Below are 57,671 nucleotides of genomic sequence, written 5' to 3'. Positions count from 1 at the left end.
TCTTTTAATACTGCAAGACCAGGAATTAAAGCATCGAGCATCGTTTTATCATTTAATTCAGCTTTTCCTCTCATTTGAACAGCTTCAACACCATCTTGGTACATTTGACAAAATTCTTTAAATGTCACTTCTTGTTTTCCAATTATATGCGTCGCCATTTTCATGAAAAAACTTCCATATAATGGCCCTGATGCTCCTCCAACTTTACTTAAGAGAATCATACCTACTTTTTTCATTAATTCGGCTATATCAGTTACTGATTCAGAGAGTTGAGGTAACTGTTTTTCAACTTCACGAAAACCGATGGTCAAATTGATTCCATGATCACCATCGCCAATATCTGAGTCCAATTTACTTAAGTGGTCACGATTTTCTTCAGCCATTGCAGCCAATTTTTTAAAAGTCTCAATAAAATATGATTTATTTAGCATCAGAGCACGCATCTCGATTCTCCTTGTGGTTAATAAGCAACTTTAAAATAAGGGGCATCACAAGGATGATCCAACAGTTGTTTAAGTTCTTGATCAAGTTTTATAACTGAAATAGACATACCAACCATATCCATTGACGTAACATAATTACCAACTAATGATTTATAAATCTTGATGCCTTTTTCTGCTAATAAAAGATGAGCTTTTCGATAACAAATATATTGATCCATCAATGCCAGACCGCCTAGTCCATTGATGAGTAACTCAATTTCATCACCCGATTTTAGTTTAGAATCAGCCAAGATATGATCGATTAATTGACTAACCACAACATCAGCCTTTTCTAGTTTAGTTCTTTCGATGCCTGGTTCACCATGGATCCCCATTCCTACTTCCATATCACCATCTTGCATTTCAAAAATCGGCTCGCCGGTAACTGGTAGTGTTGATGAAGATAATGCCACACCAATAGAATAAGTATTTGCATTGGCTTTTTGGGTAAGTGCCTTCACTTTATCTAAATCATAACCTTTAGCAGCGGCACTTCCAGCAACTTTAAACACAAATACATTACCAGCCACACCACGACGATCTTGAACATTTTCTGATGAATAAATATCATCAGTTGTGGTTACCGTTTCAACGCGAATTCCCTCTTCGGCAGCAAGTTCGGCAGCCATATCAAAGTTCATTACATCGCCGGCATAATTTCCATAAACAAAAAGGCATCCCTTGCCGGCATCGACAGCTTTTACCGCTGCATAACAATATTCAGGGGATGGCGAGGTATTTACATTACCCACCGCTGCCGCATCAGCAAAATCTTTACCAACATAGCCTAAAAAAGCAGGTTCATGACCAGAGCCACCACCAACGATAATTCTTACTCTTGGTTCTGAGCTCATTTTTTTACTTACAATTACTCGATTACAATCTTGCTTGAGTTCTACGTAATCACTGTGTGCTAAACAGTAACCTTCTAACAGCTCTTCAACCACATCATAACCATCATTAATTAATCTTTTCATTGTGTTACTCCTTTCTATCCTTCAACCTTTTGTCTTTTACTTAAGAAACAAGAAAAAGTGACAAAACATATCCACCTACAATACCTGCGCTAACCGCAGCAACGATATTTTTAACTGATTTACGCTTGCTGCCACCGGTTAATGCTGAAGCAACCCAAACACCAACACCTGCGGCTAATCCCTGATCTACCCAAACAGTACCACTTTGAGTAATCATCGGTGTGGCTATACCATGATTGATACACCATACGGTACCTACAATAAATGCCGCTGCCATCCACCCACCGATTGGCCCCCAATTATCAACCATTCTTCCCCAAGCCATTCGTATGACAAAAGGGAAAATAAAACCACCGATTAACGTTGCAATAGCTAATTGTATTGTCATAATCATTCACTCCTTAATCCTAGATTGAACTCTTTTTTTGAAAAATTTTAATTCTTTTAGCGCGTAAGATTTTCTCTTTGGCCTCTTTTAATTTTTCAAAATCAGATCGTCTAAGTCCTGGTTCTCTTGGATTTTCATTAACAAACTCTTTTTTCTTAGCCATGTCTTTTTCAATAAATGCCGCAGTAATTCCCCCTAGGGCGGCCCCACAACCAACTAATAAAATTGTCGGTAAAGAAGTTGAAAAAGCATCGCCTCCCTGAATAAAGGTATCTCTCATAATGCCACATACTGCGATAGCTAACCCCATATCAACAAAAGCCGCATCATCTTCGTTACCGGTTAAATTAATGTAATGATTCATATACCACATTGGCCCAATAATGATTATCGCCGCAAGATAACCACCAAAAATGCCATAAGTGCCTAATTGTGACCAAACAGCCATCACTATCATGCCCGCGATACAATAACCAACAAAACTTCGAAAAAATTTCATAGCCATTCTCTCTCTAAATATTTTGTAACTCAGCTAAAATACCTTCCACATCCTTATCAACCATAGCTTGAATTGATGCATAAAAAGCACCTTCGACTAATGGCGCATCAACTAATATGACTTTACTTTTTAGCTCTTCATCTTCAATTAGATCAATTGCGGTTTCGGTACTTAATATTGCACTACCTATATCTGCAAAAATCAGAATGTTACTATGCTGGCTTGATTGTTTAATAATGTTATAAATGGCAACAGAATCAGTTCCTAAACGGCCATCTTCTGTCCCCCCTGCCGAAAAAATTCTCACATCCCCTGTTGAATCAACCATTTCCTCAATCATCTCTTTTAGCCCATCGGTTATCTTCCTGCTATGAGATACTAAAATGATACTGACCATAAAACCTCCGAACAAATGTTTACTTATTAATCTTTTGTTCAATTATAACCAATAAATTTTCTCCGCAAATGGTTTTATAGCAATTTTGTGACTAAGATCTAAATATTAACTAGTTAACCGCGATTTCCGCCTAATCAAATGGAAATGGTTGAAATGTTGTCAATGTAAAAAGAGATGAGTTTATGGTAAATATTGGTGAGAAATATTAAAAAGTAATATCATTTAATCAGATAACATCTCGTTCATAAGATCGCACACAAAACAAAAGATTAAATAATTGTATCATGCAGGTCTTTATTGAAATAAGATTTGGCAAATGTTAGTTATTTAACACACATTTTTTAACTTTTTATTTAATAAACCAAATAAAAAACCATTCAATAAACCTAAAATCAGGCAATTATTATCATCGGCATTTTCAATCTGTTTAAATTACCCCCTGATTAGTTATTTCCTAACTGCCTGATACACATCCGATAGGGTTAAAGATACGATTGTCGTTTATTCGACATTATAGAAGAGCTCAACAGCTGACATTTTATATTTCGCCTAATCGAAAGTTGTTAGTTACCTCATTTAAATCGTTATTAAGTGTTTGCATCATGCTATTAGTCGTCAACTTTCACTTACGTTTTTCGCTATAGTCGTATTTGGGTTGTAGGATTTCTAGCAGTGATTTTTAATTGATTTACTTTTGCTTCAAAGAAAACAAGCTTAGTAAGAAATTCGTATTAGGAGGGGTAATTTTTCATAGTAGAAAAGTTATTTTTGACCGATGGCAATAATCTTAAAAAAAGTATTAATTGAACTTTAATAAATTGCTATTTTGAGCTAAATAAATAATTCTCAACCAGCAGTTAAATAACTAGCTAACTGATAAGTTTTAAGTATTAGAAATTAATTTCTGTAGCAACAAAGTAATGACGACCTGTTAAGGTTTTAGCAAAATTATCGTTTAAAACATGCTTATTTGCACATGATTAATTTGAAATACCTTTGTCAAGTAAGCCTCAATCATAACTAATAAATTAAAATGTTCATATAGAGTTCATTAAATAAAAAAGTGGCTGTATTAACAACCACTCAATATTTATAATTACATTTTTTGATGAATACTAATTAGAAATTAATTTCAGTACCAACAAAGTAACGACGACCTTCTAAAGTTTTACCAAAATCATCGTTTGAAACATCCTTATCAAATAAGTTATAAACACCACCATAAATCTTAGCATTTTGGTTTATTTGGAAAGACGTCCCCACATCCCAGAAAGTATAACCAGGATACTCAATTTTTTTGCCTTTACGATCTGTAGTAGATTCCACACCGTAATAGGCAACTTTAGTCCATAAATCCAATTGTTGGGTTAAATTCCAATCAAGCTGAGTATTGAATTTTTGTTTAGGTGTACGGTTTAAAGGTTTACCCTTATTATTACCTGTTTTTTGTTCTGTTTTAGTCCAAGAATAATTAGTACTTAATAAGAAATCGGTAAATAATGGGGTTTTGAATGAGAGCTCTATACCTTTAAGATCTGCTTTATCTACATTTTCTAAACCTTGGATAAAATGAAATTTTTTACTAAAGTTTTTATAAGAACATGTTTTCTCTTCGATATTTTTATTATCACAAATATAGTAAGATTGAATCTTATCTTTGTATTTAGTATAAAAAGCTGTTGCAGAAGCATCAATACCGTAATCATTGGTATATCCTAGACCAATTTCAAAATTATTTGATTTTTCAGGTTTTAAATCAGGATTACCAACAACTACACCATCCCAATATCCTCCACCTGTTGCTTGTCCCCAGTCAGAAACAACTTGACGCAATTTTGGCGTTGCATAACCGGTTGAGTAACCGCCTTTCAGGGTAAAATTATCATCAATATTCCAGACACTATAGACTCTTGGATTCCAGTTGCTACCATAGTTTTCATCTTTGTTATAACGTAAACCAGCCGTGATACTCCAGTTATCGAAAATACTTATTTCATCTTCGGCAAACAATGCATAATTCCAGCGATCAATTTTAGTAATATCACTAGTAAGTTCATTACCTTTATCATGAAGCTCTTGGTAATTATATTTACCCCCTACCGTTAGCATATTAATACTAAAAGGAATCGTCACTCGAGAATCTAGATCGGTATTACGAATTTTCATTTTTCTTTCTGGATTATTGTTTTCTTCATAAGCAATAAAAGAAGTCGTCGATAGATCATCAAATAAACCATTATGAGTTAGCGCAAAAGAATTTCTAGCGTTATCACGCTTATAATCTTTATCTCTTGATTTTTCTCTTGTTTTACCTCTGATTGAAGTACTATTTTGTAACGAACGACCAAAATCGAGATCAAATTTTTGGTTATCAGTAGCATTAAGTGATAATTTACCATTCAAGCTGCGTAATTTCTGTCCAGAATGACCATTTAAAAACTCATCTTCATGACGATTTGTATATTGCCCATATAATTGAATACCGAGAATATCGTCAATAATTGGTCCAGTCGTTGAAAAACTACCTATATAGGTATTTTTTTCATCAGAACGATAAGGCATAATTGATTCAACTCGTAATCCACTATGCCAGATATTTGATACCTTTTTAGTAATAATATTGATTACCCCACCCATAGCATCAGAACCATACAAGGAAGACATTGGTCCTCGAACGACTTCAATACGTTCAATGGCTGTTAATGGTGGTAACCAGCCTTGTTCAAAACCGGAATTATCACTATTTGGTCTAGTTTCACGAGTGTTCACTTTTTTACCATCAATTAACATTAAAGTATATTTGCCATCCATTCCTCGAATACTAATATCGGTTGAATCACCACCGCCTGTTACGGTGATACCTGGAATATCCTTAAGAGCATCGGTAACGTCACGATAAGGTTTTTTGCTAATCTCTTCCGGTGTGATTACCGAAATCGTTGCCGGTGCTTCCTTAATCTGTTGTGAAAATCCTGATGCTGTTACCACCATAGTATCGGTATTTTTATCATCGGCTGCCATCGCTAAACCTGATAGTGATAATAAAATACTTGTATTTATGACATGTGTTGCCAACTTAAACCTAGTATTCATTTGTTTAACCCTATTATTTATATTGATATTTTCAATGCAATTTGTGCGTAACGATATATTATATGAGAATAATTATCAATATCTTTACGAAAATTTATTTATCACTAGACAATTAATAATGTTTAAATAATAATAGTTATCATTTTCAAAGTAGCAAAAGGAATTACCATGAATACCAAAAAAAAGGTACTATTAAGTACGCTAACTGCTCTTATTTTAGGATTAACTGGTTGTCAATCATCAATCACAGTAAGCCCAGATAATAAGCAATCGGTAGTGGTACCTAAATCGCCAAGTAAAGTTGTTGTGATGAACTATGGCGCCTTAGACACGTTAGATGCATTAGGTAAAGGTTCAATTGTTACAGGAACACCACTTTCCGTTCTTCCTTCTTATCTAGAACAATATAAAAGTGCAGATATTACCGACACTGGTAATATGAAAGAGCCTAATATTGAGGCAATCGAAAAAGCTAAACCACAACTTATCATCATTGATGGTCGTCAAGCTAGTCGAACCGAAGTATTAAATAAAATAGCGCCAGTAATTAATTTAAGCGTTGATGCCAAAGATTATCTTGAATCAACTAAACACCACATCAATATTTTAGGCAATATTACCGGCACTGAAGAAAAAGCGAGTAATTTAATTCAATCAATTGAGGCAAAAATTACCAGTGGACGTGCGATAGCTGAAGCGAGCGATAAAAAAGCAATTGTAGCTATCCATAATGACGGGAAAATGATTCTAATCAATGCAAGTTCAAGCGCAGCGTTAATTCACGATGTATTAAAAGTAAAACGCGCCGCGCCATTTGCATTGCAACCAACCAATAGTGTTGGTAAACCAAAACCAATCTTTATTGATAACAGTTATATTACTAAAGTTAAACCAGACATTATTTATGTTGTCGACCGAAGTAAAGCTATTGGTCAATCAGCAATGTCAGGTGACTTTTTCGACTCAAAAGTGTTAGCGAAAAGCCAAACCAAAGTTGTCTACTTAACTCCAGATCTTTGGTACTTATCTGGTGGCGGTGCTGAAAGTTTAGATCTACAAATTGATGAAGTAATAGATGCATTAAAATAAGCTTTTTCTCCCGAATTAACTTCCTATAATTGTAAAAGCTCTTATTGTTATAAGAGCTTTTTTTAGATTTTATCCATATCCATCGTTCTTTATATCAAATTAAAAATTTTTATTTCGCCCTGTTTAATTATGTTAGAATGTTCATCTGTTATCTTAATCTAAATTCAATCGTTTTTAGATTGTCGAAAATTACCGCAATTAATTTAAAATTACTATAATTACTATGAATATGTCATCCCCTACTATAGGATTTGTGAGCCTTGGTTGTCCTAAAAATTTAGTTGACTCTGAGCGAATTTTAACCGAGTTACGTACTCAAGGTTATCAAGTTGTGCCTAGCTACGATAATGCTGATTTAGTTATTGTTAATACTTGCGGCTTTATTGATAGTGCGGTACAAGAATCATTAGAAGCAATTGGCGAAGCATTAAGCGAAAATGGTAAGGTTATTGTCACTGGTTGTCTTGGCGCCAAAGAAGATCAGATCCGTAATGTGCATCCTAAAGTGCTAGAAATATCAGGACCACACAGTTACGAAGCCGTACTGCAACATGTAAACAAATATGCTCCTAAACCGAGTTATAATCCATTTACTAGCCTTGTACCACAACAAGGAGTAAAGTTAACACCTAAACATTATGCATACTTAAAGATTTCAGAAGGTTGTAATCATAGCTGTACATTTTGCATCATTCCTTCTTTACGTGGTGAGATGGTCAGTCGTCCTATCGGTAATGTACTTGATGAAGCAAAACGGTTAGTTGATAGCGGAGTAAAAGAACTTTTAGTCATCGCTCAAGATACCTCAGCTTATGGTATTGATATCAAAAACCGCACCAACTTTTGGAATGGTATGCCGTTAAAAACCGATATTTATACCCTTTGTGAACAACTATCAACCCTTGGAATTTGGGTACGTCTACATTATATGTACCCGTATCCTAGTGTCGATAATTTAATTCCATTAATGGCTGAAGGAAAAATCTTACCTTATTTAGATGTGCCGTTACAGCATGCCAGCCCAACGGTTTTAAAATCAATGAAACGCCCGGGGACGATCGAAAAAACATTAGAGCGAATTCATCATTGGCGTGAAATTTGTCCGGAAATTACTTTGCGTTCAACCTTTATTGTTGGTTATCCGGGCGAAACTGAACAAGATTTTGAGTTATTACTCGACTTTTTAGAAAAAGCGCAATTAGATCGCGTGGGTTGCTTTCCTTATAGTCCTGTTGAAGGTGCGGCGGCAAATCAATTAGCAGATCAGATACCAGAAGCGATAAAACAAGAACGCTTCCATCGTTTTATGCAATTACAACAAACGATTTCGACCCAAAAACTACAAAATAAAATTGGCAAAACTCTATCGGTTTTAATTGATGAGGTTGATGAAGAAGGAGCCATCGGGCGAAGTATGGCTGATGCGCCAGAAATTGATGGTGTTGTCTATTTGAATGAAGAGAAAGCTGTTAAAGTCGGCGATATTGTTCAAGTCAACATTGAACATTCAGATGAATACGATTTATGGGGTACTGTAATACAGTAAATATTTCCAATGAAGCTACATTATCGACACGAAATAAAAAACCTAATCACGTTAGCTATACCGGTCATGATTGCCCAAATATCACAAACTGCAATCACGTTTGTCGACACCATTATGGCGGGTAATTACAGCAAAACTGCTCTTTCGGGGGTAGCCATTGCTGTATCAATTTGGTTGCCTACTGTTTTGTTTGGCCAAGGATTATTAACGGTTTTAACCCCTATAATCTCTAACTTAAATGGTGCGGCCAAACGTGAGCAAGTAGCCGATCAGACTCGTCAAGGGGTGGTGATTGCGTTAATTTTATCCATCATCATGATGCTAGTTTTGTACAATTCCGACAAAATAATTAGTCTAAGAAGCTCAGCTGATCATCCTATCGATCCAGAGATGGTTGATGTAGCCGTTTCATTCTTACGCGCAATTATGTGGGGAGTACCTGCCTTCTTATTATTTTTGGTTTATCGTAATCAATGCGAAGGCTTATCTAACACCAAACCCGCTATGGTGATTATATTTATAGCACTACTTGCCAATATTCCGATTAATTATGTATTAATTTATGGCAAGTTTGGATTGCCTGCTTTTGGTGGTGTTGGTTGCGGAATTACTGCCGCTATCATTTTTTGGTTGATGTTTGCTTTAATTCGTTTGTATACATTAACCGCAGCTAGCCAACGTGATATTCGCAAAACACCACTAACCAAACTCATTGATTTTGCTATCATCAAAAAAATAGTTATCCTCGGCACACCACTAGCTTTAGCCTATTTTTTTGAAATGAGTCTGTTTGCGGTGGTTGCACTACTTATTGCGCCACTTGGTCAAATAACTGTGGCTGCACACCAAATAATCTTCACTATCAGTAGTTTAACGTTTGCTATACCATTATCTTTGGGGGTAGCAACCAGTATTCGTGTTGGTTACTTATTGGGTAAAAATAAACCAATTTTAGCTAAGCAAACTGCTTATATAAGTTTAGCGATATCCTTTATGATGGCGGTAATCGTGGCATTAATTCTGGTCATTTTTAGATCACCGATAATAACCATATTTACTCATGAGATCGATGTAATAACCATCTGTCTACAATTGATTATTTTACTTGCCATCTATCAAGCATCAGATTATTTGCAAGTCGTAGCAAGTAATGTATTACGTGGTTATAAAGATACTAAAAGCATCTTTTTTATTACCCTAATCTCTTATTGGGGAGTGGGGTTACCGGTTGGATATATCTTAGGATTAACCGATCTTGTTATGCAGCCAATTGGCGCTGCCGGTTTTTGGATAGGAATTATATTAGGTCTAGCTGTCGCAGCATTTTTACTTATTGCTAGAATGCTCTACATCCAAAAACTACCGCAAGATGTGATATTAAATAGAGCCTCAAGATAATAAAAATAAAAATTCCTCGCCAAATTTATTAAAAAATATTGAAAGTTTGGCGATTATTTTTAACTAAAAATCTTAATATTAATATATGAATTATAACTTATTAGTTATCTCAATAAAAAAATCAACCTAAATTTATATTGCTTAAAATTTGATTACTTATATAATTTTCTGCTTTATCAACTAATTGTTTTAACATGGATCTGTTTTCGTGATATTTACCAAAAAAGAATTATTTTCACATATTGTTTGTATCGGTCTTTCTGTTTTATTAGTTTACTTATTAGGTTACCCACAAAGATTTGATAGAATACTGCTTACTTATTTTTCTCTAATTTTTTTAGCTAGATTCACATTTTTCCGTTTTTTATTAGGATTATTATTTGTTATTGCTGCACTTTATTTTCCGATAGGATTTTATTATGGAAGTCCAAATGTTGCAGTGGTAAGTGCAATAGCAGAAACTGATATTGATGAAATACAAGAATTTTGTTCGCAATTACCCCTTTATTTTTATTTTATACCATTAATATTAGTCATAAGTTTTATTCTTTTTTTTAAAAAATTTCAATTTCCTAAAATAGGAAATTATTACGTTATTGCTATAGCATTACTTATCTGTATTTATAGACCAGTCAAAGGAGTCATAAAATATCAACCAACTACATTGACTAGAATTACAACAACCGTATTAGATAATGTTAAATATCCTTTTTTTGAATTTTTTCTGGATTTATATTCAAGTGTAAAAATATATCTAACGGAAAAACAAGAACAGCTTAAGCAACTCCAACAAACTAATACAATACCTATTGTTTCTGTCAATCCTCAACATAAAACTTATGTTGTTATCATTGGTGAAAGTGTTCGTAAAGATTATATGAGCGCTTATGGCTTTAAATATAGCAATACCCCTTTTACCGATAATAATGCCTCATTAATTTGGGATGGATTAATTGCCCCGGCATCAAATACCCAATCATCAATTCCGCATTTGATTAGTCAATCAAGTTATTTAGATAATCGTGAAGTCAATGCCCAATTAAATAATAATATTATTGCAATTGCTAATGATGCCGGGTTTGAAACCTATTGGCTATCTAATCAAGGAAAATTAGGTAGAATGGAAATAACGGTACCGAGAATTACAGCTTATAGTAAAAATATCTTCTATACCAAAAAAGGCGAATACAACGGTAAATCAGCCCGTGGAAAATACGATACATTACTTTTACCTGAATTAGATTCATTATTAACGCAACAGCACGATAAACCTAAACTTATTGTTATGCATTTAATCGGTTCCCATCCTCATTTTTGTAAAAGATTGCAGTTTGATGTGCAATTTGATCTTAACAATAAAAATGTTTCCTGTTATGTCAGTAGTATTAAAGAAACGGATGACTTGATAAAATCAACAGTAGAGATATTAAAAAAACATAATGAAGATTACTCTGTAGTTTACTTTGCAGATCATGGGCTTTCGCACACTGAACAATATCAAGACTTAAGACACAATTGGGAATATCAAAATAGTTTTCAAGTGCCATTGATATTTTTTGATTCAGATAAAATCAATCAGGTTAAAATTAATAAACAAATTTCAGGTTATCAATTCGTTTATTTATTAAGTCATTGGATGGGGATTCAATTGAATGTCCAACATGATTATATGCAATATGATTTGACTGATATACCTGAACAAAAGAATATTCAAATCAAAGATTGGAAGAATAAACTATATCCATTTAATAATTTGAAAAAAGATCCTAATCCATTTTAAATAATCAATTTTTAGTTAAAAATCACTATACCATCACTAAATTAATAGTGATGGTTTTTTAAATTGAGTATTACTAAAAATAAGCAAACCCTTATATATAAATCCATTAATTACCATCTATTATTCAAAACAAATATCATCGCCAATATTTAATTCAGGGAAAACAGCTGGTTCAACTTCTATGGCACCTGGCAAGGTGCCATCATCACTTAATTTAAAATAGATAGAAATATGTCCTAATTCTTCAAAGTTTCTATTAGCCTCACTACCAACCTTTTTAATGGTATATTTATGTCTACCTAACTTAAATTCTTTACCCGCAACTAATGTTTGATTAGGCTTTTTATGAAACTCATGTATCACACAAATTTCACGTAAATCAGGTGTTGCCATTGGACCAAATAAAATAATCACTTTTTCTTCTTTGAATTCTGGAACGATAGAACCAATTTCAGTAATGATACTCTTTGCCATAATTAATCCTTTTAATGTTTAATACATTCCAAAACTCATTACCCATGCAACAACCACAGCTAATATTCCGGTTAGCATACGACTATAGAGTACTGCTGGTACGCCAAATTGAACGGTTTTAGGTTTGGCTTCTCCTAAAGACAAGCCAACCGGAATAAAGTCACATCCAGCCTGTGCATTAATCGCAAATAACGCAGGTAGTGCATAAGCAACAGGTATTGCACCAATTGCAATTTGTGAACCAATCAAAACCCCAATAACTTGAGCAATAACCGCCCCAGGTCCAAGGATTGGGGATAGAAATGGTAAGCTACAAATGAACGCAATTACCATCATCCCCCATATTGAACCAGCTAAAGGTGACAAGGTGGTAGCTATGATATGACCGATACCAGTGTAATTAATAATACCTATAAGCATGCTGATAAATGCCATAAAAGGAATAATATTTTTAATTAACATATCCGTCGAATCACGACCAGCTTGATAAAAGATTCCCATTGCTTTACCTATTCCTCGGGATAATTTTATCAATAAACCTTCTTTTTGATTTTGATGATGTTCTTGCTTTATTTGGGCATATTTTTCTTTGAATTTTTCACGATCCAAAAGTGGATCTTTCCCCGTTTGTGTTTGCTGCTGTTCATCCTGCGCAGATGTCGTTGATTGTTCATTATTACCCTCTGATAGTAGTATGTTTTGCAGTTTCACTCCTGAAACAAAAATATCTTCAGTAATATGTTTTGCTAAAGGACCTGTCGGTGCTGATGGAATAACATCAATGGTAGGAATTTTTTTCATTGGATAAACACCAATTCGAGCGGTACCACCACAATCTATAATTGCACACAAAATTTCATTTTCGGGAATGGCATTTTTAAAACCATCTACCGCTTCACCACCGGAGAGTTCAGCAATTTTCTGCGCAACTGGATGAATACCACCGCCGGTCACAGAGAGTATCTTATGTTTTTCAGCCGTTGGGGTTAAAGAAAAACCTGCTCCCCAGCCACCTTGGCCTTTCTCGATAAAAATTGTTTTATACATAACGTCACTCTCCTACAGTTTTTCTTTACGCATTAAGAATTTGGTGATCATTTCAGTGATAACACCACGCATTAAAATAATGATAATGCCCGCCAAAAAATAGCGTACTGAAAGACTAGAAATGTTATAACCTGCATCCATCACACCATTGGCAATGCCTAGAAATACAAATAACTCACCGGCATTGGCATAAGGGAACAAACCAGTTACAGGATGCAAAAAAGAGACTACCGAATCATAAAAAGCCGGTTTTTGTTCTTCTTTAACAAAACGACCAAAAGTATAAGCCATTGGGTTAGTCAACATTAAAACAGATAGTATTGGCATTAAACTGTAACGCAATAACCTATTTTTAGCAGAAAATTGGATAGCTTTGGTGACTCGTTGTTCACCAACAAAAGCAATTAAAGAATAAGTAAATGTTAATAACACAATCAATAGCGGCACGATACCAGTCATAAATCCGACAAAAACTTGTCCACCAGCCTGAAATAACCCAATAAAATGGGTTCCAAACCACTCAATATAGTCCATTATTATCTCCTTTGAATTAGTTTTTAATGTGTTGATAAGTTAAATCACCCAGAAATTTGGTTTGCCATTTTTATCATTGCTCTTTCTTCTAGCGAGAGTTTTCTCGTTTGACTTTCTTCCTTTAAGTTAATCAAAATTTGTGACAGATGATGTCCATAGAATCTTGGTAGCGGTTTAAATTTGGCAAAGACTGATTTTCCTTTCAAAAGTTGGCATTCTTTAACCATTTGGTTTTCATCGATCACCATAACTACAATCGCAGTTGCGCCTAACCATTTACGCTCAATAGATGAAAAAAGCCGATGATGTTTAGAATGCAAATATTGTTGTGTGATGTTGTACATATATCTCTGATAATAGTTAATTTGCATTAAACTCAATATAGATTGCGAAACCAAAATAACACTGGCGATAATGACAATATTCATGTTTTACCTCCGATAACAACAACTTAACTTATTGCGCTAACCACTGCTGAGTCTTATCATTCAGCAGTGGTTATATTTTTAACCGAAGACTTCATCTTGAAGTTTGCGTAATTGCCAAACTGTGGTTGTTTCATCTAAAACAACATCATCTTCAGTTAAAAACTTACCATTTGGTATATCTCGTTTAGCAACGACATTACCGCTGATAAGCCCAATTGGGATATTTTGGTTTTTCCGCATATCCGCATGAGTTTCAATTACCCCTCGAACACAAAAACCACCGATGCCATCGAGTTTTTCACCACACTTAATATTCTTTTTAGCAACAGCAACCGTTTCAGAGACAGGAGCTCCACAAGGAACAATAGCGGTATCGTGATTTAAAATGGCCTTAGCAATAGTCAGCGGTGTTTCAAGACTGGCTAAGTGGAAAGGGCGATATAAAATATGATGATCTCTATCACCTTTTTTCATTAAGTAATTTAATTCATTACTCACATTAGGATTTTGTCCTTTAACAATGACAAAAATACCCGGCGCTAAACCATCAACATATTCAACCACGCCAAATTTATTAAGAACGCCGCCATTTTCTTTAAGGTTTAAATCTTGAAGGACCGAATCCAAGTCACCTTTAACACCATGCATGCCCACGACATCTGGGATAAATCCCATGGCATTAGACAGTAAATTCATTTCTGCCATTGTCTTGGTACCATCTTGGAATGCGGCTAACATATGAGATGACATATGCTTTGAATCAGCTTCAGCTTGAGCTGTATTAGGGTTTGCTTCGATTTTTAATTTGTTATTTTTACCTTTACCAACGACTAAAACTTCCATGCCCATTGATTTAGCAAATTCATACATCTCAAGTGTTGCTGCGGGTTCATCGCCATCGGAACCACTATAGATTAGATCGGCAGCACTAAATAGTTTATGCATCAAAGGACCTATTGTGATATCAATTTCAACATTAAGCAGAACTAGATGCTTTTTGGCTAATAATGTTTCTAAAGCAATTTTTGCCCCTACTTCCGGTACTCCTGTTGCATCAACAATTATTTCAACCTCTTTTGCTTGAATTACTTCTTTAAAATTTTTAGAAACAAGAATATTATTTTCTTTACTGGCACTTGCCTTATAATCTTTTGCAGCTTGCTGTGCAGCTTCTAAATTGATATCACTAATTCCAGTTACACACATTCCCGGAATGGTGGCTATCTGCGCTATCATTCCTGTTCCCATTTGACCAGCACCAATAACCCCCACTCTAATTGGGTTGTCATTTTCTTCTCTTTGTAACAATTGTTTATAGATGGTCATTTTTGTTTTCTCCTTATGAAAATTAATATTAAATAGATTTAACATCTATTTATCATAAAGATAACATAACAAATATTAACCACAATTAATAAAATACCATTATGTGACATTTGTCACACTAAATGACATTTGTCTATAATGTTTAGATTTTGGCTATAAAAAAGCCTCTTTATAACAATAAAGAGGCTTGCTAACTGATATTTAAGTATTCAATTCGTTAAAAAGTGGTATTTAAAATATATTCAGCCATTTTGTCAGTCATCACAACAATATCAATAATGTTAGAATTTAAAGCTGCCACCACCGCTTTTTCTTTATTTTCACCAGATACAATGGCAACCACGGTTGGAATTTCACGTAAATCAGCTAAACTTAAACCTATAATTCTCTGATTTATCGGGCTGTTAGCTTCTTCGCCGTCAGAAGTGTAAAAGCGTGAATTACAATCGCCGACGACATCATAATAACGAAACTCCTCAAGATCTTTGCTATTAATATAACCAATCTCTTGCATAGTACTGTTATGATAAGGATTAGCAATACCGACGATGGCCATATCAACAGTTTTACCTTCATTAAGAACTTCATTTATATATTTATTTTTAGATAAATCTAATTTCATGGTTTGATCTTCAACTAACGCCGGTGCATAAAGATATTTACAGGTACACTGCATTTTTTTCTTAAGATCATAACAAATTTGATTAGAGTGCAAGTCAACTTCTTCTGTCCCCATACCACCAATTAAAGGGACAATAACTAGCTTTTTATGAGTAATATAAGGAAATTCATTAACAAATTTTCTAATTGTTTTTCCCCATGAAATACCTAATTTATTAACTTTCAAAATTCGTTTATTCAATGCATAAGCTGCCTTTTTGGCTAACCAATTAGAGGATTCTTCATAAGACAGATCATGGGTTGCAACAACAATTGCTTCTTCGAGTTTAAATTTAGATTCAAGTTTTTGCTCTAATTCAACGGTATATGCAGTTTCATCTTTAATAAAAATCTCAACAATACCTAAATCTTTAGCATCCTGTAATTTTTTAGAAATTATTGACCTTGAAATACCTATCTTTTGAGCTATTTGAGCTTGAGTCCAACCATACTGGTAATACCAAGTCGCAATTTTGACTAAATCTCGCTTTTCTTCCCATCTCATAAATCACTCCTGCCGATTTTTTGTAATTAACAATAGTTAATTAATATAACAAATGTTTTACCCATAGTAACATAAATCGAAAAAAATCAAATATTAGCTTAGCGGTTAATCACCAATATTAGTAAAACATGGTTATAAATTTTAATAAAAATATTTAAACCAATTAAAAATAAATAACTTATTACAGTTATCACATTTTGTGATTGATTAACTGATGAAAAGAGTATTTGCTAAAATGATTCCGTTTTTGGCGATATTTTCATATGTCGAGATAAATGACTAAATTTAATTTTTATATAATTTTTATATAATATAGCTATGTGAAATATTCATCATATCTACTTAACAGAATGAATTAATTTAGTTGGACGTCTTTTGCTCCACTAACATCAGATAACAATTAAACTATTTCGAGTATAGCTAAGGGATTATTAGCAGTCGTAAACTTTAATTTTGGCAAAATTGGTTATATAAAGCGGAGAAATAAAGGGGAACCATCTCCCCTTTTTATTACTAATTAGAGCAAGGCGCCGATCATATCTTCAAGTTTCCCCTGATCGACGGCAAAAGCACGAATTCCTTCTGCTAGTTTTTCAACTGCCATTGCATCACTGTTGTGTTGCCATCTAAATTCAGCTTCTGTCATTAATGCTGGACGTTCAAGCACAGTTTGATTTGGATTTAATTTTCGTTCATATGGTGCATTGGATTGTTGCATTTCTGCCAATAAATTAGGGGAAATTGTTAAACGGTCACAACCCGCCAACGCTAATATCTGATCGACTTTACGGAAGCTTGCGCCCATCACGATCGTTTTATAACCATGTTGCTTATAATAGTTATAAATATTACGAACCGATACCACTCCAGGATCTTGATCGGCAACATAAGGCTCTATTGGTTTTTTAGCTTGATACCAATCATAAATACGACCAACAAATGGTGAAATAAGAAATGCATTTACTTCAGCACAAGCGCGCGCTTGAGCAAATGAAAACAGTAAGGTTAAATTACAGTTAATTCCCTCTTTTCCTAACACTTCTGCCGCTTTAATTCCTTCCCAAGTGGCAGCAATTTTGATTAAAATCCGCGATTTATCAATCCCTTTTTGTTGATACAGTTCAATAATTCTACGCGCTTTTTCAATACAACCTTGTTTATCAAACGACAATCGCGCATCGACTTCGGTTGAAATTCGACCCGGTACAGTTTTTAAAATTTCAGCACCGATATTTACTGCCACTTGATCACAGGCATTAACTAATTGTTGTTCTTTACTACCACCAAGTTTTTTCGCAGTTTCAACAGCAGAATCAATTAAATAACGATATTGAGGAAGTTGAGCAGCTTTTAAAACAAGGGAGGGATTGGTGGTTGCATCTTCTGGAGAAAACTGTTTAATCGAATCGATATCACCGGTATCGGCAACTACTACGGTTAACTTTTTAAATTCATCTAATTGGCTCATAACATTATCCTTAAAATATTTATTCGACATGGCTATATAGCTGCTATATTGCTCTTAGGCGATTGACTATATTGGCTCTGTCATGACTTTTGAAGAAGGTGGTGCCTGCAACTAACACATTGGCACCGGCTGCCTTGCATATTTGCGCGGTTTCAACATTAATTCCACCATCGACTTCAATTAAATAGTTGAGGTTATGCTGTTTTTTCCACTCAGCTAAGTATTGAATATTAATTAGTGTTTCATTAATAAATGATTGCCCGCCAAATCCCGGATTGACTGTCATTTGTAACACCAGATCAACCTCACTTAACACCGTATCCAAATGATGCGCAGGTGTTCCGGGAGTCAATACCACACCGGCTAAACAACCACATTGTTTAATTTGTTGAATTAATCGATGAATATGCGGTGATGATTCAACATGTACTGAAATAATATCAGCTCCTGATTGAGCAAACTTTTCGATATAATTTTCAGGTTGACTTAGCATTAAATGAACATCAATCGGCAACGACGTTATTTTTTTAATTTGCGCCAGCATGTCATAGCCGAAAGACAGATTAGGTACAAAATGACCATCCATGATGTCGAGATGCAGATAATCGGCGCCAGATTGTTCAACACTATGAATTTCTTCTTCTAAGCGCATATAATTAGCAGCCAGTAAAGAAGGAGCAATGTAAATCATGTTAATCTCCTATTTTTTTAACAATCGTTGCGCATGATGAATGATATTCTCGACGGTAAAACCATAAGCTTTAAACAGATCTTTGGCCGGCGCAGAATCACCAAAATGGTCGATAGCAATCATATCGCCATTTTCACCAAGAAATTGAGACCAACCAAATGAACAACCCGCTTCAATAACCAAACGAGCTTTAACCGAACTTGGAAAGATTGTCTCTTGATAGCTTTTGGTGGTTTTAGCAAATATTTCCCAACTGGCTAAACTAACCACTGATGCATCAATATTTTTTTCACGTAACTGGTTTTGCGCCTCAATCGCTAAAGAGACCTCAGAGCCAGTGGCTATCAATATAAGATCAGGCGTTTCGTTAATCGCCGGCGATACAATATATCCTCCTTTTTTAACGCCTTCGGTCACCTCTTGTTGTGGATTAGCTAATATAGGTAAATCTTGTCTTGATAAAACTAAAGCTATTGGTCCACTTTCATTGTCAATGGCGATTTCCCATGCTGCTCGAGTCTCTTTGGCGTCAGCAGGACGAATAACCGTTAAATTTGGCATCGCGCGTAATGAGGCTAAATGTTCAATAGGCTCATGTGTGGGACCATCTTCGCCAACGGCTATACTATCATGGGTAAAAACATAGGTAACAGGAAGATTCATTAAAGCCGCCATACGAATTGCTGACCGTAAATAATCAGAAAAAACAAAAAACGTCGCGCCAAACAAACGTAACCCTCGATGTAATGCCATCCCATTCAACATACCACCCATGGCAAATTCGCGGACACCAAACCAAATATTTTTATCTGCAGGAGAATTTTTGCTATATGCGCCGCTTGCATCGATAAACGTTTTGTTAGAACAACCTAAATCGGCTGAACCACCAAAAAATTCGGGTAGTACATCGGCAATGGCATTAATCATTTTGCCTGAGGCGGATCGAGTAGCTATTGGTTTAACATCATTAAACTCAGGAAGATTTTTTTGCCAATTAGAAGGGAGATGACCCGCAATAACACGACCAAGTTGTTTTCCTTCATCAGGATAAGATTGACAATATTTTTCATATTGTTGATTCCATTGTGTATTAGCTTGATCACCTAATTTAGAATATTTTTTCAAATGTTGTTGTACATCTTCAGGAATAAAGAATGGTTCAACATTTTCACATTGATAAAATTGTTTAGCAGCAAGCGCTTCCTCTTTACCTAAAGGCGAACCATGACAAGCAGAACTATTACTCTTAGTTGGCGCCCCATAGCCAATTGTTGTTTTGACCTCAATTAGTGTTGGTTTTGCAGATTTCTTAGCTTTTTCGATGGCGGCATTTATTTCTGATAAGTTATTACCATCCGCTACTGTTAATACTTGCCAATTATAAGATGTAAAACGTTGAGCAACACTTTCACTAAAAGTAATATCTAAATCGCCATCTAAGCAGATATCGTTTGAATCATACAATACAATCAATTTAGCTAATGATAGGTGTCCTGCTAATGATGCCGCTTCAGCTGATACGCCCTCCATCAAATCGCCATCACCGCATATTGCAAAAGTATAATGATCAACTATCTGATTATCTGGTTTATTATACTGTGCCGCCAAATGGCTTTCGGCCAGAGCCATACCCGCAGCCATGGCAATACCTTGGCCTAATGGACCAGAAGTCGCATCAACCCCTGGAGTCCAGCCAAATTCAGGATGACCAGGTGTTCGACTTTTGTGTTGCCTGAATGATTTCAAATCATCCAATGTGACTTGATAACCAAAAAGATGTAATAAACTATACAATAATGCTGAACCATGGCCGGCTGATAATACAAAGCGGTCACGATTAAACCAATTCGGATTATTGGGATTGAATTTTAAATGATTAGCAAATAGAGAATAAGCCATTGGAGCTGCACCCATTGGCATTCCTGGATGGCCTGATTTTGCTTTTTCAATCATATCAATTGACAGTGTTCTTACAGTATTGACGATTTTTTGTTGTAAATCTTTTTCTAACATAGTGCTAACTCCTTAATATTATTCTGTTAATTCTATTTGTTTTCTAATTTTCTCAACTCTTACCGTGTAATTATCATTATTTTTTTTATTAAACAGTGCGGATGTCCCTAAAACAAAAACATCAGGCAAACTATTTTGCATTAAATTAATGGTTTGCAGATTAATATTGCCATCTACTTCAATTAGAGGCGGATTTTCTAACTCACTTAATCTGATTTTTAATTGCGCAATTTTATCTATAGTATTTAGTTGAATTTTTTGTCCAGCAAACCCTGGATTAACCGTCATGAGTAAAATCATATCGATGTGGGGCAAATAAGGTTCTAATAATGAAATTGGTGATAATGGATTAATAGCGATAGAGGGACAGATATGTTGTTCGCGTAGATAATCAATTATGGAAAATGCGTCATCACAAGCCTCAATATGGAAAGAGATATACTTTGGTTGGATCGAAGCAAACATTTGAGCATATTTTAACGGCGCTACTGTTGCTAGATGGATATCTAACGGAATTGTTGTGGCGGATTTCACCCAAGCAAGATGTTCGGGACCTAAAGCAAGATTTTTAACATAGACGCCATCCATGACATCACAATGTAATAAATCAACCTTTGCCTGCTCCAGTTGTGTTAACTCTTGCTGTAAGTTAAGTTGATCTGCACACATTATCGAAGCTGCAATCTGTTTCATAACAACCTCACTTATTTTCGAGTTCTGTTACCATATCAACTCGTCTTTTATGTCGACCTTTGGCAAACTCACTGGTGACCCATATATCAACAATATTAAGCGCTAAACCAATACCTAAAACCCGTTCACCTAAGCAAAGAACATTGCTATCATTATGTTCTCTGGTTGCTTTAGCTGAAAAACAGTCAGCAACTACCGCCGCTCGAATTCCCTTGATTTTATTGGCCGCAATCGACATACCAATACCGGTACCACAACATAGAATACCGAGCTCAGCTTTTTTACTAACAACTAACTCAGCCACATTTTTTGCATAAATTGGAAAATCGACACTTTCATGACTATAACAACCAACATCAATAATTTCATATCCATTGGTTGTTAAATGAGTAATGATAGTATCTTTCAAATTCTTTCCACCATGGTCACAGCCAATTGCAATTTTCATACTATTACCTCATAACTATCTAAGCGTTACTTGACACACCTAGTTTTTAAATAAAAAAATAGGTGTGTTATCAATTATTTAATAAAAGATTCATCTTTTTACGATTTGAAATTAAGATTTGATTAATACCTTTATTTCTGTACCTTCCATGACTTTATCGAATGCTGTTCGCCAGTCACAAAGGTCAAAAATCTTAGTGATCATCTTCTCAGTATTAATTTTATGTTTGGCCAATAGATCTAATGAGGTAATCCAAGAACTCGGTTTTTGTGAACGTGAACCAATATAATTAATTTCACGTTGGATGATGGACTCCTCATCTAATTCATTAGTTTTCTTAGCAAAGAGTCCAACTTGAACAAAATCGCCTTTTTTACGAATTAAAGGTAACCCTTGATTTACAGCGGAAATCACACCCGAACAATCAAAAATACGATCGACGCCTATATTGTTGGTCATTGATAAGACTAGACTGGTTAGATCTTCTTTTTGTAGATCGATAATGCGATCAACACCAAGTTCAACGGCTAATTCTAAGCGAGGAAGATCTCGGGTAATTCCCGCCATAATGACAGTTGCTCCTTGTGATTTAACAACTTGAGCAAGAAGTAATCCGATAGGTCCAGGACCAAAAATAAGCACAATATCTGTTGGCGAAATCGTTGTTTTTTCTAAAGCTGCATGAACACAACATGCTAAAGGCTCAGTAAGTGCCGCTGATTTATAGCTAATATTGTCATGCAGAACATGGCAACTTTCTTCACGCGATAATACAAATTCAGCCATACTACCGTTGATTTGAGTACCTATTCCTTTTCGATTTCCACATAGGTTATAGTCTTTTTTCAGACAATATGGACAAGTACCACAAGTTTGGAAAGTTGTTTCACTGGTAACGCGATCACCGACTTTAATACTTTTAACATCAGGACCAACCGCTACCACTTCACCAGAAAATTCATGTCCTAATACAACTGGTGTATTAGCGTTATTATATTCACCTTTAAAAGTATGAATATCAGAACCACAAATACCGGTATAAGCGACTTTAATTTTTACTTTATCTCCATATACTTCAGGTTCATCAATTTCTCTTAATTCCATTTGATCATAGCCTGAAGCTGTTTTTACTAATGCTTTCATAATATTATTTCTCCATATAAGGCAGAATAAGAACTTTGTTATAGTCATGTTGACCAGATAAAATCATGTCAAATGCTTCTTTAGTTTCTACTAATGGGTAGCGATGAGAGATCAGGGGTTTTAACTTAATACGTTGTTGTCGAACAAGTTCAATGGCGGTTGTCCATGCCTTGCCAGGAAATGGCGCTGAATAGGAATTCCAAAAACCTTTGAGTATCAATTCACGACGAAAGATATTCTCAAACGCTTCTTCGTGCAATAACACATCGGAATAAGCAATACCCACATATCCAATTTTGCCCCCTTTTCTACTCACTAATAAACACTGCTCTTGTGTCACTTTTGAACCAGCGCATTCCATAACAATGTCAGCACCAACACCATGGGTAATATCATCAATTCTCTCTTTTAAATCTTCTCTGGTCGGATTAATGGTGTAGTGACAACCTAAACTCTTGGCAAAAGATAATTTTTTATCACTAATATCAACAGCAATAACCTGAGTTACTCCATTGGTTATTAAACATTGGGCGGTTAACATCCCAATAACCCCCAATCCAAAAATGACAGCGGTATCCCCTAATTGTGGTTGAATACCTAATGTGGCATGCAGTGCGATGGCAAGGGGTTCAAGCATTGCGGCTTCATCAAAATCAAGATCATCAACCGGAAGAACATTATTTGCATTTAAAACGACGTTTTCCGCAAAAGCACCGAAGAAATGAGCGCCTAACATTTGATAATGTTCACAAAGTGAAAACTTGCCTGTTTTACAATTAACACACGTATAGCATGGTAAAAATGGTATACCAGCTACTCTTTGTCCAATTGATAATCCTGTAACATTGCTACCTATCTCACTAATAACGCCTGAAAACTCATGCCCCATTACTGCCGGTAAAGGATATTTCCATTGAGTTTGCATCTTGTGGATATCCGATCCACAGATGCCAGCTGCCATCACTTTGACTCGAACATCATTAGCGCCACATACTCGAGGTTTAACATCCTCAGTATTAATAATCTTGTTTTGATAAAGAACTGCTGCTTTCATATTTTTTCCTTACCACTTAATTGCAATATCCAATTGATTAAATAAATAGTCGTTAACCATTAACTAAAAAAGGTTTCCCATAATTGAGAGAACTTAAGAATTATCCAGTTAAAGAAGTTACCGCCCATATCTAAAGTACTTAATTCACTAGCACCTTCAGGGAATTTATAAACCCCATCTAACATTGCGGTATGCACTGCACCAAAATCAGTTGCCATAAGTAATGCAAAAGCAATAACTACCGTACCACTTAGGACCGAGTGGAGAATGTTACCGTTGCGTGAAGCGACAACGAATGACACATAGAATGGAATGGTAGCCAGATCACCGAATGGCAATACTTTATTACCGGGAATAACAATCGCTAAAAATAGGGTTATTGGTACCAGTAATAAACCTGTTGAGATGTTAGCTGGATGGCCGATCGATAAAGCGGCATCTAAACCGATATAGAGTTCTCGCCCCTTAAATCGTGATTTCATATATTCACGGGCTGCCTCTGAAATAGGAATTAAACCTTCCATCAGAATTTTTACCATACGAGGCATTAATAACATTACCGCCCCCATAGAAACTCCGAGTTTAAAGGTTTCACCTATTTCATAACCAGCAAGCAAACCGATGACAATACCTAGTATTAAGCCCATAATCATTGGTTCACCGAAAATACCAAAGCGTTTTTGGATGGTTTGCGGATCGACATGTAAATCTTTAATCAACGGAATTTTACCGATAACCCAACCAACAGGTATCCCGACAAAACCGAATGCTGCTGTTGAACCAGTTGGTAAGGACACTCCTTTGAGACCATAGAAATTTTCAACTAAGTGTTGCGTTTTATCGGCCATCCATAGACATAGCACTTCATAGATAAGTGCACATAAAATTGCAAACCACCAGTTACCACCTGTGACAATAAAACCGGTTGCTCCTGCTGCAATAAAGTGCCAATAGTTCCAAATATCAACATCTAACGTTTTGGTCATCTTAAAGAAAATTAAGATAAGATTCGCCACTAAGCAGATAGGAATTAAAATAGCCGCAACCGGGGATGCCCAAGAACCCGCTGCTGCCCCAGGCCAACCAACATCAATAATGGTTAAACTTAAACCGAAACGTTCAACCATCTGCTGTGCGGCTGGTCCCAAACTTTGTGAAAGTAATCCAATAACAAGGTTGATACCAACAAAACCAATACCAATGATAATTGCCGAACGAATTGCTCGCCCCACTGGGACTTTAAAAATAATAGCGATAAGAAAAATAGCAATTGGTAAAATAACCGTAGGGCCTAAACCAAGTACATATTGCACGCTTGCTAATAATGTATCCATATTCCATTCCTTGCTCAGTAATATTTAACGTGTAGGTAAATTTGAGTTACCTAGGGACTTAATTTTTCATCTCAAATAAGATAATATTTCTTCATCTAATGCCTCCTCGTTAATGCCACTGATATAAGCCGTAGCAATAATGGCCGGGATTTGGTAAGTAGTTGGTAAAATTGTGGTTGAAACAATAAGATCAGCCTGATGTTGTTGTGAGGCAGCTTCGGCAATTTTTATCTGTTTTACTTCGGCATCAATTTGATGTTTTTTAATTAAACGTTCGACTCTATCTGTCACCACGGTTGAAGTGGCAATTCCTGCACCGCAGGCGACTAATATTTTAAGTTGGCTCATGATTAACTCTCCTAATAGTATTACTTGTTATCCAATGAAATATCCTGAATGATTTGGGTTATTTCATTATGGTTTTTTGCTTTAATTAATTGATTAACATAATTTTTATTTTGTATTGTCCTCATGATTTGCTTTAAGACGGCTAATTGACAATGGGGTTTATTTAAACCAAGAACGAAAATTAGTTTGGCATTTACCATCTGGTTTTCATTCTCCATTGACTTAAATTGGATAGTTTTTTGCGGAATAATAATTCCGATGAACTGCTCTTTTATGCAATCTGGATCGGTGTGTGGAATAGCAACACCATAACCGTTAAGTTGAATTCCTGTAGGAAAACAACTTTCTCGCTCATTAATCTTAGATAAGAAAGCGTTGGTAACTAAATCAAGCTGTAAAGCCTGATTAGCGACCATTTGAAAAAGCTCACTCGTATCACGACAATAGCTATCTAACCAGATCATTTTTTCTTTTAAGAAATCGATTAAATACATAGAATTTAATTCTCCTGTAATATAACTTTTTGTTTTAATTTGAATTCATTTTGAGACACAAACATTTGTATTTCTTGATATAACTGTTCTGAAGTAGTGGTATCATGTAGTTTTTTTAATATTGAACGATCGTTAGCTAACTCCATTAGTTGCAATAATGCAGTGAAATGTGATCGCCTATCTGTTGCAGCAATAACCACCACAAAATGGAGTTTGCCGAGTTGTTCACTACCAATACCTTGCTTAATATGTAAAAGACTCATACAAAGCTGGTTTGCACCTTTCTCAATTTCGGCATGAGGAATGGCGATAGCCAGTCGCAGAACGATACTTTCACTGATTTCTGGATAACGAGAGATCATTGCCTCAACGTAAGTTTGGCTAATTAAATTTTCATTTAATAATGGTTGGGCAGCTAAACGAATTGAATCATGCCAAGTTGCAACGCTATCGGTTTTCGTTATATGGGTAAGCGTTAAAAGCTCGGCAAGATTCTTTTGAGTCTCTTTTTGATGTTCCAGTAAATTTGATGTTGAAGCTAATGAGTCAACAATTGCTCGCTCTAATTTTTTTCTTTCTTGAATAATGGTATATTTATCAATCAATCTCATCAGCTCTTCAACGCCGATAATATTGCATTCAATGTTATACACCGTGCGCATAACTCGACATCTAAGATCATATTGTTCTTTTTCGTTCATAACTTGATTGATGATGAACATGGTTTTTGAGGTATAAATAGGTATGGTGGTAAAAACCACATCATAAATTACATTGGTTTGCTCAAATTGCCGGGCAGACATGGCAGGATAAAACATGATCTCTGGAAAAATCGATCGTAATGTCTTATCCATAATTCGAAGAATGGATAAACTACCAGAACAAACAATAACGGCTTTAATTGGCGAATTAAAATTCTCATTTATTTCGATTAAATGACCACCAAAAAACAACGCTATTAGCATACTTTCATTATCAGGAATCTTGGTGCCAATAACCTCTTCTAACGGTTTTAGGGATTGTTTGATAAAAAAATGAATAATATTGAATTCACTATCAATTTCATCAAACGCGTTAGCATAATCAGTTGCTAATTTATATTTAATTCGATAATAGGCTGGCTTAATATGTGCATAAAGCCTTTCTAATAAGAGATCTTTATTTTGTAATACAACGACAGCATTTTTTTCAAACTCATCAATGATCTTGACTAACGCTGCGCGCAGTTCTTGTTTATATTTATTGATTGGTTTAGCGGTTTGTAATTGTTCTAAGAGAACATTAGAGATTAACAACTGCAAAGTGATATAAAATCTTTCTGGTTGAGGAATATTATTTCGATTACCAATGAGTATTTCAGTTGCGTTATATTCTCGCGTATCAGATAGTTCGGTATAATCGATTAAAAAATCAGCTGCAATAATCGAATTTTTTTTAATTCGCCTAAAAATTGTCTCTAAGATATAAGGCAAAATCCGCATTTTTTTGTCAATAAAACGGATTTTTAATTGTTCCTCGACCTGCTCTAAATTTTGCCGATGTTTTTCAATGGTGTCGATATTTATACCGGTGAATTCACTAACCGCCAATTCACCACAAAAACTCTCCATAATATGTTCTAGAGCATAAATGAAGGCGGTACGAATTCGCCATTCATCACCTTTAATTTGATAACCTGTTTTTCGAAAATAACAGATATCTATTTGGTATTTGTTTAGCGCATTTTGGGTCAGTTTTAAATCATTTAACACGGTATTTTTACTGACGGATAAACCAAAAATAAAATGGTTAAGAGATAATTTTTCAGTGCTCGCAACTAACATTAAGATGATTAAACTAATGCGTTCTTTTTCGGAGGGAATATAGCGTTGCTTTGCCTTTTCTTGTGGTTTGAGATCGGAGACCAATTGAAATAAATCAGGCTCAACCACAAATTGACCATTTGAACTTCGATGTATTTTGGGATAAGTTTGCTTTTCTAACCAACTATTAATTTTATTAAAACTATAATCAATTTGTCTTCGAGTTAAATTTAACCTCGCTTGCAAATCCATGCTGGTTATATTGAGATGAGACAAAATCTCTTTCAGTAATATAGCACTTCGTTCATCTAAATACATGTGACATCCTCCACACATTTGTTAGTAAAAAGTCTAAGATAGCTTAAAACAAAGTGATATTGATTTTGGGTCCAATGTGTGGTGTTTTGATTGTGCCAAGGTGGGAGAAAAATTTATAACCAAATAATAAACAATAGGTTATAAAATGGCTTGCATTACTGGGAGTTGGATATATATGTGATTAAAATAATCGATAAATGCGTTTTAAATCTAAGATTAAAATTCATAGAAACATAAAATAAGCATATAAAAAAAACTCCGCTAAAGTTATTAGCGAAGTTTTATACTATTAAGCAAACTATAATTTATTTCAACAAACTTTTCGCCTGTTCTACAACATTCTCAACAGTAAAGCCAAACTTAGCAAACAGTTGATCTGCTGGGTTTGATAAAAAAACCCTCTCTTTACATCAGAGGGTTTATTACGCAAATTGCTAAATTTAATTACTTCTCAGCAGCATCTTTAGGATCTTCAAGGTTCCTATCTGCAACTTCTGGCATAATAATCGCCGATATCAACCCTACGCCTGAATAAAAAACAATCATGGCGACAATCGGCCACCATGATCCTGTTATATTACAAAATATCCCAGCAAATAGTGGTCCTAAGCCAACTGCCAATAAACCGCCAATTTCGTTAGCAACAGCCATTGATGCAAATCGGCTGCGAGAACCAAACATTTCAGCCATCGTGATTGCTTCAATTGCCGCTTGTCCTAATACGGCAATATTGTGAATAATAATTAGACATAACATAATAATACTTGGCTGATAGCTTTTATCCAAAATAATTGAAATCATTGGATAAGCAAGTATTATTGAACCAATAGTTAATAAAATATAGATAGGTTTTCGACCAAATTTATCTGATAGCCATCCGGATAATAGTATTACTAAAAATCCAACAAATGAACTAATTAACATTGCGTCGGTGGGTATTGACTTACTAAATAGTAACGTTTGCACCATATAACCCGCTAAGAATGTTTGTATCAACCCTGAATTTCCTGCTTGACCGAATCGTAATCCAGTTGCGAGCCAAAAGGATTTACCTTTGAATATTTCAATATATGATTTATTTTTTATAACCTGTTTACCGTCATTTACCTCTTCAAAAACAGGACTTTCTTTGAGGTTTAAACGTAACCAAATAGCAAATAACATTACCACAGCACTTGCTAAAAATGGAATTCTCCATCCCCAAGCTAATAGTTGTTCACTATCAAATAAATAAAACATAATTGCCCAAATAGCTGTTGCTGACAAGGTGCCACAGTTGGTTCCCATTGCAACTAATGAAGCAATAATACCTTTTCGACCTTTGGGTGCATATTCTGCTAGCATGGTTCTGGCGCCTGAAATTTCAGCGCCAGCCCCTAATCCTTGAATTATTCTCAATAAAACAAGTAATAACGGTGCTAAAATACCGACTTGAGCATAGGTAGGTAGTACTCCAATTAATGTTGTACAAAGCCCCATCATGGTAATAGTGATGAAAAGAATCTTTTTTCGTCCAATTTTATCTCCCATTCTGCCAAAAATAAATGCACCAGCAATCCGAGCAATATAACCTGCACCATAAGTCCCCATTGCCAGAATTAAGGCCATAGCGGCAGATTGTTCAGGAAAAAATATTTGATGGAAAACTAATGCTGCTCCCAGTGAATATAACTGAAAATCCATAAACTCTAATGCCGTTCCCAACCAACCTGACATCGCTGCCCTGACTAAATCGGCAGTATTTCTTTCCTTGTCTACCTTTTTTAACGTATTCATACTTTGTAACCTTTAGATATAAATTAATCAAATGATTGCAAAATTAGCTAACTCAGTTGTTTATATTTTTTTAAGATTTTGAATATCGATCCGCAAATAATTACTTGGAATTAGCTAACTCAATTAATGATTATGGCCGTGCCGCTGTTCCATCGGGGGTACGGGCGTTTGTCCATGACGGTAATCCACCAATCACTGGAAATTTTTTCGCTTTTTGTTCATCAATATCGATGCCTAATCCTGGTCTATCACTTAGATAAGCATAGCCCTGATCAATTTCAGGACAACCTGGGAACACTTCTCGCAGGTCATCGTTCATTGGGGTGTATTCTTGAATACCTAGGTTAGTAATACTTAAATCAATATGCATATTGGCAGCAACACCTACAGGTGAAATATCACCAGGACCATGCCATGCGGTCCGGACACCATGTAATTCACAAAGTGTCGCTAATTTTTTAGCGGGTGTTATTCCGCCAATCATACTGATATGACAACGGATAAAATCAATTAAATGTTGGGTAATTAGATGCTTATATTCTGCAATATGGACAAAAAGTTCCCCCATTGCAATTGGTGTTGAAGTTTGTTGGCGCATAACATTTAAAAAATCTACATTTTCAGGAGCAACAGGATCTTCTAAATAAAATAAACGATAATCCTCTAAACTTTTTGCCATTTGCAGTGCTGCAATCGGTTGAATTCGTTCATGAACATCATGAATAAATTCGACATCAAAACCAATTTTATTGCGTAGATGGTCAAAAAACTTAGGAATACTGCGCGCATATGCATCAGGATCGAAATAGATACCAGCAGTTTTGTTATGAGGTGAACGTTTAGGGTGAATATTTTTGGCTTTATCATATTGAGTATTGATCAATTTGAGATCTTCAGTGCCAGCGCCACCATACATCCCCATCTGGCAACGAACATATTGATACCCCTCTTCCATGGCGGCGCGAATATTGTCTTCGGCAGCAATAGCATCCCCACCATCACAATGGCGATAAAGAGGAATACCATCACGACATTTTCCGCCTAACAGCTCATAGACAGGCATGTTTGCCATTTTACCTTTAATGTCCCAAAGTGCCATGTCCATAGCAGATACAGCATTATTCATTACTGGACCATTACGCCAATAGCCGCTAACCACGGCTGATTGCCATAAATCTTCGATTCGACGGGGATCTTTACCTATAAGAAATGGTTTAATGTAGTCGTTTATTGCAGCTTCAACTGCAAAAATTCGTTGGGTAAATGTTGCGCAGCCTAGACCATATAGACCGTCTTGGTTGGTTTCAATCTTAACAACAACCAAATCTATTCCACCCGGTGCTGTTAAGATAGTTTTCACATTTGTTATTTTTAACATAAAATCTCCGATGTATACTTGTTTTCCAACTAACTTGTATGACATCGTATCTCGCAAATTAAAAATAACACTATCTCAGATAGTATGCAAGTTTTTTAAATTAGCATTGATCAAACTTCTTCTTTTAGTTTATTAATTGCAACAACATTGGTTTTCATTGCATTATCAAGTGAGAGTTTTGCTGTAATAACATCATGCTCTTTGATGGCCATAAAGACTTTAATATGAGCTTCAATACTTTCGAGTGTTATGCCTAACACTCGATTTAGCTCTTCTAAATAATAATAATACACATCCTTAATAGTATGAATAATATTAATAAATATTTTGTTATGTGATGCCTCTATAATCGCAATATGAAAGTCTAAATCAGCTTGTGAATATTTTTTGTAATCATTCTTATTTATTAACATACGGTTTAGCGCTTCTTCGATTGCTAAGATATCTTGCTCATTAGCATTGATAGCAGCAAGTTCAATACATTTAAATTCAACCGTTTGTCTAAAAACCATCATGTCAGTAAATTCTTCTTGACTTAAATGCATAATGGGTTGATTAATATTCAATATTTTATTCTTATTCAAATTTTTAGAGACAAAAGAACCCATACCATGTTTTGTATAGATAATCCCCAAATCACGTAACTTTTGCACCGCACTACGAATGCTGGTACGACTGACACTAAAAAGATCGGTTAATTCAAATTCAGATGGTAATTTACTCTCTTCAGGCCAGCTTCCATCTAGTATTTTACTTAACATCTGTTCATAGACTGAATCAACTATATTATTTTTTGGAATTGATTGAATCATTACTTTTATCATCTTTTGATTATTATTAATGATATTACAGCTGATTGTTCCTATTTTATCAATGCTTTTAATCAATTCGTTATCAAAATTCTCGATTAATTTTGTAGACTTGATCACAAAATTAATACTCTCTTCTTGATCAAAATAAAAGCTAAATGCATTCTAACAACATCTTGTATGTCATAATACAAGTAAATGTATGACAATGTATCTCGCCAATATTATTAAACATACAACAAATTTTAAAGGACAAATATAATGCATAAATTATTTGATTTAACAGGAAAAACTGCTTTGATAACCGGTTCTGCACGAGGATTAGGTTTTTCTTACGCGGAGGGTTTAGCCTCTGCTGGTGCTAATATTATACTGAGTGATCTTCATCAGGAGCCTCTTAATGAAGCGGTAAATAAATTAAAAGCTAAAGGTTATAAAGTAACTGGTTATGTTATTGATGTTGCTAAAGAAGAACAAATTATTAATGCGTTTAACCTTATGGATAAGGATGGTATTCATGTTGATATTGTCATTAATAATGCAGGAATTCAACATCGACAACCAATGGTTGAGCTCGAATTAAAAGATTGGCAACGTGTAGTAGATATTCATTTAACCGGCACATTTTTAGTTTCACGTGAAGCGGCTAAAAGAATGATCGCCCGTAAATCAGGCGGTAAATTCATTAATATCTGTTCGTTAACTAGTGAACAGGCTCGTCCGACGGTTGCTCCATATACTGCCGCAAAAGGTGGTATAAAAATGTTAACTAAATCAATGGCAGCTGAATGGGGGCAATTTAATATTCAAGCTAATGCGATTGGTCCTGGCTACATTCTAACTGATATGAATGAAGCTTTAATTAAAGATGAAGCTTTTGATAATTGGGTTAAAAATAGTAATCCTACAAAACGTTGGGGTAAAACAGAAGAGCTTATTGGAACAGCTATTTTTCTTGCCGCTCCTTCCTCCGATTATATTAATGGCCAAGTGATTTATGTAGATGGTGGCTGGTTAGCTGTTTTATGATCAAGGAGGAGTATGCAAATGGCTGAAAAACTAAAATGTAACGCTTGTTTTGCTCATAGCAAAAAAGATATCCGTATTAAAGAACGCGAGCTTGTTTATACCTCTAACGATATCGTTGTTAAAGTTGAAGCTGGTGGTATTTGTGGATCAGATATTCATTATTATCAAGAAGGTCATGCTGGGTTATCTGTTCTAAAACATCCCATGGTTATTGGTCACGAATTTGTGGGGAAAATTCACAAAGCACCGATAGATTCTAAATTAAAAGTAGGTCAAAAAGTTGCTATTAATCCATCACAACCTTGCAATAAATGTGATTTTTGTTTAGCAGGCAAACAAAATGAGTGCCCCAACATGCGATTTATGGGAAGTGCTCAATTTAATCCTCATGTTCATGGTGGGTTTTCTGAATATGTTGTTGTATCAGAGGAACAATGTTTTCCTTATGATAGTAGTATTTCACCACAAATTATGGCTTTTTCTGAACCTACCACTGTAGCTATTCATGCGATTAATGTCGCAGGTAGCTTAGTCGGAAAAAAAGTTCTGGTTATGGGAGCTGGTCCTATTGGTGGGTTGATCATCGCCGCAGCAAAAGCATCGGGAGCAGTAGAAATTATCGCATCAGATATTAGTGAGCGATGTCAAAAAATAGCGCTGGAAATGGGAGCCCATAAAGCCATTAGCCCATTAGATAAAGAAATATTTAATGAATTTAGCAAGGATAAAGGTTATTTTGATGTTACATTTGAGGCTTGTGGCGCCGCTGCAGCAATTGAATCAACAGTTGCGGTCACTCGGGCTAATGGTATTGTCGTACAAGTTGGAATGGGAGCTAGTCCTGTCCAATATCCGATTGCGCAAATGTTAGCTAAAGAACTAACGTGGAAAGGATCTTTTCGTTTTATTGATGAATTCGGTATTGCCGTTAAGTGGCTCGAACAAGGGCTTATTGATCCTCGTCCGTTAATCTCTAGTGAGTATCGATATCAAGATGTAGAACAAGCGCTAATCACTGCAACAGATAAAAATATCTCATCAAAAGTCATTGTCACTTTTTTTGAATAAAATAGTAGATAAATTGATTATTATTTTTAGTAAAAAACTCCTAAAAACTTTGATGTCAAAGGAGTTTTTATCATTATTTAATCAATTCTTTCACCTGTTCCACAACATTCTCAACAGTAAAACCAAACTTAGCAAACAGTTGATCTGCTGGGCCTGATTCACCGAAGCTTGTCATACCAATAATTTTACCGTTTAGGTCAACATATTTATAACAGAAGTCACTAATACCTGCTTCAATAGCTAAGCGAGCCGGTACTGATGATGGTAATAGTGATTTTTTATAGGTTTGATCTGCTTATCAAAAGCATCGATTTTTTGATTGTGCCAAGGTGGGAGAAAAATTTAAAATCAAATAATAAACAATAGGTTATAAAATGGCTTTCATTACAGGGAGTTGGATATATAAGTGACTAAAATAATCGATAAATGCGTTTTAAAACTAAAATTAAATTCCTCAAAAAACATAAAATAAGCATATAAAAAAACTCCGCTAAAGTTATTAGCGAAGTTTTATACTATTAAGCAAACTATAATTTATTTCAACAAACTTTTCGCCTGTTCAACAACATTATCAACAGTAAAACCAAACTTAACAAACAGTTGATCTGCTGGGCCTGATTCACCGAAGCTTGTCATACCGATAATTTTACCGTTTAGGCCAACATATTTATACCAGAAGTCACTAATACCTGCTTCAATAGCTAAACGAGCCGTTACAGATGAAGGTAATACTGATTTTTTATAGGTTTGATCTGCTTATCAAAAGCATCGATTTTTTGATTGTGCCAAGGTGGGGGAAAAATTTATAACCAAATAATAAACAATAAGTTATAAAATGGCTTTTATTAATGGGAGTTGGATATATATGTGATTAAAATAATCGATAAATGCGTTTTAAAACTAAAATTAAATTCCTAAAAAACATAAAATAAGCATATAAAAAAACTCCGCTAAAGTTATTAGCGAAGTTTTATACTATTAAGCAAACTATAATTTATTTCAACAAACTTTTCGCCTGTTCTACAACATTCTCAACAGTAAAGCCAAACTTAGCAAACAGTTGTTCTGCTGGGCCTGATTCACCGAAGCTTGTCATACCGATAATTTTACCGTTTAGGCCAACATATTTATACCAGAAGTCACTAATACCTGCTTCAATAGCTAAACGAGCCGTTACAGATGAAGGTAATACTGATTCTTTATAGGCTTGATCTTGTTTATCAAATGCATCGGTTGATGGCATTGAAACCACTCTCACTTTTCTACCCGCTGCAGTTAGTTCATGATATGCAGCAACGGCAAGTTCAACTTCTGAACCGGTAGCAATAAGGATAAGTTCAGGGGTACCGCTACAATCATTTAAGATATAACCACCACGATAAACATTAGCTAATTGCTCTTCAGTACGTTCTTGTTGTTTAAGATTTTGTCTTGAGAAGATAAGTGCAGTAGGACCATCTTTACGTTCAACCGCGTATTGCCAAGCAATAGCTGATTCAACTTGGTCACAAGGACGCCACGTACTTACATTTGGTGTTACACGTAAGCTTGCCATTTGTTCTACTGGTTGATGCGTTGGGCCATCTTCACCTAAACCAATTGAGTCATGGGTATAGACAAATAAAGAACGAATCTTCATTAACGCTGCCATACGGACTGCGTTACGCGCATATTCCATAAACATCAAGAAAGTGGCGCCATAAGGAATAAAGCCACCATGTAGAGCAATACCATTCATAATAGCTGACATACCAAACTCACGTACACCATAGTGGATATAGTTACCAGCTGGATTTGCTAAAATTTCTTTAGAGCCTGACCACATAGTTAAATTACTTGGTGCTAAGTCAGCAGAACCACCTAAGAATTCAGTTAACACTGGCGCAAAAGCTTCAATCGCGTTTTGTGAGGCTTTACGAGTAGCAATAGTTGCCGGATTAGCTTGTAATTTATTAACAAAATCTTTAGCTGTTTGTTGCCAATTGCTTGGTAGATCACCATTCATACGGCGTTTAAATTCTTTGGCTAAATCTGGATAAGCTTTAGCATACGCATCAAAACGAGCATTCCATTCGTCTTCACGTTGTTTACCTTTTGCTTTCGCATCCCATGCGTCATAATACTCTTTTGGAATGTCAAATGCAGGATAAGACCAACCTAATGCTTTGCGAGTTGCTTCAATTTCAGCATCACCAAGTGGCGCACCATGGCAATCATGACTTCCTGCTTTGTTTGGAGAACCAAAGCCGATAACTGTTTTACACATTAATAATGATGGTTTATCAGTCACTGCTTGTGCTTGTTCAACCGCTTGAGCTAATGCTTTCGCATCGTGTCCATCAATACCACGAATCACATGCCAACCATATGCTTCAAATCGTTTGGCTGTATCGTCGGTAAACCAACCTTCGACTTCACCATCAATTGAAATACCATTATCATCATAAAAAGCAATCAGTTTGCCTAATTTAAGGGTACCGGCTAATGAACAAACTTCATGAGAAATGCCTTCCATCATACAACCATCACCCATAAATACGTAAGTATGGTGATCAACAATAGTATGTGCAGGTTTGTTAAATTGTGCAGCTAATGTTCTTTCAGCGATTGCCATACCAACAGCATTAGCAATACCTTGACCTAATGGGCCTGTGGTTGTTTCAATGCCCGGAAGATGGCCATATTCAGGGTGACCTGCGGTTTTAGCATTTAATTGACGAAAGTTTTTTATGTCATCAAGCGTTACGTTATAACCAGTCAAATGTAATAAGCTATAAATTAACATTGATGCATGACCATTTGATAATACAAATCTATCCCGATCAGCCCAATTAGGATTGGTTGGATTATGTTTTAAAAATCCACGCCAAAGTACTTCGGCCATATCAGCCATCCCCATAGGTGCACCTGGGTGGCCTGATTTTGCTTTTTGCACGCCATCCATACTTAATGCTCTTATCGCATTTGCTAGTTCGCGGTGGGATAGTGTGGTTGCATTCATGATAATAATCTCCAAAAATAAATTAATAATTCATTGATTGCCTGCTGTCAACAGACGAATAAAACAGGTTATAGTAAAATTAAAAAGGGGAACTATCTCCCCTCTTTTATTGCTAATTAAAGCAAGGCGCCGATCATATCTTCAAGTTTACCCTGATCGACGGCAAAGGCACGAATTCCTTCAGCTAGTTTTTCAACTGCCATTGCATCACTGTTGTGTTGCCATCTAAATTCAGCTTCTGTCATTAATGCTGGACGTTCAACCACAGTTTGATTTGGATTTAATTTTCGCTCAACTGGTGCATTGGATTGTTGCATTTCTGCCAATAAATTTGGGGAAATTGTTAAACGGTCACAACCCGCCAACGCTAATATCTGATCGACTTTACGGAAGCTTGCGCCCATCACGATCGTTTTATAACCATGTTGCTTATAATAGTTATAAATATTACGAACCGATACCACTCCAGGATCTTGATCGGCAACATAAGGGTCGATTGGTTTTTTAGCTTGATACCAATCATAAATACGACCAACAAATGGTGAAATAAGAAATGCATTTACTTCAGCACAAGCGCGCGCTTGAGCAAATGAAAACAGTAAGGTTAAATTACAGTTAATTCCCTCTTTTTCTAACACTTCCGCCGCTTTAATTCCTTCCCAAGTCGAAGCAATTTTGATTAAAATCCGCGATTTATCAATCCCTTTTTGTTGATATAGTTCAATAATTCTGCGGGCTTTTTCAATACAACCTTGTTTATCAAACGACAATCGCGCATCGACTTCGGTTGAAATTCGACCCGGTACGGTTTTTAATATTTCAGCACCGATATTTACTGCCACTTGATCACAGGCATTAACTAATTGTTGTTCTTTACTGCCACCAAGTTTTTTTGCAGTTTCAACAGCAGAATCAATTAAATAACGATATTGAGGAAGTTGAGCAGCTTTTAAAACAAGGGAGGGATTGGTGGTTGCATCTTCTGGAGAAAACTGTTTAATTGAATCGATATCACCGGTATCAGCAACCACTACGGTTAACTTTTTAAATTCATCTAATTGACTCATACTTCTAATTCCTCTACTACATGTTTTTTAAACATTGTTATAATAACATCTATTAAATAATAAAACGACAGGACATAGTCGTTTCAGTTAAGACTATTTTTATCAAAAATAGTATAAAAACAAGGTACAATTAAAATTAAATATCAGCAATTTTAAACTAGCTAAATTTATTTCAAAAGTAAAACATCTTATAAAATAGTAAGATAATCACTTACTATATAACTTATCATAATAATCAATACGTTGTACTTTTTCGCTTGATCGTCCGCCTTCAAACTCAGATTCTAACCACGCATGAACCAGTTTTTTGGCTAATTCGATACCAATCACTCTTGCGCCCATGGTCATAATGTGAGCATTATTACTCTTTCTTGCTCGTTCGGCTGAAAATACATCATGGCATTGTGCGGCACGAATGCCGGGAACTTTATTTGCAGTGATTGCCATTCCAATTCCCGTTCCACAAACTAAAATACCTCTATCATGTTTTTTATCTTTAATCGCATAAGCAACTGCATTTGCCACATCGGGATACAATGAATTAGTTGCTTGTTTATCACTACTATAATCGACCGTTTCAATTCCTAGTTGTTTTAAATATAGTACAATACTATCCCTGAATTCGAATGCAGCATCATCCGCACCAATTGCTATAGGCTTCATATATTCTCCTTCACGCGCTAAAATGAACATAAGTTCATATTAATATCATTTGTTATTTTGAGGTATAAATAAATTTATTTTTGTGACATAGATCTCAAAAAAGATATTCAAAGAAAAAAATTATTGGGCTTTTTTACGCAACAAAAAAGTGAAAATTAGGTAAAAATTAAGGAGTGAAATAAAAAAAGTAATAAAATTTAATCAAAGGTTAATGATTAACACATTTGATACATCAACAATAATTCAAACTTATCAATAGAATTAATGGTGATCACTTTAAAGGTTAACTTACTCAATCCACACATAATTAGGATAAACGGTCAAATGACAACTAATGCATGCCGAACACTGCTTGCCTGCACATGTTAATAAATCATTATTAACTAATTTAATCACTCCTTTTTTCACCCAAAAATTAAGCATAGGTTCGGTGGCGCTTGCCGATAAACGAAAGTGACGAGCCACATCTTGCAAATTGACTCGTCCTTTTAATTGAACATAATCGCGGATAGAAGTTATTAACATATTAATAGATACTTAACGCTATTCACAACAGGCCGATTGTTTATGTGATTTTGCTGTAGGTAGCTGGTGTTGATTGAAGCATGGCAAACTCCCAAGTTTACGCATAATGATAAATACCAAAATAACCAATAAACCGATACCAGTTAACCAATAAAGCGCTGATGGCGATTGGCCTAATAAACTAAATTGGTAATATATCGTTGCACATAACCAACCGACGACAAATGTCCAAACCGCGACAAACATCATCCATTTTAGCCCTGCCTCACGATAAATCGTGCCCAATGCTGCTGCACACGGGGTATAAAGTAAAACAAAAATAAGATAAGCAATGGCAGATGTCGACGTAACAAATGAACTGCTTATTTTAGATATCGTACTTGAATCGACGGACAATTGATTTTGTACGCTTTTCACATCTTGATTGATGCTAGACAAGCCAAGCGGATCACCTATTGAACTTGCTAAATCAACAAGATGGTCAGGAATGGTGGCAAAAGCTGACTTAATCCCAGCATAAAACGAAAAATTTTCCTGTTCATGATGATCCATTGAATAAAGGGAATTTAATGTAGCAACCACCGATTCTTTAGCAAAAATCCCAGTAAAGATACCAACGGTTGCTGGCCAATTTTGTTTATCGATTCCCATTGGAATAAATGCTGGAGTGACTTTCTGACCAATAGCTGATAACACCGAATCGTTAGAGTTTTCATGCCCAAAAGAGCCATCAACACCCCATGAGTTTAAGACACTTAGTATTGTCACCATCACCACGATCGCTTTTCCCGCCCGCAAAACAAAGCTTTTCAAACGTTGACAAGTTATTCGCAACATACTACGTAGAGTCGGGATTCGATAAACAGGCATTTCCATAATAAATGGCGTTAATTCACCTTGAAGTAAGGTATTTTTTAAGACGAATCCCGTGAGCATCGCCACAAAAATCCCTAACAGATACAACATAAAAACCACAGTTGAGGCATAATTAGGGAAAAAAACGACAGCAAACAAAGCATAAATCGGTAAGCGTGCACTGCATGACATAAAAGGAATTAAACAAATAGATAAAATACGATCACGTGGGCTATCTAATGTTCTCGTTCCCATAATTGCTGGCACGCCACAACCAAATCCCATTAGCATCGGCACAAAAGCTTTACCAGGTAATCCAATACATCGCATAAAACGATCGACAATCATCGCAGCACGAGCTAAATAACCTGAATCTTCTAAAAACGACAAAACAAAAAACATCGCCGCAATCACAGGAATAAATGTCGACACTGTCGTGATACCATTCCCTAGTCCGTCTGCTAAAATGACTGTCAACCATGATGGTGCATGTAACACATTTAATAGGTAAGCAAAACCATCAACAAAAATGGTACTAAATATGCCATCAAAAAAATCGACAAAAACCGTACCAAAATTAATCGCAACTAAAAACATGGCATACATTGCCAATAAAAATAATGGAATACCGGTTATTCGTCCTAGGGCCAATTTATCTAATTTCTCAGTGATATTAATACTCGCCTCTCGCGGTTTATCGATCACCATTTTGCAAACAGCGTCAATTGTATCGTAACGCGCGCTAGCAAGAGCAACATCTATTTGATTATCGAAATTGATCGATAACAAACGACGACAAGTATCTAACTTTTCGTTTTCGACTAAATCTAATGAAGAATCAGCACCATTAAGCAATGCTTCTATCAATTGCCAACGATTGAATTGATGAATCGCACTTGTTGCAGGTAACTCCGTTAAATAACGATTAAAAATGGTTTGTGAATCCCAACTCAAGGTATCTATTGTTGGTGTCGCGGCTTTTAAATCCTGAGTGCTAATTTCAATTTGCTGATAAAACTGAGTTAATCCCAGCTTTTGTGTCGATGAAATCGCCACAACCGGACAACCTAATACTTTGGCTAATCTGGTAATATTTAACTTCTCACCCATAGCTTGCAATGCGTCAACCATATTAAGCACAATTATCATCGGTACTTGCATATCAATTAACTGAAAAGTTAAATACAAACTACGTTGCAAATTAGTGGCATCAATAACATTAACAATCAAACTATTCTTATCAGTTAACAAAAACTGACGTGTAATAAATTCATCTTGCGCGACGCCTGCGGGATCTGGCTCGATCGAATAAGTCCCCGGCAAATCCACAATATCATAATGTTGATTTTGATAATCAAACGTACCAGACTTATGCTCTACCGTCACCCCTGGCCAATTACCAACACGCTGTTTTGAACCCGTTAACAAATTAAATAAGGTGGTTTTACCACAGTTGGGGTTACCAATTAAGGCAATTTTCATGCAGCAACCTCGACTTCAATAGCAGCAGCCTCATGACGACGCAAACAAAGCAGAAAACCACGAAGATTTATTTCAATTGGATCACCTAATGGCGCAATTCGCATAACAGTCAACTGACATCCGGGGGTCATGCCCATAGCTAAAAGTTTACGACGAAAAGGTAACGATTCAGGTAACAAGCGTTTAATAATAGCCTCTCGTCCTGATGAAAGGTGATCAAGCGTAAATACAGACATCATACTTCCTATCAAATACGGTTGTATTTCAATAAATGCGACATTTTAAAAGATAATGATTCGCATTTTTAGCGCTTAATTGCGAATAAAGTGCAAAAAACTTCTAAAATAAGTGAAAAATAGGAAGTTAATGGAGAAAATCAAAGATTATTTGCATCAATTTAAAAAATTGGTGGATGTTAAGGCTTTAAAAAACTCCATATCATGCATTTGTAGCTTTTAATTAGTTTTGCTTTGTAAGCCTAACATAAGCTGAATAGTTTTCATTACTGCGCTTTCATCATTTAGACCGGTAATAAATTTAGCTACGGCTTTGGTTTCATCGTAGGCATTGCGCATCGCAAAGCTGAAGTCGGCTTGTTCGAGAAGTTCGATGTCATTGATACCATCACCAAAAGCCATGGTTCGTGATAGGTAACTTTTAAAATTTGTTGTAGTTTTTTGATGGTTTTACCTTTGTGGACGTTGCGTTCGGTGATATCTATCCAAGCGGCTTCGGATACTACAATGTAAACGTCGTTATCATAAGGTGATAGGTGGTTACGCGTTTTTGGACATTGACCTTTTTCATCATAAACTGTGATTTTAATAAAATCATCAGTAACGCTTTTAAAATCACTGACCTCAATAATGGTGGCATAAGAACCACGCACTTTTTGTTTTAGATGTGCAGGTAGATCGGATTTAATGACCGCACCTTTTGCAGTACAGGCAATTACAACATGCTCTTGGCTTACGTCCTCAAGTGTTTTGATTATACGTTGACCAAGTTAGTTTTGGATGAAAGAGCGATAGATAAATTCACCTTTATGTTTGATAGCCGTAGCACTATCACCGACTATCCAAATTTTATCGCTATAGTCACCAAAAAGTTCTTCTACGCGTTCGCACTATTTGCCTGTGCAAGCAACAAATTGCACATCTTGTTTTGCCATTTGTTCATATACTTGGGTAAATAAAGCTCGATCATAGTCGCCTTGATTGTTTAAGAATGTTCCACATCTAAATCAGTAATAATCAGCTTAATCATGCTCGCTTCTTTTGGGGTTGTTAATCGAGTTTATGTTTATTCTGCCCAATTATTCTAAGACATGCAATATAGTGTATTGGCAATATCTGGTTGAGATTAAAATAAATATTTATTTGAAATTTAATAATTTTTTATTAGAATATATTTTCAACATAATTAAAAGGATGATTTATGACAAATGTAACCACCCAAAATAAGAAGAGTTTTAAAATTAAGATGATTTTAATCGCTGCTATAATTTTTATAGTTTTTGTGGCTATTTTTGGGTATTGTAACAAGGATGATACTGATAAAAAAGCAACTCCTGAAATCCAATATCCTCAAGATCAAACTACGTTGATTGAAGCAAGTAAAACTGCTATGGATAAAGCTATAAAAGCTAATAATGATATGCAAAAAGACAGTGCCCTAAGAGAGAGAAGCGAGGCGATTTGTGACGGTATCACTAATTTGTCAGTTAAGGATTGGATAGGAACTATTAAGAAGATTGATTTGCATTCTGATGGTTACGCTGTATTAGAAATTGAAATTGCCAAAAATATATATGTTAAAACTTTAAATAATGCATTATCAGATAAGTTCCATAAAACATTACTTAAACCTGATACTCCTCTATTTGATAAAGTTGCTAATATGAAAAAAGGTCAACAAGTTAAGTTTTCTGGTAAATTCTTTAAAGATAACGAGACCTGTATTTTTGATTCAAGTCTAAGTTTTGATGTTAAGTTAACAGAACCTAAGTATATTTTTAGATTTTCTGATGTAAATCCGTTGTAATATAAGCTTTTTTTAATTATTTAAAATAATCCTGAAAAGTAATGAAGTGCCCCCATAAAGTTAGACACTTTTATTAAATAGCTTATAAGGCCTGATTTCGATATTTAACCGGAGTCAGGCTTTTTATATTCTGAATCTTATATCAGTTAGTCTTTCTTAACCTACCTATAAGTCAATTTTAATAAACCTTCAAAAACCTTATTCTGCAATTCGTTATTCAAATAGATGCGATTGATTTCATCTTTTAAATGTAATAAATATAAAGGCTATAGAAAAAAGCCTGAAATGACTTTTCAGGCTTTTGAGTTTATTAATATATTGGGGTATTCGACCACACATCATCAACTATATAAAGTTATTGTTTTGCCACAATATTACCATTATCTAGGTCGAGATGAATCTTTTTACCTGGAACCAATTTGCCAGATAGAATCTGTTGCGCGAGTGGGTTTTCAATCTCTTGTTGAATTGCACGTTTTAACGGTCTTGCACCATAAATTGGGTCGAAGCCAACTTTGGCAAGTTGTTCAAGTGCAGCGTCAGAGATATCCATTTCATATCCACGTTCATCTAGGCGTTTTTCAACATGTGCTAATTGTATTTTGGCAATTGCTTTAATGTTTTCTTGGCCTAGTGGGTGGAATACCACTGTTTCATCAATTCGGTTGATAAATTCCGGTCTGAAGTGTTTGGTTACCACTGTCATGACTAAAGCTTTCATTTCGTCATAACTAAGTTCAATTTGACCTTGAATGAGGTCTGAACCTAAGTTAGAAGTCATGATGATTACCGTGTTGCGGAAATCGACAGTTCGACCTTGCCCGTCGGTTAGTCGTCCATCATCCAATACTTGTAATAAGATATTAAATACATCGGGATGAGCTTTTTCGACCTCATCAAGGAGGATGACAGAGTATGGTCGACGTCTAACCGCTTCAGTTAAGTAACCACCTTCTTCATAACCTACATATCCAGGAGGCGCACCGATTAAGCGAGCCACAGAATGTTTTTCCATAAATTCGGACATATCGATTCGAACCATGGCATCATCGCTGTCAAACATGAAGTTAGCCAATGCTTTAGAAAGTTCAGTTTTACCAACTCCGGTTGGTCCTAAGAATAGAAAAGATCCAATCGGTTTGTTCGGATCAGATAGCCCTGCCCGACTACGACGAATCGCATTAGCTACGGCAACAACGGCTTCGTCTTGACCAATTACACGTTTATGTAAAGCATCTTCCATATGAAGTAGTTTATCTTTTTCGCTTTCAAGCATTCTTGATACAGGAATACCCGTTGCTTTAGATAGCACTTCGGCAATTTCGTTATCGGTGACTTTGTTACGCAATAACTTCATGGTTTTGCCTTCTAACTGTGTTGCTGAAGCCAGTTTCTTTTCTAACTCGGGAATTTTACCGTATTGTAATTCGGACATCTTGTTTAAATCACCGATTCGGCGAGCCTGTTCTATCTCGGTACGCGCTTTTTCCAGCTCGGCCTTGATATTTTGAGTGCCCGAAAGTGCAGCCTTCTCTGACTTCCACTCTTCTTCAAGTGATGCATAATCCTTTTCTTTTTCAGCAAGTTCATCATTTAACATCTCTAGTCGTTTTTTACTTGCATCATCAGACTCTTTCTTGAGCGCTTGTTGTTCAAGTTTGAGTTGGATAATACGCCTTTCAAGTCGATCCAATGACTCTGGTTTTGAGTCCATTTGCATACGGATGCTTGATGCAGCTTCGTCAATTAAGTCAATGGCTTTATCTGGTAACATACGATCAGATATATAACGATGCGATAAGGTTGCCGCAGAAACAATTGCCGGATCAGTAATTTGTACATGGTGATGCAGTTCATAACGCTCTTTTAAGCCACGTAAAATAGCAATCGTGTCTTCAACGGTCGGTTCCGCCACATAGACTTTTTGGAATCGGCGTTCTAATGCCGGATCTTTTTCAATATATTGACGATATTCATCAAGCGTGGTTGCCCCAACGCAGTGAAGCTCACCACGTGCTAAAGCTGGTTTTAACATGTTGCCGGCATCCATCGCGCCGTCACTTTTACCTGCACCAACCATAGTGTGTATTTCATCAATAAATAAGATGATACTACCTTCAGATTTGGCGATATCTTTTAGTACGGCCTTTAAACGTTCTTCAAATTCACCACGGTATTTTGCACCGGCAATTAGTGCACCCATATCTAGGGATAATACGCGTTTGTTACGTAAGCCTTCTGGTACTTCACCGTTAACAATTCGTTGTGCTAATCCTTCAACGATAGCCGTCTTACCAACCCCTGGTTCACCAATTAGCACTGGATTGTTTTTGGTTCGGCGTTGTAAAACTTGTATTGTACGGCGAATCTCTTCATCACGACCAATAACCGGATCAAGCTTGCCTTGTTCGGCGCGTTCTGTTAAATCTATGGTGTATTTTTTAAGTGCACCACGTTGCTCTTCAGCATTAGGATCATTCACGTTATCATTCCCTCTTACTTGATTGACAGCTTGACTAAATTTTTCTTTGGTAACACCCGCTTTTTTCAGGATATCCGTTAGACTACCTTTTTCGTCTAGTGCCGCTAATATAAATAGTTCAGACGAAATATAGCTATCGCCATTTTTTTGCGATAATTTGTCACAAAGATTTAAGGTTCTAATAAATTCTTGTGATGGGATAACTTCGCCACCAATACCTTTAACTTGTGGTAAACGTTCAATTGCTTGATTCAGTTCTTGTTGTAGTACCTGAACATTAGCGCCTGACGCAGCTAGTAAGGGAATTATGCTGTTACCATCTTGGTTTAACATGGCTGATAGCACATGTACAGGCTCTATATATTGATTGTCTTTACCTAATGCGATTGATTGTGCATCAGCTAAAGCTTGTTGAAACTTGTGTGTGAGTTTATCTAACCTCATATTATTCATCTCCTAAGCAATAGATTTGGTTTAAATGTATAAAACATTCAATCCATTTGCATAATCACTAAATAAGTGTGGAAGAATAAATTTCAAGAGCTGATTAACAATATTTTTGATGATTTTTTAAAAGAAAAACGCTGTTATTTTACTCGCACCTTGGCAAAAGATAAAGTGATTTGAAAAATCATCAATTAATCAGTTATGTTGACAAAATTTAGATGACACAATGGTTTTTATCCTTTATATTGGCCGCGTTTTTAAGTTAACTAACCGTGGTTCGTGATCCATCCCACGTAAAAAAACTAGGAATATGTATGTTTAAAATTGCTAAAGAATTTCAATTTGATGCCTGTCATATGTTAGACGGGCATAATGGAAAATGTCATAACCTTCATGGGCATACCTACCGTTTATTAGTCGAGATCAGCGATGAACTTATTACCCATGGTTCAAGTGCCGATATGGTAATGGATTATGCTGATCTAAAGTTGATTGTAAATCAACAGATTGTCGATCAGTTAGATCATGCTTTCCTTTATCATCAAGATAGTGCTAATGAATGTCAAATCGCTACACTTTTACAGCAGATGCAACGTAAAGTTTTTGCTTTTCCTTGCCGTACCACTGCCGAGGGGATGAGTAAGTTTATTTTCGATCGTTTGTCACATTTTTTGCCAGTATCGATGATTAAGCTTTGGGAAACACCAACCTCTTATTGCGAGTATCAGCGGAGCGAAAAATGATTGAGTATCGCATTGTTGAAATCTTCGAATCTTTACAGGGCGAAGGTTATAACACCGGCATGCCTGCTATTTTTATTCGTTTTGCGGGGTGTAATTTAAATTGTAGTTGGTGCGATACTAATTTTCGTCAGTTTAAACGCCTTACTTTAGATCAATTAATGGCTATAGTTGGGCAATTTAACAGTTCTAATATTATTATCACTGGTGGCGAGCCTACTATGGTTAGAGATTTACCCTTACTGTTATCTCGGTTAAAGCAAGCTGGTTACTATATTGCTATTGAGAGTAATGGACTGGGTAAGGTCGACCCTTTGATTGATTATATCGCATTGAGCCCGAAATTTTGTTATCAAAGTCGTTATCATAAAATTGTGCAACCGACGGCAAATGAAGTGCGAATTGTCGCAGAGAAACAGACAGGATTTATCGATTTTTGTTACTATATTGAGCAGCATATTCAAGCTAAGCGTTATTATTTGTCGCCTTGCGAAATCAATGGCGAGATGAATATGTTTGATACCATAGAGTTGTTAGGTCTGATTAACCATAATCGTGTTGATAATAAGTGGCTGTTAAGTTTGCAAACGCACAAGTTTGCTAATATTGAATAATCTTTTACGATTAACGACTAAATATAAAAAAGCAATCTTATCCATAAGTTAGGCTTTAAAATTTAATAAGATAGCGTTATTATTTGCCAATATTTTTTTATTAGTAATAGTAATAGTGATGTTTTATCGTGTTTTAGTCGGCTTATTATTCATATGTGTTTATTCAGCGCATGCCAATGCATCGGTTGAGTTTCATCATGCTGATTGGCATATAACTTGTGACAATACGTTAACTTGTTATGCGGTGGGTTATGCCATTAATAATGATGATGCCTTTGTCAGCAAAGCAAATTTGCTCCTCATTCGTCACGCAGGTGAAAAACAGTCTATCGATGGGGTAATCAAGATAAATGTTGATTACCCTAGCGGTACGCAGGTGGATTTATTGATTAATGATCATCAATATGGGCCATTAACATTTGACAACTATCAATATAAACTTAATGAAAATCAAGTTAATGTAATTATTAATTCACTAAAAAGTGTAGATGATGTTGTGATGTTGGTTATTGAAGATCAAAAGATTAATTTGTCCGCAAGAGGTTTTAATGCCACTATGTTAAAAATGGATGATGTGCAAGGTCGGGTTGGGACTGTTGGGGCTATTATTAAAAAAGGTGCTAAAGATGAGTCAGAGGTTTATCCGGCTGCTGCTATACCCGTGATAAATAGAGCTGCGATCTCCAATTCCTACGAAGCTATGCCAATAACTTATACCCAACTGTTAGAGCAATTTCCTCATTTTCCTGAAGTTTATATGAATAAAGGCGCTGGAGAGGTTGAGGAGTGTGATGCGCTTGATGAGTTAACCGGAAATAAAACTAACAACTTTTTTGTTGATAACGATTATTTGCCTAAACTTTTTAATTTAGATGATAATTATCAATTGCTTGAAGTACTCTGTTCAGCGAGTACGACCAGAAATCAATCGAATGCGTATTGGTTGGTTAACAAGTCCAACGGTGATTCTTCAAATCAAGAACTTAAACTCATTACTCGCCATGGCATGAACTATAATAATGGTTTAATAAATGAGGAACCATGCCTAGATTTAGGTTTTGACGGAGATGGATACATTCCTACTGCTGTTTTGCAATGGGATGGTGCTGACTTTGTTTTACGCGAAAAAAACACTGTTAGTGGCGATTATTCGCTAGCTGGCGGTAAATGGATTTTACCACTGTTTATTAGCCATCACGAAGAAGATAATGAATAGATATCTTGGTTCAAGTTACAATATCAAAGCTGGTAATGATTATCACCGTTGGTTTAATGTTTTTCAAACCAGATCATAGTTGCCATTCTTCCCGTTTTGTTTTCTCGACGATATGAGTAGAACAGATCTCGCTCGGTATAGGTGCAATAATTACCACCATAAATTTGCGTTATGCCGATAGCATTTAATCGCTGTTTAGCTATCATATACAAGTCGGCAAGATATTTTTGTTGTTTGCCGTCAATTAATTTGAATGCATAATGCGCATTGGCATCCTGTTCTTCAAACTGTCTTTTAACTTCAACCCCTACTTCAAATTTTTGTGCACTAATTGCGGGTCCTAGCCAGACAAGAATTTCATTGGTCTCACATTGAAATTTTTTCGCGGTTTCTTCCAAAATACCATGACATAATCCTCGCCAGCCAGCATGTGCTGCCGCAACTTGATCGCCTTGGAGTGAACAAAAAAGTACAGGCATGCAATCGGCAGTTAATACCACGCTAACCTGATTAACTTGACTAGTATACGAGCCATCAGCTTCAAATCGTTCCGTGCTGCCTATCATCCCTGTTGGTGGTTTTAATTGTATTTCTGAGATATCCAGTACGGTTGTACTATGGGTTTGATTTAACCAATAAGGTTCGCTTGGAATTTTTTCAGATTTTATTAAACGACTGCGATTTTCGACGATATTGTTTAGCTCATCTCCTGTTCGACTGCCTAAATTAAGACTATCAAAAGGAGCAAGGCTTACCCCTCCACTTCGAGTGGAGGTGAAAGCGCGAATATTACTAGGTGCAGGCCAATAAGGATAGATAGATTTAATCATAATAATTACCAATCAAGTTCATCTTTATGAAGTTCGGTATCTTCTTGTAACGCATGGATTAATTTTAACATATCATCAGGTATTGGCGCATGCCACTCCATTAATTCGCCAGTGAGCGGGTGATATAAACGTAACATGGTTGCATGTAAAGCTTGACGATCAAAATCACGTAACGTTTGGATAAAAGAGTCACTCGCACCTTTTGGTGGCCTTGGTCGTCCACCATAAAGTGGATCGCCGACAAGAGGATGGGCTATATGTGCCATGTGCACCCTAATTTGGTGAGTACGACCAGTTTCAAGCCTTAACCGTAATCGAGTATGAAGTCGATATTTTTCCATGACTCGATAATGAGTGACGGCAGGTTTACCTGTAGGGAACACCGCCATATGGGTTCGTTTGGTTGGATGACGTGTTATCGGTTGGTCGATTGTTCCACCTGCGGTAATTATACCCATTGCCACTGCTTCATATTCACGGGTAATTTCGCGCAATTGTAGCGCTTCAACTAAGTGTGTTTGTGCTTCTATGGTTTTAGCTACCACCATAAGTCCTGTTGTATCTTTATCTAGGCGATGAACAATACCCGCTCTCGGCACTCGAGCGATGTCAGGGTAGTGATAAAGTAATGCATTTAATACCGTGCCATTTGGGTTACCTGCTCCTGGATGAACAACGAGATCACGGGATTTATTGATAACCAAAATATGATCGTCTTCATAGACAATATTTAATGGGATATTTTCAGGTTGATGAAAAGTTTCTTCTTCAACTTCAACTTCAATGGTTATTTTTTCACCGCCCAATACTTTTTCTTTGGGTTTATTTATAATATTATTGTTAACCAATACTTTGTTGTTAATAATCCATTCTTTAATTCTTGACCTTGAATAATCAGGAAAAAGCTCAGATAAAGCCTGATCCAAACGCATTCCAAGTTGTGTTGGTTCGATATCAGATGAAAGTTTTAACTTATACATGTGTAATTTATCTATTTTAAGCTGTTATGTTTTAGAGTATTATATACTAATCATTGCCTTTAATGTTTAATTATATTTTGGATTGAAATCGAATGAAACTGCGTTTACATACTTTATTAGTCATCGCTTTAAGTAGCGTACTAATTGGCTGTACAAGCTCAAAGCCTGATGTTGAAAGTGTGCCAGAAATTGAGCTATACAATAAAGCTAAAAATGAGCTTGAAGGTGGCAATATAAAATCCAGTATTACTGTTTTAGAGACTATCGATAAAAATTATCCTTTTGGACCTTTTTCTCAACAAGTTCAACTTGACTTAATTTATGCTTATTATAAAACAGCTGATTATCCTTTAGCCATTGCATCAATTGACCGTTTTTTAAAATTAAATCCAATCCATCCTAATATTGATTGGGTGATTTATATGCGCGGTATTAGTAATATGGCTCAAAGTGATAATACTATTCAGGGTTGGTTTAATGTTGATCGCTCAGATCGTGATCCTGAATTTGCAATGGCTGCATTTAAAGATTTTACCTATTTAGTTTCTAGTTTTCCAAATAGTTCTTATGCTGCTGATGCGAAAAAACGTTTGATCTATCTGAAAAATCGTATCGCGCAATATGAGCTAAAAGTTGCTCAATATTACACCAAACGTGGAGCCTATGTTGCGGTGATTAATCGCGTAACACAAATGCTATCATTGTTCCCAGATACTGATGCAACAAAGGCCGGGTTACTGTTAATGCATAATGCGTATAATGAATTGGGCTTGACTGATGAGAGCCAAAAAGTCGAGAAGCTTATTCAAGCTAACCTTGATAATATGCCAGTTGAAGAGAAAAAATCCTACTTTTCTCGCTTTTTAAGTGTATTCAATGGTGGGTAATTGTTAAATCAAGGTAGATAAATCCCTTATTTATGATTTATAAATCAATGGCTATTTAATTGTAAATAGCCATTTTTTTTACTCTTGTTCTAAGTATTATTGAGTTAAACTATTTTCTTTCAAAGACTAAACGGTATTCTTGAACATTAATATTTGTCGAACATTCGGCTATTATCGTTGAGGCAGTTTTTTAGCAGATAGTAAAGTAAATTCTGACTCTATAACATATTTAGATAAATATTGTATAAATCCAATATATTGTTGATTATCTTTTTTCGATAATAGTGGAATTATTGTATCTACCATTAACATTTCGATTGGTGTTTTTTCAAATTGCAATATAATGTTTTGGGAATATCCACGAGGTAAATATGCCTTAAAAACAATAATCTGCTTCAATGTTGACTATTGGAAAACTGCTTTGAGTTAATATGATCACTTATATTTATGCCATAGGGCGTTAACTCAATCGTCATATTTTTACGTAATGCTTTAACTATCAGCAAGCCCAAATAGGCAGCCAAATAAAACGCAAATCGCCATAGTGGCATCCGAAAAGACAATCATAAATCCAGAGTGAGTGAATAAATATAAATACTGTATAAATAAAAAGCAAATTACACCACATGCAACAATAAATGCTATCGTTAGCATTGAACACAACAATAATATAGTAGAACGTTTGGTTAGACAGTGAAATTGAAATTGTTACATTTTTTACTTAGCTTCAATTATATAACTTATAGAATATCCTTTCCTATTCTATTACTTATTTAGTAATTAAGTGGTCGAAATCAGTAATTCATCTACTAATAATTCACGCTTGATAAAGCATATAACGTTTGTAAAACAAGTCAATAACCAATACAATTAGCAAATTATTTTTATTAGCAATAATAGATAGGACATTAATTCGTCATGCAAGAACAATATCGCCCAGATGAAATTGAAGCCAAAGTACAAAAACATTGGCAAGAAGAGAAAACTTTCCACGTTACTGAAGATCCATCTAAAGAGAAGTATTACTGTTTGTCGATGCTTCCTTATCCTTCCGGTCGTCTGCATCTTGGTCATGTGCGAAACTATACAATCGGGGATACGATTTCACGCTATCAACGTTTAAATGGTAAAAATGTTTTGCAACCTATCGGTTGGGATGCATTTGGTTTGCCAGCAGAAGGTGCGGCCGTTAAAAATAATACAGCGCCGGCTAAATGGACTTATGAAAATATTGCTTATATGAAAAAGCAATTGCAATTACTTGGTTTTGGTTATGATTGGGATCGTGAAGTGACAACTTGCCGTCCTGAGTATTACAAATGGGAACAATGGTTCTTTACTAAACTATTTGAAAAAGGTTTAGTTTATAAAAAAACTTCGGCGGTTAACTGGTGCCCTAACGATCAAACCGTTCTTGCGAATGAGCAAGTAGTTGAAGGTTGTTGTTGGCGTTGTAATACTCCGGTTGAACGTAAAGAGATTCCACAATGGTTTATTAAAATTACTGCATATGCCGATGAATTATTGAATGATTTAGATACGCTTGAAAGTTGGCCAGAACAAGTTAAAACCATGCAACGTAATTGGATCGGTCGTTCTGAAGGTGTCGAATTTGATTTTGCAGTTGAAAACTATAATGATAAGTTACGTGTTTATACTACTCGCCCAGATACCTTAATGGGTGTCAGTTTTGTTTCGGTGGCAGCGGAACACCCACTTGCACAATTAGCTGCGCAAAATAATCCTAAAATTGCTGAGTTTATTGCTGAATGTAAGACCACCAAAACTGCTGAAGCCGATATGGCAACTATGGAAAAGAAAGGCATGGCGACTGGATTTTTTGCCATCCATCCATTAACCGGTGATAAAGTTCCAGTTTGGATTGCAAACTTTGTTTTAATTGAATATGGTACTGGTGCAGTAATGGCGGTTCCTGGTCACGATGAACGTGATTATGAATTTGCCTCAAAATATAATCTACCTATTAAACCAGTTATCTTAAATCAAGATGGACAAGCTCCCGATCTTTCTGAGCAAGCTTATACTGAACACGGTAAACTATTTAATTCTGGCGAGTTTGATGGCCTTGATTTTGCGCAAGCATTTAATGCCATTGCCGATAAACTTATTGCTTTAGGTATTGGTAACCGTAAGGTAAATTATCGATTACGTGATTGGGGGGTTTCTCGTCAACGTTATTGGGGCGCGCCAATCCCAATGGTGACCCTTGAAGATGGTACAACTATCCCAACCCCTGAAGATCAGCTTCCGGTGATTTTACCTGAAAATGTTGAGATGAATGGTATCACCAGTCCTATTAAAGCCGATCCTAATTGGGCAAAAACCACTGTTAATGGTCAACCTGCGCTACGAGAAACGGATACCTTTGATACCTTTATGGAGTCATCATGGTATTACGCTCGCTATACTTGTCCTCATTATGACAAAGGTATGTTAGATGAAAACGCAGCCAATTATTGGTTGCCAGTTGATCAATATGTTGGCGGTATCGAACATGCAATTATGCATTTACTTTATTTCAGATTTTTCCATAAATTGATGCGAGATTTCGGTTTGGTTAAATCTGATGAGCCAGCAAAACGTCTGCTTTGCCAAGGTATGGTGTTGGCCGATGCATTTTACTATACCAGCCCAACTAATGAACGTATCTGGGTGTCACCAACTGAAGTGACTATTGAGCGTGATGATAAAGGTCGTATTGCTAAAGCTACAGATAGTAAAGGCAATGAGCTGGTTCACGCCGGTATGACTAAGATGTCTAAATCGAAGAATAATGGTATTGATCCGCAAGAGATGGTGGATAAATATGGTGCCGATACTGTGCGTCTATTTATGATGTTTGCTTCACCTGCTGACATGACCCTTGAATGGCAAGAGTCAGGGGTTGAAGGGGCTAACCGCTTTATTAAACGTGTATGGCGTTTGGTATATGAACATGCTCAAGGTGGTCAAGCAGGCGCGCTTGATATTGCTAAATTAAATGCTGATCAAAAAGCGTTACGTCGTGAATTACATAAAACGATTGCGAAAGTGAGTGATGATATTGGTCGTCGTCAAACCTTCAATACTGCTATTGCCGCAGTAATGGAATTGATGAATCGCTTACAAAAAGCCCCGCAAGAGACAGATCAAGATCGAGCATTAATGAATGAATCTTTAAATGCGGTGGTTCGATTACTTTACCCTATGATGCCTCACGCTTGTTTTGTTATGTGGCAAGCATTAGGTCATAGTGAAACGATTGATAATGCTTCATGGCCGGTTGCCGATGAATCAGCAATGGTTGAAGACGAAAAATTAATTGTGGTGCAAATTAATGGTAAAGTACGCGGTAAATTTACAGTAAGCGCTGATGCTCAACAAGATTTTGTTGTCGAGCAAGCAAAACAAGAACCCAATATTCAAAAATACTTAACTGATACCACAATTCGCAAAGTCATTTATGTGCCAGGTAAGTTATTGAATCTAGTGGTAAGTTAATATTGTTGGATAATTGAGATATAGGCGGTAATACCAATGAAAAAATATTTAGCTTTACTGATGTTATTGACAATATCACTAACTGGTTGTGGCTTTCATTTGCAGCATGAAACAGAGGTTCCAGCTCGATTTAAAACACTCTCTTATATTAGCGGCGACCCTTATGGTCGTTTGTCTAGAGATATTAAAGAGTTACTGCGTGACAATGGCGTAATTTTGGCTGATGTTAATGATGTGGCAAAATATCCATCACTAAGAATAGTTGGTGATTCTTTGGATAAAAGTACTATATCAATCTATCAAGATGGTAAAGCGGCAGAATATCAACTGGTACTAGCGGTTCAAGCTCAAGTGGTAATTGCAGGTGAACAAATTCACCCAATTAACGTTCGTGTTTTCCGCACATTCTTTGATAATCCAGCCGAAGCACTAGCGAAAACGGTAGAACAAAATTTAATTGAAGATGAAATGTATAAACAAGCTGCAAAACAGATCATCGGTAAATTAAAATCGGTTGATACCGCTAATTAACCAGATACTATGATTAAAATTAGTGCGGAAAAAGTAACCCAGCATTTAGGATCGCCCTATTATTTAATTTTAGATAGCGATCCTTACTTGAAACACTATGTACTAACTGAATTACGTAGTGCATTTAAACGAGCTCACTATGATGAGCAACTCTCTTTTACTATCAATGCCCAAACCGATTGGACTGCAATGTATGATTGTTGTCAGGCAATGAATCTGTTTTCAAGTAAAACCCTGCTCTGTTTAGATATTGGTGAAGGCGTACTTAATGTTTCAGTTGCCACAAAGTTAAATACGTTATGTGAAATGTTAACTCCTGATATTGGCTTGATAATCAGTTTAGTTAAGATAACCAAAACTCAGGAAAATGCACCATGGTATAAGGCTTTATCGGATAAATTAGTAGTGGTGAATTGTGTAACACCAGATGCAGCACAATTACCTCAATGGATAAGAGCCTATTTGCAACAAATGCAGATGACTATTGAACAACCTGCTATTGAATTGCTTAGTTACTATTATGAAGGTAATTTACTGGCTTTAACACAAATTATCGAGCAGTTAAAGTTACTTTATCCAAACCAGACTATTACTTATGATCAAGTTGAATCTAATATCAACGATTCGGCAATATTTACGCCTTTTCATTGGATTGATGCAATGATCGCCAATAAAGCTAAGCGTGCAATGCATGTGTTACAACAGCTTAAGATGAATGATTTTGAGCCATTGATATTGATGCGTATTGTTCAACGTGAATTGATTTTATTAATCAATTTAAAATTGGCTTTAGCAGACAAATCCCCTCGACAGGTTTTTGATGAATATCGAGTCTGGCAAAATAGAAGATCGATGTATAGTGCTTATTTAAATCGCTTTGATATTAAAAGTCTATTTGCGTTACTGGCGACTTTAACTGACATCGAGATTAGCTTAAAGCAGAATAATGATTTATCTATTTGGGATGCGCTGTTAAGTTTAACTATGCAGTTTATGGGGTTAGAAAAGTGTTAACTGCGTTATTTGGTGGTACTTTTGATCCCATTCATTATGGTCATTTGCGCCCTGCTTTAGCTTTAGCCGAAGAGATAGGATTGAGTAATATCAGTTTGTTGCCTAATCGGATACCGCCGCATAAACCTCAACCAGGGACCACAACTGAGCAACGTTTAGCTATGTTGAAATTGGCAATTGCTGATTATCCGCTTTTTACAATTGATACTCGTGAATTACAGCCGCAACTGATTGATCACCCCTCTTTTACCATAGATACCCTTAAAGCATGGCGTGAGCAAAATGGTGCTCAATCAGCCTTGGC

General features: G+C 35.8%; 49 protein-coding genes, 4 pseudogenes and 1 riboswitch (2 of these 54 only partly in view). Of the genes and pseudogenes, 15 read left to right on the top strand and 38 right to left on the bottom strand.

Going from position 1 to position 57,671, the window contains the following annotated elements:
* From dhaL to AC5LXV_RS07980, 6 genes are all read right to left on the bottom strand, one after another.
* Positions 1–443, bottom strand: partial view of a dihydroxyacetone kinase subunit DhaL gene (dhaL, locus tag AC5LXV_RS08005; protein WP_493467913.1) — the 5' portion only. It extends 208 nt beyond the left edge of the window; the window shows 443 of its 651 coding nt (coding positions 1–443); the start codon lies at positions 441–443; its stop codon lies beyond the left edge, outside the window.
* A 17-nt stretch (positions 444–460) separates the two neighbouring features.
* The gene (locus AC5LXV_RS08000) at positions 461–1,459 is read right to left on the bottom strand and encodes a dihydroxyacetone kinase subunit DhaK (protein ID WP_110433942.1); all 999 of its coding nucleotides are present in this window, start codon (positions 1,457–1,459) and stop codon (positions 461–463) included.
* Positions 1,460–1,499: 40 nt separating this feature from the next.
* Positions 1,500–1,847 carry a Lin0368 family putative glycerol transporter subunit gene (locus AC5LXV_RS07995; protein ID WP_110423750.1) on the bottom strand — a complete coding sequence of 116 codons (348 nt, stop codon included), beginning with the start codon at positions 1,845–1,847 and terminating at the stop codon, positions 1,500–1,502.
* Positions 1,848–1,866: 19 nt separating this feature from the next.
* The gene (locus tag AC5LXV_RS07990) at positions 1,867–2,346 is read right to left on the bottom strand and encodes a Lin0368 family putative glycerol transporter subunit (protein ID WP_110434118.1); all 480 of its coding nucleotides are present in this window, start codon (positions 2,344–2,346) and stop codon (positions 1,867–1,869) included.
* A gap of 13 nt (positions 2,347–2,359) precedes the next feature.
* The gene (dhaM, locus tag AC5LXV_RS07985) at positions 2,360–2,743 is read right to left on the bottom strand and encodes a dihydroxyacetone kinase phosphoryl donor subunit DhaM (RefSeq protein ID WP_110433943.1); all 384 of its coding nucleotides are present in this window, start codon (positions 2,741–2,743) and stop codon (positions 2,360–2,362) included.
* Positions 2,744–3,862: 1,119 nt separating this feature from the next.
* Positions 3,863–5,836: a TonB-dependent receptor domain-containing protein gene (locus tag AC5LXV_RS07980; RefSeq protein WP_493467912.1), complete on the bottom strand. Its 1,974-nt coding sequence runs from the start codon at positions 5,834–5,836 to the stop codon at positions 3,863–3,865.
* Positions 5,837–6,004: 168 nt separating this feature from the next.
* Between AC5LXV_RS07980 and AC5LXV_RS07975 the strand changes: the two genes are divergently transcribed.
* From AC5LXV_RS07975 to AC5LXV_RS07960, 4 genes are all read left to right on the top strand, one after another.
* On the top strand, positions 6,005–6,925 hold the full coding sequence (locus AC5LXV_RS07975) for a siderophore ABC transporter substrate-binding protein (RefSeq protein ID WP_493467911.1): 921 nt from the start codon (positions 6,005–6,007) through the stop codon (positions 6,923–6,925).
* Between the two features lie 229 nt (positions 6,926–7,154).
* The gene (gene rimO, locus AC5LXV_RS07970; protein ID WP_493467910.1) at positions 7,155–8,471 is read left to right on the top strand and encodes a 30S ribosomal protein S12 methylthiotransferase RimO; all 1,317 of its coding nucleotides are present in this window, start codon (positions 7,155–7,157) and stop codon (positions 8,469–8,471) included.
* Positions 8,472–8,480: 9 nt separating this feature from the next.
* Positions 8,481–9,869 (top strand): MATE family efflux transporter, encoded by a 1,389-nt coding sequence (locus AC5LXV_RS07965; protein ID WP_493467909.1) that lies wholly within the window; start codon positions 8,481–8,483, stop codon positions 9,867–9,869.
* 208 nt (positions 9,870–10,077) lie between these two features.
* Complete coding sequence (locus AC5LXV_RS07960; RefSeq protein ID WP_493467908.1) at positions 10,078–11,649, top strand: phosphoethanolamine transferase; 1,572 nt, start codon at positions 10,078–10,080, stop codon at positions 11,647–11,649.
* A gap of 120 nt (positions 11,650–11,769) precedes the next feature.
* On the opposite strand, the gene AC5LXV_RS07955 is transcribed toward AC5LXV_RS07960, so the two are convergent.
* The 20 genes from AC5LXV_RS07955 to AC5LXV_RS07860 form a co-directional block, all read right to left on the bottom strand.
* Entirely contained in the window at positions 11,770–12,123 is a 354-nt protein-coding gene (locus AC5LXV_RS07955) for a PTS glucitol/sorbitol transporter subunit IIA (RefSeq protein WP_493467907.1), read from the bottom strand.
* An 18-nt stretch (positions 12,124–12,141) separates the two neighbouring features.
* Positions 12,142–13,170: a PTS glucitol/sorbitol transporter subunit IIB gene (gene srlE / locus AC5LXV_RS07950; protein ID WP_493467906.1), complete on the bottom strand. Its 1,029-nt coding sequence runs from the start codon at positions 13,168–13,170 to the stop codon at positions 12,142–12,144.
* A gap of 12 nt (positions 13,171–13,182) precedes the next feature.
* Positions 13,183–13,704 (bottom strand): PTS glucitol/sorbitol transporter subunit IIC, encoded by a 522-nt coding sequence (srlA, locus tag AC5LXV_RS07945; protein ID WP_493467905.1) that lies wholly within the window; start codon positions 13,702–13,704, stop codon positions 13,183–13,185.
* Between the two features lie 44 nt (positions 13,705–13,748).
* Positions 13,749–14,132 (bottom strand): transcriptional regulator GutM, encoded by a 384-nt coding sequence (locus tag AC5LXV_RS07940; RefSeq protein ID WP_493467904.1) that lies wholly within the window; start codon positions 14,130–14,132, stop codon positions 13,749–13,751.
* Between the two features lie 78 nt (positions 14,133–14,210).
* Positions 14,211–15,458 (bottom strand): NAD(P)H-dependent oxidoreductase, encoded by a 1,248-nt coding sequence (locus AC5LXV_RS07935; RefSeq protein ID WP_493467903.1) that lies wholly within the window; start codon positions 15,456–15,458, stop codon positions 14,211–14,213.
* Positions 15,459–15,675: 217 nt separating this feature from the next.
* The gene (locus AC5LXV_RS07930; protein WP_493467902.1) at positions 15,676–16,623 is read right to left on the bottom strand and encodes a sugar-binding transcriptional regulator; all 948 of its coding nucleotides are present in this window, start codon (positions 16,621–16,623) and stop codon (positions 15,676–15,678) included.
* A 517-nt stretch (positions 16,624–17,140) separates the two neighbouring features.
* Positions 17,141–18,091, bottom strand: a complete 951-nt coding sequence (gene tal / locus AC5LXV_RS07925; protein WP_493467901.1) for a transaldolase — start codon at positions 18,089–18,091, stop codon at positions 17,141–17,143.
* 43 nt (positions 18,092–18,134) lie between these two features.
* Positions 18,135–18,782, bottom strand: coding sequence for a ribulose-phosphate 3-epimerase (gene rpe, locus AC5LXV_RS07920; RefSeq protein ID WP_493467900.1), 648 nt, complete (start codon positions 18,780–18,782; stop codon positions 18,135–18,137).
* Between the two features lie 9 nt (positions 18,783–18,791).
* Positions 18,792–20,795, bottom strand: coding sequence for a transketolase (gene tkt / locus AC5LXV_RS07915; RefSeq protein WP_493467899.1), 2,004 nt, complete (start codon positions 20,793–20,795; stop codon positions 18,792–18,794).
* Between the two features lie 18 nt (positions 20,796–20,813).
* On the bottom strand, positions 20,814–21,488 hold the full coding sequence (locus tag AC5LXV_RS07910; RefSeq protein ID WP_493467898.1) for a ribulose-phosphate 3-epimerase: 675 nt from the start codon (positions 21,486–21,488) through the stop codon (positions 20,814–20,816).
* A 7-nt stretch (positions 21,489–21,495) separates the two neighbouring features.
* Positions 21,496–21,936: a ribose 5-phosphate isomerase B gene (rpiB, locus tag AC5LXV_RS07905; protein ID WP_034884755.1), complete on the bottom strand. Its 441-nt coding sequence runs from the start codon at positions 21,934–21,936 to the stop codon at positions 21,496–21,498.
* Between the two features lie 111 nt (positions 21,937–22,047).
* The gene (locus AC5LXV_RS07900; protein ID WP_493467897.1) at positions 22,048–23,079 is read right to left on the bottom strand and encodes a zinc-binding dehydrogenase; all 1,032 of its coding nucleotides are present in this window, start codon (positions 23,077–23,079) and stop codon (positions 22,048–22,050) included.
* Positions 23,080–23,083: 4 nt separating this feature from the next.
* The gene (locus AC5LXV_RS07895; RefSeq protein WP_493467896.1) at positions 23,084–24,133 is read right to left on the bottom strand and encodes a galactitol-1-phosphate 5-dehydrogenase; all 1,050 of its coding nucleotides are present in this window, start codon (positions 24,131–24,133) and stop codon (positions 23,084–23,086) included.
* Between the two features lie 59 nt (positions 24,134–24,192).
* Positions 24,193–25,467 (bottom strand): PTS galactitol transporter subunit IIC, encoded by a 1,275-nt coding sequence (locus tag AC5LXV_RS07890; protein ID WP_493467895.1) that lies wholly within the window; start codon positions 25,465–25,467, stop codon positions 24,193–24,195.
* 66 nt (positions 25,468–25,533) lie between these two features.
* The gene (locus tag AC5LXV_RS07885) at positions 25,534–25,815 is read right to left on the bottom strand and encodes a PTS sugar transporter subunit IIB (RefSeq protein WP_110433962.1); all 282 of its coding nucleotides are present in this window, start codon (positions 25,813–25,815) and stop codon (positions 25,534–25,536) included.
* 20 nt (positions 25,816–25,835) lie between these two features.
* Positions 25,836–26,309 carry a PTS sugar transporter subunit IIA gene (locus AC5LXV_RS07880; protein ID WP_493467894.1) on the bottom strand — a complete coding sequence of 158 codons (474 nt, stop codon included), beginning with the start codon at positions 26,307–26,309 and terminating at the stop codon, positions 25,836–25,838.
* A 5-nt stretch (positions 26,310–26,314) separates the two neighbouring features.
* Positions 26,315–28,429, bottom strand: coding sequence for a BglG family transcription antiterminator (locus tag AC5LXV_RS07875; RefSeq protein WP_493467893.1), 2,115 nt, complete (start codon positions 28,427–28,429; stop codon positions 26,315–26,317).
* Positions 28,430–28,873: 444 nt separating this feature from the next.
* Positions 28,874–30,205 (bottom strand): MFS transporter, encoded by a 1,332-nt coding sequence (locus AC5LXV_RS07870; RefSeq protein ID WP_493467892.1) that lies wholly within the window; start codon positions 30,203–30,205, stop codon positions 28,874–28,876.
* A gap of 130 nt (positions 30,206–30,335) precedes the next feature.
* On the bottom strand, positions 30,336–31,583 hold the full coding sequence (locus AC5LXV_RS07865; protein ID WP_493467891.1) for an enolase C-terminal domain-like protein: 1,248 nt from the start codon (positions 31,581–31,583) through the stop codon (positions 30,336–30,338).
* A gap of 110 nt (positions 31,584–31,693) precedes the next feature.
* Positions 31,694–32,395 (bottom strand): FadR/GntR family transcriptional regulator, encoded by a 702-nt coding sequence (locus AC5LXV_RS07860; RefSeq protein WP_493467890.1) that lies wholly within the window; start codon positions 32,393–32,395, stop codon positions 31,694–31,696.
* A 258-nt stretch (positions 32,396–32,653) separates the two neighbouring features.
* On the opposite strand from AC5LXV_RS07860, the gene AC5LXV_RS07855 reads away from it, so the two are divergent.
* Both AC5LXV_RS07855 and idnD read left to right on the top strand, forming a co-directional pair.
* Entirely contained in the window at positions 32,654–33,421 is a 768-nt protein-coding gene (locus AC5LXV_RS07855) for an SDR family oxidoreductase (protein ID WP_493467889.1), read from the top strand.
* Between the two features lie 12 nt (positions 33,422–33,433).
* Positions 33,434–34,489 (top strand): L-idonate 5-dehydrogenase, encoded by a 1,056-nt coding sequence (gene idnD, locus AC5LXV_RS07850; protein ID WP_493467888.1) that lies wholly within the window; start codon positions 33,434–33,436, stop codon positions 34,487–34,489.
* Positions 34,490–34,562: 73 nt separating this feature from the next.
* On the opposite strand, the pseudogene AC5LXV_RS07845 reads toward idnD, so the two are convergent.
* The 9 genes and pseudogenes from AC5LXV_RS07845 to AC5LXV_RS07805 all read right to left on the bottom strand — a co-directional run.
* A pseudogene (locus AC5LXV_RS07845) lies at positions 34,563–34,798 on the bottom strand (transketolase-like TK C-terminal-containing protein); the annotation flags it as partial.
* A 225-nt stretch (positions 34,799–35,023) separates the two neighbouring features.
* A pseudogene (locus tag AC5LXV_RS07840) lies at positions 35,024–35,242 on the bottom strand (transketolase-like TK C-terminal-containing protein); the annotation flags it as partial.
* Between the two features lie 241 nt (positions 35,243–35,483).
* Complete coding sequence (gene tkt, locus AC5LXV_RS07835; protein WP_493467887.1) at positions 35,484–37,490, bottom strand: transketolase; 2,007 nt, start codon at positions 37,488–37,490, stop codon at positions 35,484–35,486.
* Positions 37,491–37,606: 116 nt separating this feature from the next.
* Positions 37,607–38,557, bottom strand: coding sequence for a transaldolase (tal, locus tag AC5LXV_RS07830; protein ID WP_110423768.1), 951 nt, complete (start codon positions 38,555–38,557; stop codon positions 37,607–37,609).
* A gap of 207 nt (positions 38,558–38,764) precedes the next feature.
* Positions 38,765–39,220 carry a ribose 5-phosphate isomerase B gene (gene rpiB / locus AC5LXV_RS07825; protein ID WP_493446288.1) on the bottom strand — a complete coding sequence of 152 codons (456 nt, stop codon included), beginning with the start codon at positions 39,218–39,220 and terminating at the stop codon, positions 38,765–38,767.
* Between the two features lie 288 nt (positions 39,221–39,508).
* Positions 39,509–39,745 (bottom strand): FeoC-like transcriptional regulator, encoded by a 237-nt coding sequence (locus AC5LXV_RS07820; protein ID WP_493460423.1) that lies wholly within the window; start codon positions 39,743–39,745, stop codon positions 39,509–39,511.
* Positions 39,746–39,763: 18 nt separating this feature from the next.
* The gene (gene feoB, locus AC5LXV_RS07815; protein ID WP_493467886.1) at positions 39,764–42,082 is read right to left on the bottom strand and encodes a Fe(2+) transporter permease subunit FeoB; all 2,319 of its coding nucleotides are present in this window, start codon (positions 42,080–42,082) and stop codon (positions 39,764–39,766) included.
* Positions 42,079–42,318: a FeoA family protein gene (locus tag AC5LXV_RS07810; RefSeq protein ID WP_110433973.1), complete on the bottom strand. Its 240-nt coding sequence runs from the start codon at positions 42,316–42,318 to the stop codon at positions 42,079–42,081. Before AC5LXV_RS07810 ends, feoB begins: the two co-directional genes overlap by 4 nt.
* A gap of 219 nt (positions 42,319–42,537) precedes the next feature.
* A pseudogene (locus AC5LXV_RS07805) lies at positions 42,538–43,348 on the bottom strand (HAD-IIB family hydrolase).
* A gap of 171 nt (positions 43,349–43,519) precedes the next feature.
* Between AC5LXV_RS07805 and AC5LXV_RS07800 the strand changes: the two are divergent.
* Entirely contained in the window at positions 43,520–44,125 is a 606-nt protein-coding gene (locus AC5LXV_RS07800) for a hypothetical protein (RefSeq protein ID WP_493467885.1), read from the top strand.
* Between the two features lie 355 nt (positions 44,126–44,480).
* Here AC5LXV_RS07800 and clpB read toward each other — a convergent pair whose 3' ends face one another.
* The gene (gene clpB / locus AC5LXV_RS07795; protein WP_493467884.1) at positions 44,481–47,051 is read right to left on the bottom strand and encodes an ATP-dependent chaperone ClpB; all 2,571 of its coding nucleotides are present in this window, start codon (positions 47,049–47,051) and stop codon (positions 44,481–44,483) included.
* Between the two features lie 269 nt (positions 47,052–47,320).
* Positions 47,321–47,366, top strand: a riboswitch (PreQ1 riboswitch).
* Positions 47,367–47,368: 2 nt separating this feature from the next.
* Between clpB and queD the strand changes: the two genes are divergently transcribed.
* The 3 genes from queD (at position 47,369) to AC5LXV_RS07780 (ending at position 49,624) form a co-directional block, all read left to right on the top strand.
* The gene (gene queD, locus AC5LXV_RS07790) at positions 47,369–47,797 is read left to right on the top strand and encodes a 6-carboxytetrahydropterin synthase QueD (RefSeq protein ID WP_493467883.1); all 429 of its coding nucleotides are present in this window, start codon (positions 47,369–47,371) and stop codon (positions 47,795–47,797) included.
* The gene (locus AC5LXV_RS07785) at positions 47,794–48,408 is read left to right on the top strand and encodes a 7-carboxy-7-deazaguanine synthase QueE (RefSeq protein WP_493467882.1); all 615 of its coding nucleotides are present in this window, start codon (positions 47,794–47,796) and stop codon (positions 48,406–48,408) included. The genes queD and AC5LXV_RS07785 overlap by 4 nt, the downstream gene beginning before the upstream one ends.
* Before the next feature lie 118 nt (positions 48,409–48,526).
* A complete protein-coding gene (locus AC5LXV_RS07780; RefSeq protein ID WP_493467881.1) occupies positions 48,527–49,624 on the top strand; it encodes a DUF1176 domain-containing protein in 1,098 nt (365 codons plus the stop codon).
* Between the two features lie 53 nt (positions 49,625–49,677).
* On the opposite strand, the gene pgeF is transcribed toward AC5LXV_RS07780, so the two are convergent.
* Together pgeF and rluD are read right to left on the bottom strand one after the other, a co-directional pair.
* Entirely contained in the window at positions 49,678–50,451 is a 774-nt protein-coding gene (pgeF, locus tag AC5LXV_RS07775) for a peptidoglycan editing factor PgeF (protein WP_493467976.1), read from the bottom strand.
* Between the two features lie 8 nt (positions 50,452–50,459).
* Positions 50,460–51,434 carry a 23S rRNA pseudouridine(1911/1915/1917) synthase RluD gene (rluD, locus tag AC5LXV_RS07770; protein WP_493467880.1) on the bottom strand — a complete coding sequence of 325 codons (975 nt, stop codon included), beginning with the start codon at positions 51,432–51,434 and terminating at the stop codon, positions 50,460–50,462.
* 92 nt (positions 51,435–51,526) lie between these two features.
* Here rluD and bamD point away from each other — a divergent pair.
* The 5 genes and pseudogenes from bamD to nadD all read left to right on the top strand — a co-directional run.
* A pseudogene (gene bamD / locus AC5LXV_RS07765) lies at positions 51,527–52,249 on the top strand (outer membrane protein assembly factor BamD); the annotation flags it as partial.
* Between the two features lie 990 nt (positions 52,250–53,239).
* On the top strand, positions 53,240–55,822 hold the full coding sequence (leuS, locus tag AC5LXV_RS07760) for a leucine--tRNA ligase (protein ID WP_110433983.1): 2,583 nt from the start codon (positions 53,240–53,242) through the stop codon (positions 55,820–55,822).
* 36 nt (positions 55,823–55,858) lie between these two features.
* Complete coding sequence (gene lptE, locus AC5LXV_RS07755) at positions 55,859–56,353, top strand: LPS assembly lipoprotein LptE (RefSeq protein ID WP_493451665.1); 495 nt, start codon at positions 55,859–55,861, stop codon at positions 56,351–56,353.
* A gap of 9 nt (positions 56,354–56,362) precedes the next feature.
* The gene (holA, locus tag AC5LXV_RS07750) at positions 56,363–57,367 is read left to right on the top strand and encodes a DNA polymerase III subunit delta (protein WP_493467879.1); all 1,005 of its coding nucleotides are present in this window, start codon (positions 56,363–56,365) and stop codon (positions 57,365–57,367) included.
* Positions 57,361–57,671 carry the 5' portion of a nicotinate-nucleotide adenylyltransferase gene (gene nadD / locus AC5LXV_RS07745; protein ID WP_493467878.1) on the top strand. 346 nt of this gene lie beyond the right edge of the window, so the window shows 311 of its 657 coding nt (coding positions 1–311); its start codon is at positions 57,361–57,363; the stop codon falls past the right edge of the window. The genes holA and nadD overlap by 7 nt, the downstream gene beginning before the upstream one ends.

Source organism: Gilliamella sp. LMG 34359, assembly GCF_984569085.1.
Note: the sequence above shows the minus strand (reverse complement) of the source record. Positions and strands in the feature narration are given on the sequence as shown.

Excerpts from the sequence above, each read along its gene's own strand:
- AC5LXV_RS07965 (WP_493467909.1), top strand. The coding sequence starts at position 8,481 with ATGAAGCTACATTATCGACACGAAATAAAAAACCTAATCACGTTAGCT.
- rpiB (WP_493446288.1), bottom strand. The coding sequence starts at position 39,220 with ATGAAGCCTATAGCAATTGGTGCGGATGATGCTGCATTCGAATTCAGG.
- AC5LXV_RS07870 (WP_493467892.1), bottom strand. The coding sequence starts at position 30,205 with ATGAATACGTTAAAAAAGGTAGACAAGGAAAGAAATACTGCCGATTTA.
- AC5LXV_RS07810 (WP_110433973.1), bottom strand. The coding sequence starts at position 42,318 with ATGTCTGTATTTACGCTTGATCACCTTTCATCAGGACGAGAGGCTATT.
- leuS (WP_110433983.1), top strand. The coding sequence starts at position 53,240 with ATGCAAGAACAATATCGCCCAGATGAAATTGAAGCCAAAGTACAAAAA.
- clpB (WP_493467884.1), bottom strand. The coding sequence starts at position 47,051 with ATGAGGTTAGATAAACTCACACACAAGTTTCAACAAGCTTTAGCTGAT.
- tkt (WP_493467887.1), bottom strand. The coding sequence starts at position 37,490 with ATGAATGCAACCACACTATCCCACCGCGAACTAGCAAATGCGATAAGA.
- AC5LXV_RS07885 (WP_110433962.1), bottom strand. The coding sequence starts at position 25,815 with ATGAGCCAACTTAAAATATTAGTCGCCTGCGGTGCAGGAATTGCCACT.
- AC5LXV_RS07980 (WP_493467912.1), bottom strand. The coding sequence starts at position 5,836 with ATGAATACTAGGTTTAAGTTGGCAACACATGTCATAAATACAAGTATT.
- tkt (WP_493467899.1), bottom strand. The coding sequence starts at position 20,795 with ATGTTAGAAAAAGATTTACAACAAAAAATCGTCAATACTGTAAGAACA.
- AC5LXV_RS07785 (WP_493467882.1), top strand. The coding sequence starts at position 47,794 with ATGATTGAGTATCGCATTGTTGAAATCTTCGAATCTTTACAGGGCGAA.
- lptE (WP_493451665.1), top strand. The coding sequence starts at position 55,859 with ATGAAAAAATATTTAGCTTTACTGATGTTATTGACAATATCACTAACT.
- AC5LXV_RS07820 (WP_493460423.1), bottom strand. The coding sequence starts at position 39,745 with ATGTTAATAACTTCTATCCGCGATTATGTTCAATTAAAAGGACGAGTC.
- AC5LXV_RS07890 (WP_493467895.1), bottom strand. The coding sequence starts at position 25,467 with ATGGATACATTATTAGCAAGCGTGCAATATGTACTTGGTTTAGGCCCT.
- AC5LXV_RS07875 (WP_493467893.1), bottom strand. The coding sequence starts at position 28,429 with ATGTATTTAGATGAACGAAGTGCTATATTACTGAAAGAGATTTTGTCT.
- srlE (WP_493467906.1), bottom strand. The coding sequence starts at position 13,170 with ATGTATAAAACAATTTTTATCGAGAAAGGCCAAGGTGGCTGGGGAGCA.
- AC5LXV_RS07860 (WP_493467890.1), bottom strand. The coding sequence starts at position 32,395 with ATGATTCAATCAATTCCAAAAAATAATATAGTTGATTCAGTCTATGAA.
- AC5LXV_RS07975 (WP_493467911.1), top strand. The coding sequence starts at position 6,005 with ATGAATACCAAAAAAAAGGTACTATTAAGTACGCTAACTGCTCTTATT.
- idnD (WP_493467888.1), top strand. The coding sequence starts at position 33,434 with ATGCAAATGGCTGAAAAACTAAAATGTAACGCTTGTTTTGCTCATAGC.
- holA (WP_493467879.1), top strand. The coding sequence starts at position 56,363 with ATGATTAAAATTAGTGCGGAAAAAGTAACCCAGCATTTAGGATCGCCC.
- srlA (WP_493467905.1), bottom strand. The coding sequence starts at position 13,704 with ATGGACTATATTGAGTGGTTTGGAACCCATTTTATTGGGTTATTTCAG.
- rpiB (WP_034884755.1), bottom strand. The coding sequence starts at position 21,936 with ATGAAAATTGCAATTGGCTGTGACCATGGTGGAAAGAATTTGAAAGAT.
- tal (WP_110423768.1), bottom strand. The coding sequence starts at position 38,557 with ATGAGTCAATTAGATGAATTTAAAAAGTTAACCGTAGTGGTTGCTGAT.
- AC5LXV_RS07855 (WP_493467889.1), top strand. The coding sequence starts at position 32,654 with ATGCATAAATTATTTGATTTAACAGGAAAAACTGCTTTGATAACCGGT.
- AC5LXV_RS07995 (WP_110423750.1), bottom strand. The coding sequence starts at position 1,847 with ATGACAATACAATTAGCTATTGCAACGTTAATCGGTGGTTTTATTTTC.
- AC5LXV_RS07895 (WP_493467896.1), bottom strand. The coding sequence starts at position 24,133 with ATGAAAGCAGCAGTTCTTTATCAAAACAAGATTATTAATACTGAGGAT.
- rimO (WP_493467910.1), top strand. The coding sequence starts at position 7,155 with ATGTCATCCCCTACTATAGGATTTGTGAGCCTTGGTTGTCCTAAAAAT.
- AC5LXV_RS07800 (WP_493467885.1), top strand. The coding sequence starts at position 43,520 with ATGACAAATGTAACCACCCAAAATAAGAAGAGTTTTAAAATTAAGATG.
- AC5LXV_RS07940 (WP_493467904.1), bottom strand. The coding sequence starts at position 14,132 with ATGAATATTGTCATTATCGCCAGTGTTATTTTGGTTTCGCAATCTATA.
- feoB (WP_493467886.1), bottom strand. The coding sequence starts at position 42,082 with ATGAAAATTGCCTTAATTGGTAACCCCAACTGTGGTAAAACCACCTTA.
- tal (WP_493467901.1), bottom strand. The coding sequence starts at position 18,091 with ATGAGCCAATTAGATGAATTTAAAAAGTTAACCGTAGTAGTTGCCGAT.
- AC5LXV_RS07865 (WP_493467891.1), bottom strand. The coding sequence starts at position 31,583 with ATGTTAAAAATAACAAATGTGAAAACTATCTTAACAGCACCGGGTGGA.
- dhaM (WP_110433943.1), bottom strand. The coding sequence starts at position 2,743 with ATGGTCAGTATCATTTTAGTATCTCATAGCAGGAAGATAACCGATGGG.
- AC5LXV_RS07930 (WP_493467902.1), bottom strand. The coding sequence starts at position 16,623 with ATGAGATGGGAAGAAAAGCGAGATTTAGTCAAAATTGCGACTTGGTAT.
- AC5LXV_RS07780 (WP_493467881.1), top strand. The coding sequence starts at position 48,527 with ATGTTTTATCGTGTTTTAGTCGGCTTATTATTCATATGTGTTTATTCA.
- AC5LXV_RS07935 (WP_493467903.1), bottom strand. The coding sequence starts at position 15,458 with ATGACCATCTATAAACAATTGTTACAAAGAGAAGAAAATGACAACCCA.
- AC5LXV_RS07955 (WP_493467907.1), bottom strand. The coding sequence starts at position 12,123 with ATGGCAAAGAGTATCATTACTGAAATTGGTTCTATCGTTCCAGAATTC.
- AC5LXV_RS07900 (WP_493467897.1), bottom strand. The coding sequence starts at position 23,079 with ATGAAAGCATTAGTAAAAACAGCTTCAGGCTATGATCAAATGGAATTA.
- rluD (WP_493467880.1), bottom strand. The coding sequence starts at position 51,434 with ATGTATAAGTTAAAACTTTCATCTGATATCGAACCAACACAACTTGGA.
- queD (WP_493467883.1), top strand. The coding sequence starts at position 47,369 with ATGTTTAAAATTGCTAAAGAATTTCAATTTGATGCCTGTCATATGTTA.
- AC5LXV_RS07880 (WP_493467894.1), bottom strand. The coding sequence starts at position 26,309 with ATGTATTTAATCGATTTCTTAAAAGAAAAAATGATCTGGTTAGATAGC.
- rpe (WP_493467900.1), bottom strand. The coding sequence starts at position 18,782 with ATGATTTACATTGCTCCTTCTTTACTGGCTGCTAATTATATGCGCTTA.
- AC5LXV_RS07910 (WP_493467898.1), bottom strand. The coding sequence starts at position 21,488 with ATGAAACAGATTGCAGCTTCGATAATGTGTGCAGATCAACTTAACTTA.
- AC5LXV_RS07990 (WP_110434118.1), bottom strand. The coding sequence starts at position 2,346 with ATGAAATTTTTTCGAAGTTTTGTTGGTTATTGTATCGCGGGCATGATA.
- AC5LXV_RS08000 (WP_110433942.1), bottom strand. The coding sequence starts at position 1,459 with ATGAAAAGATTAATTAATGATGGTTATGATGTGGTTGAAGAGCTGTTA.